At 60.5% G+C, this 56,878-nt stretch carries 52 protein-coding genes and 4 pseudogenes (1 of these 56 cut by a window edge); 23 read left to right on the top strand and 33 right to left on the bottom strand.

Going from position 1 to position 56,878, the window contains the following annotated elements:
* The 9 genes and pseudogenes from BST28156_RS21640 to BST28156_RS21600 form a co-directional block, all read right to left on the bottom strand.
* On the bottom strand, positions 1–798 hold the 5' portion of the coding sequence (locus BST28156_RS21640) for a TIGR03756 family integrating conjugative element protein (RefSeq protein ID WP_437124604.1). 114 nt of this gene lie to the left of the window's left edge; only the first 798 of its 912 coding nucleotides appear in the window; the start codon lies at positions 796–798; its stop codon lies beyond the left edge, outside the window.
* Between the two features lie 35 nt (positions 799–833).
* Complete coding sequence (locus tag BST28156_RS21635) at positions 834–1,271, bottom strand: TIGR03757 family integrating conjugative element protein (protein WP_012492797.1); 438 nt, start codon at positions 1,269–1,271, stop codon at positions 834–836.
* A gap of 294 nt (positions 1,272–1,565) precedes the next feature.
* A pseudogene (locus tag BST28156_RS21630) lies at positions 1,566–1,737 on the bottom strand (type I methionyl aminopeptidase); the annotation flags it as partial.
* A gap of 38 nt (positions 1,738–1,775) precedes the next feature.
* On the bottom strand, positions 1,776–1,982 hold the full coding sequence (locus BST28156_RS21625; protein ID WP_006489029.1) for a hypothetical protein: 207 nt from the start codon (positions 1,980–1,982) through the stop codon (positions 1,776–1,778).
* A gap of 23 nt (positions 1,983–2,005) precedes the next feature.
* A complete protein-coding gene (locus tag BST28156_RS21620) occupies positions 2,006–3,325 on the bottom strand; it encodes an MFS transporter (protein ID WP_006489044.1) in 1,320 nt (439 codons plus the stop codon).
* Positions 3,326–3,379: 54 nt separating this feature from the next.
* Positions 3,380–4,006, bottom strand: coding sequence for a TetR/AcrR family transcriptional regulator (locus tag BST28156_RS21615; protein WP_006489013.1), 627 nt, complete (start codon positions 4,004–4,006; stop codon positions 3,380–3,382).
* Between the two features lie 143 nt (positions 4,007–4,149).
* Complete coding sequence (gene leuD / locus BST28156_RS21610) at positions 4,150–4,785, bottom strand: 3-isopropylmalate dehydratase small subunit (RefSeq protein WP_006489026.1); 636 nt, start codon at positions 4,783–4,785, stop codon at positions 4,150–4,152.
* A complete protein-coding gene (leuC, locus tag BST28156_RS21605) occupies positions 4,782–6,200 on the bottom strand; it encodes a 3-isopropylmalate dehydratase large subunit (protein WP_006489039.1) in 1,419 nt (472 codons plus the stop codon). The genes leuD and leuC overlap by 4 nt, the downstream gene beginning before the upstream one ends.
* 18 nt (positions 6,201–6,218) lie before the next feature.
* Entirely contained in the window at positions 6,219–7,097 is an 879-nt protein-coding gene (locus tag BST28156_RS21600) for an alpha/beta fold hydrolase (protein ID WP_012492794.1), read from the bottom strand.
* Between the two features lie 103 nt (positions 7,098–7,200).
* Between BST28156_RS21600 and BST28156_RS21595 the strand changes: the two genes are divergently transcribed.
* From BST28156_RS21595 to BST28156_RS21585, 3 genes are all read left to right on the top strand, one after another.
* A complete protein-coding gene (locus BST28156_RS21595) occupies positions 7,201–8,094 on the top strand; it encodes a LysR family transcriptional regulator (protein WP_006489030.1) in 894 nt (297 codons plus the stop codon).
* 531 nt (positions 8,095–8,625) lie between these two features.
* A complete protein-coding gene (locus BST28156_RS21590) occupies positions 8,626–9,309 on the top strand; it encodes a glutathione S-transferase (RefSeq protein ID WP_006489007.1) in 684 nt (227 codons plus the stop codon).
* 85 nt (positions 9,310–9,394) lie between these two features.
* Positions 9,395–9,970: a TetR/AcrR family transcriptional regulator gene (locus BST28156_RS21585; protein WP_006489025.1), complete on the top strand. Its 576-nt coding sequence runs from the start codon at positions 9,395–9,397 to the stop codon at positions 9,968–9,970.
* Between the two features lie 141 nt (positions 9,971–10,111).
* Here BST28156_RS21585 and BST28156_RS21580 read toward each other — a convergent pair whose 3' ends face one another.
* A complete protein-coding gene (locus BST28156_RS21580; protein WP_006489014.1) occupies positions 10,112–11,038 on the bottom strand; it encodes a LysR family transcriptional regulator in 927 nt (308 codons plus the stop codon).
* A 129-nt stretch (positions 11,039–11,167) separates the two neighbouring features.
* On the opposite strand from BST28156_RS21580, the gene BST28156_RS21575 reads away from it, so the two are divergent.
* A complete protein-coding gene (locus BST28156_RS21575; protein WP_006486497.1) occupies positions 11,168–11,956 on the top strand; it encodes an alpha/beta fold hydrolase in 789 nt (262 codons plus the stop codon).
* A gap of 472 nt (positions 11,957–12,428) precedes the next feature.
* On the opposite strand, the gene map is transcribed toward BST28156_RS21575, so the two are convergent.
* The 3 genes from map to BST28156_RS21560 form a co-directional block, all read right to left on the bottom strand.
* A complete protein-coding gene (gene map, locus BST28156_RS21570; protein WP_006486504.1) occupies positions 12,429–13,196 on the bottom strand; it encodes a type I methionyl aminopeptidase in 768 nt (255 codons plus the stop codon).
* On the bottom strand, positions 13,193–13,405 hold the full coding sequence (locus BST28156_RS21565; protein ID WP_001554376.1) for a ParD-like family protein: 213 nt from the start codon (positions 13,403–13,405) through the stop codon (positions 13,193–13,195). Before BST28156_RS21565 ends, map begins: the two co-directional genes overlap by 4 nt.
* Before the next feature lie 242 nt (positions 13,406–13,647).
* Complete coding sequence (locus BST28156_RS21560) at positions 13,648–14,040, bottom strand: nuclear transport factor 2 family protein (protein ID WP_001554375.1); 393 nt, start codon at positions 14,038–14,040, stop codon at positions 13,648–13,650.
* Positions 14,041–14,139: 99 nt separating this feature from the next.
* On the opposite strand from BST28156_RS21560, the gene BST28156_RS21555 reads away from it, so the two are divergent.
* Positions 14,140–15,039: a LysR family transcriptional regulator gene (locus tag BST28156_RS21555; RefSeq protein ID WP_012492791.1), complete on the top strand. Its 900-nt coding sequence runs from the start codon at positions 14,140–14,142 to the stop codon at positions 15,037–15,039.
* Positions 15,040–15,345: 306 nt separating this feature from the next.
* On the opposite strand, the gene BST28156_RS21550 is transcribed toward BST28156_RS21555, so the two are convergent.
* Together BST28156_RS21550 and BST28156_RS21545 are read right to left on the bottom strand one after the other, a co-directional pair.
* Entirely contained in the window at positions 15,346–16,284 is a 939-nt protein-coding gene (locus tag BST28156_RS21550; RefSeq protein WP_012492790.1) for an alpha/beta fold hydrolase, read from the bottom strand.
* A 22-nt stretch (positions 16,285–16,306) separates the two neighbouring features.
* Positions 16,307–17,215 carry an alpha/beta fold hydrolase gene (locus tag BST28156_RS21545; protein ID WP_012492789.1) on the bottom strand — a complete coding sequence of 303 codons (909 nt, stop codon included), beginning with the start codon at positions 17,213–17,215 and terminating at the stop codon, positions 16,307–16,309.
* A gap of 89 nt (positions 17,216–17,304) precedes the next feature.
* On the opposite strand from BST28156_RS21545, the gene BST28156_RS21540 reads away from it, so the two are divergent.
* Positions 17,305–17,670 (top strand): MerR family transcriptional regulator, encoded by a 366-nt coding sequence (locus BST28156_RS21540; RefSeq protein ID WP_012492788.1) that lies wholly within the window; start codon positions 17,305–17,307, stop codon positions 17,668–17,670.
* An 84-nt stretch (positions 17,671–17,754) separates the two neighbouring features.
* On the opposite strand, the pseudogene BST28156_RS21535 reads toward BST28156_RS21540, so the two are convergent.
* Positions 17,755–17,949 (bottom strand): annotated as a pseudogene (locus BST28156_RS21535) (IS3 family transposase); the annotation flags it as partial.
* A 429-nt stretch (positions 17,950–18,378) separates the two neighbouring features.
* Between BST28156_RS21535 and BST28156_RS21530 the strand changes: the two are divergent.
* A pseudogene (locus BST28156_RS21530) lies at positions 18,379–19,604 on the top strand (MFS transporter).
* A gap of 216 nt (positions 19,605–19,820) precedes the next feature.
* On the opposite strand, the gene BST28156_RS21525 reads toward BST28156_RS21530, so the two are convergent.
* Complete coding sequence (locus BST28156_RS21525) at positions 19,821–20,822, bottom strand: GlxA family transcriptional regulator (protein WP_077181384.1); 1,002 nt, start codon at positions 20,820–20,822, stop codon at positions 19,821–19,823.
* Positions 20,823–20,979: 157 nt separating this feature from the next.
* On the opposite strand from BST28156_RS21525, the gene BST28156_RS21520 reads away from it, so the two are divergent.
* The 3 genes from BST28156_RS21520 to BST28156_RS21510 all read left to right on the top strand — a co-directional run bounded on the left by BST28156_RS21520 (position 20,980) and on the right by BST28156_RS21510 (position 22,770).
* Positions 20,980–21,348: a DUF3817 domain-containing protein gene (locus BST28156_RS21520; RefSeq protein ID WP_027350538.1), complete on the top strand. Its 369-nt coding sequence runs from the start codon at positions 20,980–20,982 to the stop codon at positions 21,346–21,348.
* Entirely contained in the window at positions 21,348–21,773 is a 426-nt protein-coding gene (locus BST28156_RS21515) for a CopD family protein (protein ID WP_201267304.1), read from the top strand. The genes BST28156_RS21520 and BST28156_RS21515 overlap by 1 nt, the downstream gene beginning before the upstream one ends.
* Positions 21,774–21,867: 94 nt before the next feature.
* Entirely contained in the window at positions 21,868–22,770 is a 903-nt protein-coding gene (locus tag BST28156_RS21510) for a LysR family transcriptional regulator (RefSeq protein ID WP_174903332.1), read from the top strand.
* A gap of 567 nt (positions 22,771–23,337) precedes the next feature.
* Here the strand turns inward: BST28156_RS21510 and BST28156_RS21505 are convergent.
* The 5 genes and pseudogenes from BST28156_RS21505 to BST28156_RS21485 form a co-directional block, all read right to left on the bottom strand.
* Complete coding sequence (locus BST28156_RS21505; RefSeq protein ID WP_012492784.1) at positions 23,338–24,129, bottom strand: DsbA family protein; 792 nt, start codon at positions 24,127–24,129, stop codon at positions 23,338–23,340.
* A gap of 12 nt (positions 24,130–24,141) precedes the next feature.
* Positions 24,142–26,097: pseudogene (locus tag BST28156_RS21500) on the bottom strand (conjugative transfer ATPase); the annotation flags it as partial.
* Positions 25,992–26,297, bottom strand: a complete 306-nt coding sequence (locus tag BST28156_RS21495) for a hypothetical protein (protein WP_063828757.1) — start codon at positions 26,295–26,297, stop codon at positions 25,992–25,994. The gene BST28156_RS21495 and the pseudogene BST28156_RS21500, both read right to left, overlap by 106 nt.
* A gap of 117 nt (positions 26,298–26,414) precedes the next feature.
* A complete protein-coding gene (locus tag BST28156_RS21490; protein WP_012492783.1) occupies positions 26,415–28,169 on the bottom strand; it encodes a hypothetical protein in 1,755 nt (584 codons plus the stop codon).
* 191 nt (positions 28,170–28,360) lie between these two features.
* Positions 28,361–30,370, bottom strand: coding sequence for an acyltransferase family protein (locus tag BST28156_RS21485; protein WP_006486546.1), 2,010 nt, complete (start codon positions 30,368–30,370; stop codon positions 28,361–28,363).
* Between the two features lie 200 nt (positions 30,371–30,570).
* Between BST28156_RS21485 and BST28156_RS21480 the strand changes: the two genes are divergently transcribed.
* The 3 genes from BST28156_RS21480 to BST28156_RS21470 all read left to right on the top strand — a co-directional run bounded on the left by BST28156_RS21480 (position 30,571) and on the right by BST28156_RS21470 (position 32,235).
* The gene (locus BST28156_RS21480) at positions 30,571–30,900 is read left to right on the top strand and encodes a helix-turn-helix domain-containing protein (RefSeq protein WP_012492782.1); all 330 of its coding nucleotides are present in this window, start codon (positions 30,571–30,573) and stop codon (positions 30,898–30,900) included.
* 311 nt (positions 30,901–31,211) lie between these two features.
* On the top strand, positions 31,212–31,763 hold the full coding sequence (locus BST28156_RS21475; RefSeq protein ID WP_012492781.1) for a hypothetical protein: 552 nt from the start codon (positions 31,212–31,214) through the stop codon (positions 31,761–31,763).
* A 202-nt stretch (positions 31,764–31,965) separates the two neighbouring features.
* Positions 31,966–32,235, top strand: a complete 270-nt coding sequence (locus BST28156_RS21470; RefSeq protein WP_127837584.1) for a hypothetical protein — start codon at positions 31,966–31,968, stop codon at positions 32,233–32,235.
* Between the two features lie 199 nt (positions 32,236–32,434).
* Here the strand turns inward: BST28156_RS21470 and BST28156_RS21465 are convergent, their stop codons facing one another.
* The 10 genes from BST28156_RS21465 to BST28156_RS34810 form a co-directional block, all read right to left on the bottom strand.
* Positions 32,435–33,073, bottom strand: a complete 639-nt coding sequence (locus tag BST28156_RS21465; RefSeq protein WP_006486517.1) for a hypothetical protein — start codon at positions 33,071–33,073, stop codon at positions 32,435–32,437.
* Between the two features lies 1 nt (position 33,074).
* Positions 33,075–33,374 carry a hypothetical protein gene (locus BST28156_RS21460; protein ID WP_012492779.1) on the bottom strand — a complete coding sequence of 100 codons (300 nt, stop codon included), beginning with the start codon at positions 33,372–33,374 and terminating at the stop codon, positions 33,075–33,077.
* 102 nt (positions 33,375–33,476) lie between these two features.
* Positions 33,477–34,283, bottom strand: a complete 807-nt coding sequence (locus BST28156_RS21455) for a DUF4942 domain-containing protein (RefSeq protein WP_006486559.1) — start codon at positions 34,281–34,283, stop codon at positions 33,477–33,479.
* A gap of 65 nt (positions 34,284–34,348) precedes the next feature.
* Positions 34,349–35,476 carry a hypothetical protein gene (locus BST28156_RS21450; RefSeq protein WP_006486492.1) on the bottom strand — a complete coding sequence of 376 codons (1,128 nt, stop codon included), beginning with the start codon at positions 35,474–35,476 and terminating at the stop codon, positions 34,349–34,351.
* A complete protein-coding gene (locus tag BST28156_RS21445; protein WP_006486561.1) occupies positions 35,473–36,387 on the bottom strand; it encodes a recombination directionality factor in 915 nt (304 codons plus the stop codon). Before BST28156_RS21445 ends, BST28156_RS21450 begins: the two co-directional genes overlap by 4 nt.
* Positions 36,388–36,438: 51 nt before the next feature.
* Positions 36,439–36,654 (bottom strand): hypothetical protein, encoded by a 216-nt coding sequence (locus BST28156_RS21440; protein WP_006486507.1) that lies wholly within the window; start codon positions 36,652–36,654, stop codon positions 36,439–36,441.
* Between the two features lie 11 nt (positions 36,655–36,665).
* A complete protein-coding gene (locus BST28156_RS21435; RefSeq protein ID WP_174903331.1) occupies positions 36,666–37,661 on the bottom strand; it encodes a YqaJ viral recombinase family nuclease in 996 nt (331 codons plus the stop codon).
* 72 nt (positions 37,662–37,733) lie between these two features.
* Complete coding sequence (locus BST28156_RS21430; protein WP_174903330.1) at positions 37,734–37,934, bottom strand: hypothetical protein; 201 nt, start codon at positions 37,932–37,934, stop codon at positions 37,734–37,736.
* Positions 37,931–38,899, bottom strand: a complete 969-nt coding sequence (locus tag BST28156_RS21425; RefSeq protein ID WP_006486525.1) for a DUF932 domain-containing protein — start codon at positions 38,897–38,899, stop codon at positions 37,931–37,933. The genes BST28156_RS21430 and BST28156_RS21425 overlap by 4 nt, the downstream gene beginning before the upstream one ends.
* Before the next feature lie 117 nt (positions 38,900–39,016).
* A complete protein-coding gene (locus tag BST28156_RS34810) occupies positions 39,017–39,781 on the bottom strand; it encodes a hypothetical protein (RefSeq protein ID WP_012492778.1) in 765 nt (254 codons plus the stop codon).
* A gap of 245 nt (positions 39,782–40,026) precedes the next feature.
* Here BST28156_RS34810 and BST28156_RS21415 point away from each other — a divergent pair, with 245 nt between their 5' ends.
* The 3 genes from BST28156_RS21415 to BST28156_RS21405 are packed head-to-tail and all read left to right on the top strand — an operon-like array spanning position 40,027 to position 42,143.
* The gene (locus BST28156_RS21415) at positions 40,027–41,130 is read left to right on the top strand and encodes an AcrVA2 family anti-CRISPR protein (protein WP_012492777.1); all 1,104 of its coding nucleotides are present in this window, start codon (positions 40,027–40,029) and stop codon (positions 41,128–41,130) included.
* A gap of 38 nt (positions 41,131–41,168) precedes the next feature.
* Complete coding sequence (locus tag BST28156_RS21410) at positions 41,169–41,549, top strand: DUF3592 domain-containing protein (protein ID WP_053299177.1); 381 nt, start codon at positions 41,169–41,171, stop codon at positions 41,547–41,549.
* A gap of 21 nt (positions 41,550–41,570) precedes the next feature.
* Positions 41,571–42,143, top strand: coding sequence for a hypothetical protein (locus BST28156_RS21405; RefSeq protein ID WP_012492775.1), 573 nt, complete (start codon positions 41,571–41,573; stop codon positions 42,141–42,143).
* Between the two features lie 6 nt (positions 42,144–42,149).
* Here the strand turns inward: BST28156_RS21405 and tssF are convergent, their stop codons facing one another.
* A complete protein-coding gene (gene tssF / locus BST28156_RS21400) occupies positions 42,150–44,033 on the bottom strand; it encodes a type VI secretion system baseplate subunit TssF (RefSeq protein ID WP_053299173.1) in 1,884 nt (627 codons plus the stop codon).
* A gap of 137 nt (positions 44,034–44,170) precedes the next feature.
* Here tssF and BST28156_RS21395 point away from each other — a divergent pair, with 137 nt between their 5' ends.
* From BST28156_RS21395 to BST28156_RS21365, 7 genes are all read left to right on the top strand, one after another.
* Positions 44,171–46,279: a type VI secretion system Vgr family protein gene (locus BST28156_RS21395; RefSeq protein WP_053299172.1), complete on the top strand. Its 2,109-nt coding sequence runs from the start codon at positions 44,171–44,173 to the stop codon at positions 46,277–46,279.
* A gap of 10 nt (positions 46,280–46,289) precedes the next feature.
* Positions 46,290–47,633 carry a DUF2169 family type VI secretion system accessory protein gene (locus BST28156_RS21390; RefSeq protein WP_053299171.1) on the top strand — a complete coding sequence of 448 codons (1,344 nt, stop codon included), beginning with the start codon at positions 46,290–46,292 and terminating at the stop codon, positions 47,631–47,633.
* Positions 47,626–49,383 carry a DUF4150 domain-containing protein gene (locus BST28156_RS21385; protein ID WP_081000766.1) on the top strand — a complete coding sequence of 586 codons (1,758 nt, stop codon included), beginning with the start codon at positions 47,626–47,628 and terminating at the stop codon, positions 49,381–49,383. Before BST28156_RS21390 ends, BST28156_RS21385 begins: the two co-directional genes overlap by 8 nt.
* Before the next feature lie 3 nt (positions 49,384–49,386).
* A complete protein-coding gene (locus tag BST28156_RS21380) occupies positions 49,387–49,872 on the top strand; it encodes a hypothetical protein (protein WP_012492773.1) in 486 nt (161 codons plus the stop codon).
* Positions 49,873–50,627: 755 nt separating this feature from the next.
* Positions 50,628–52,601: an ATP-binding protein gene (locus BST28156_RS21375; protein WP_217451816.1), complete on the top strand. Its 1,974-nt coding sequence runs from the start codon at positions 50,628–50,630 to the stop codon at positions 52,599–52,601.
* Between the two features lie 117 nt (positions 52,602–52,718).
* Entirely contained in the window at positions 52,719–54,590 is a 1,872-nt protein-coding gene (locus BST28156_RS21370; RefSeq protein ID WP_053299170.1) for an ATP-dependent nuclease, read from the top strand.
* Positions 54,587–56,440: an ATP-dependent helicase gene (locus BST28156_RS21365; protein WP_172820297.1), complete on the top strand. Its 1,854-nt coding sequence runs from the start codon at positions 54,587–54,589 to the stop codon at positions 56,438–56,440. The genes BST28156_RS21370 and BST28156_RS21365 overlap by 4 nt, the downstream gene beginning before the upstream one ends.
* The last annotated feature ends 438 nt before the right edge of the window (positions 56,441–56,878 follow it).

Raw genomic sequence — 56,878 nt, 5'->3', positions numbered from 1 at the left:
GTGGGGGAATACCGCGCAACTGCTGGACAGCGTGGGGGTCAGCTCCTGCCACTTGCCCGTGGCGGCATCGGTTTCCATCAGGGCGCCGGCTGGCCAGTAGCCATCGCGCGAACTGGCGAGCAGCGGCTGGTACACGTGGATCTGGTTGCGGCGCGTCACGATGTCACCCGCGCGCTGGGCGACCACGGCTGCGGCCTTGTGGTCATCGACCTGATGCAGGAAGCCGCCTCGCGGATAGACGTTGCCCCAGAGATTCATGTCCGTACGCGTGCCGATCTCGCGCCGGCCGGGAATCAGTGCTTCCGGATACAGCGCCTCGGGGATGTTGTAGCGCCATGCCAGCGTGTCGAGCGTGCTCAGCAGATAGGGCATGAAGGCGGTGCCGGCGCCCTCGCAGGTGTAGCCGGACGCGCTGGCGAACTGGCTGAACACATGGCCACCGGGATGGCCGATGACGTCGGCGTTCTTGAACTTCGCCAGGTTGTTCTCGTGATCCTCGTTGGTGGTGCCGTCGCCGCCGGCCTTCGCGGTCGGGTTCGGCAGGATCATCGCCCGCACCTCGACCCAGGGGTTCTCGCCGGTGTTCGAGTAGCTCGACACCACAGCATCGGGGATGTAGTGGCGCACCTTGACCGAGGTGCGCACGGTGCAGCCCGTCCAGGTGCAATAGAGCCAGTAGCAGATGCCGGTGACGCGGTATTCCAGGCAATCCGGCGACAGAGTGGAGGCCACGATAGTGGCAGTGTTCAGTGCGAAGGACGATGCGGAACACCCCAGCAGCAGCGCTGCGATGGCCAACCGCTGGCGTCGCGATGGCGCGGACAGACGCCTCGTCACGGCTGCGTCCTCCGGTATTGGTCGATGCGGGCAACCGCACGGGCCACGTCCGTCTCGCCATAGACCACGTATCGGCGATCCACCACGATGGCCGGAACTTTGGTGACGCCAAGGCTCCAGGCATCGACGATGCCCTGGTAAGCGATGCCGATCCGGCGCTGCATGTCTGCACCGCCCAGCTTCAGGCGTTGCTGGACGATGGCGCTGGCGCGTTCTTGATCGGTGGGCAAGTTGGCGGCCAGTTCCGCTTCGAGCACCGCGCCCGCGTCCAGGACGACGTGTCGGTCAGCCTGGCCAAGGACCGGATGATGCGAGTCAGTGACGAGCCATACTTCCGCAGCGGCGGCGCGCGTCGCCAGCGCCAGAAAGGCAATGCCCGCAGCAAACCATGCTGGGCGAGCGCGAGCGGCATGAGGAACAGCGCGAGAGTCCATGAGACAACACCGGAGGGAAGCCAATCCGGTGACAGTCGAACCGAAACCAGGCCTCGACGCGACAAACAAAGCGGAGACGACCTCGCCCCGTTTTCGCCATCCCTGTCCGCCCCGACTCGCTGATCGGACCTGCGCGCTTGCCATAGGCTGACTGTGTGCAGTGGATGGGTATGAGCCGATCCGGCCCCGTGGCCCAAGCTGTTCACATCGGACGCCGATGTGGCTTGATTGCTGACTGAGATTGATATCGGCGATGACAACAACCACGCATTTGGCTTTTGCGACTTGGGCCTAGACGATGTCCCCGTCCTGCAGGATGTCCTCGGAGAAAGGAACACCGTGGCAAACCACATGGTTGCGGGAGGCGTTGAGCGCGTAGACGTACCCGTACTGTCCTTTACTGGCCGGACACGCTTTGAGTTCATGGACGATGGGGCCATCGACCAAGATCATTGACCTGCGTCGTGGGCTAGTGAATACCTGTCACTAGGCACTCCAATGTGATCAGCCCGATCTGCTTGGGTGGAAAATTGACCACCACCACCAACTATCTACCAGTCTGTCCGGCGTGTAGAGCCCGGCGATCTGCGGGCTGGACTTGCGCTGCCCGACCTCCTGGCCGAAATCCATCAGCAGTTTATAGGCCGACTTGCGTGCTTCGGCAACGCCTGAGCCTTGATGATTGCGGACCACGCGCAATGTCATCTTCATGAAGCCGTTCCATGCAATCGTCGTTATCGACATGCTCCGTTGGTTGTGACTTGTTGGAATCGCCCCAGACGTTTCTCCGTCGTCCAATACGCCAGGGCCGCCACCGGCAGTGCGGCACCCAGACCGGAGGTCCACGTCCAGCCGCCGTGGGCATAGGCCCATGCACCAAACGCCGAGCCGAGCGAGCCGCCCAGGAAGAACGCCGCCATATAGAGGCCATTGAGTCGACCACGCATGTTCGCGTCCAGCGTGAAGATGGCGCGCTGACCCAGCGTCAGATTGGCCGCGACGCCAAAATCCAGCACGATTGCGGCTAGCATCAGCAGGCCCAGCGCCCAGCCGGAACCGGGTTGCGCTAGGTGCGTCAAGGGGAACGCCAGCGCCACCATGCCCATCGCCAGTGCGGTGGCCCTGTGGCTGTGACCCAGGTCGGCAATGCGCCCGGCCAGTGGCGTGGCGACCGCGCCTGCGGCCCCTGCCAAAGAGAACAGCGCGATGCCGCTTTGCGACAGCCCGAACGCCGGGCCGGCCAGCAGTAGCGGCACTGTCGTCCAGAACACGCTGAACGCCGCGAACAGCGCGGCATGGTAGAGTGCGCGTCGGCGCAGCACCGGGGTATCGCGCAGCAGATGTCCCATGGAAGCGAGCAGGCCACCGTAGCGCAGGCCGAGGCTGGGCTGGCGAGCCGGCAGCGTGCGGGCCAACACTACGATCAGCACCAGCATAGCGGCTGCCGCCAGCAGGAACATGGCATGCCACGAGGCCAGATCAGCGATGAAACTGGCGACCGGCCTCGCCAGCATGATGCCGAGCATCAGTCCGCTCATCACGTTGCCCACTGCCCGGCCGCGCGACGCTTCGGGCGCCAGGTGCGCAGCATAGGGCACCAGCACCTGCACAGCTACAGTGCCCAGGCCGATGCCCAGCGCCGCCGCCAAGAACGGCAATGGCTGGCGTGCCAGCGCTGCACCCAGCAGTGCCATTGCCGCCAGCCCCAGCAAACCAAGCGTAAGCCGGCGGTTCTCGATCAGGTCGCCGAGCGGCACGAGCAACAGCAGGCCCAGCCCGTAGCCAAGCTGGGTGAGTGTCACGCTCAGGCCGGCTGCCTGCGGCGACAGTCCCAGCGCCACGGCGATCGGGCCGGCCAGCGGCTGCACGTAGTACAAATTGGCGGCGGCCAGGCCGCAGGCCACTGCCAGCAGCAGCGTCAGGCCTGCCGATGCAGTTGGGGCATGGTCTTCCCCCGTCACGTCTGTCCGGCCCGGCGCACTGGGCTGCGCGATAACGCTGCCCAGTACAGATGGCTCTCGCCGTGCGCGAGGCTTTCGAAAAGCGATCTTCATGAAGTTTCTCTCTGATTCAATAGGAATTGATCGTTTCCTAAATTGGCAAAAAAATCAGGCCAGCGCCTTGAGCGCGGTCGCCACGACGGCCTGCATCTGTGCACGGCTGCGCCCGGTCTTACCGACCACTCGCATGCCTTGCGTCAGGCATAGCAGCATCTGCGCCGTGACTTCGGCATCGACATGGTTCTTGATCGAGCCGTCCGCCTGCCCTTGGCGGATCAGGTGAGCCAGCATGGCCTCGTTGCAGGCCAGCGCAGCGGCGACCCGATCACCTACAGATTGGTCGAACGTCGAAAGCTCCACCGTACTGGCGACGACCAGACAGCCTTGCCGTCCTGTGGCGCCGTGGGCGGATTCGGCGTAGAAGGTCAGCGCGGCGCGCAGGCGCTCTAGGCCTGTGCCGCCGTCGTCAATGGTCCGGCGCAGATTTTGCGTTCGCTGGGCGCGGTAACGATCCAACGCCGCCAGGAAAAGCGATTGCTTGTCCTTGAACGCTTTGTAGAGGCTACCCTGGGCCAGCCGCATGGCGCGGGTCAGGTCGGTGATAGACGTACCGGCATAGCCGCGCTCGCTAAAGACGCGTACCGCTTGGTCAAGCACCTTGTCGGCGTCGAATTCGCGGGGACGGCCCCGGCTGCGTGGAGGCGATGAGGAAGATTGGACAACCATGCTGGCCATTATATGGAATCGATCGCTTCCTAATATAGCACTTCACCGGAGGTTTGGGCGAGCCGTCATCACTGCTGAAGAGGAATGTCACTTCCAATGTGCGCGGGACGTTGAGCTGGCGGCCGCTCGTGCGACCTGGGAGGCGTACCGTTTTATCTTTCCCGCACCTGGGTGAGGTCGATCCTGCACCAAGGAGATACCTGCCAATGCTCAGCTTCGAACCGGTCGATGGCTGCTGCATCGCGCAAGGTCATGCCGATCATGTCCAAGCCATCGACCAGCATCCGCTTCTGCCTGGGTTGCAAATCGAAGGGATATTCATCGCCCTGCGGCGTGGAAACGATTTGCTTCTCCACGTCGATGGTCAGGCGCTTTTCCTGGCCATGCGCCACGCTGTCCATCAACGCCTGGACCTGCTCCGGCGGCAAGGTGACAAGCAGCAGGCGATTGTTCATCGCATTGAAATAGAAGATCTCTCCGTAACTCGGCGCGACGACAGCATCGAACCCGGCCTGCTGCAATCCCCATACCGCGTGCTCCCGGCTCGATCCGCAGCCGAAGTTCGCCCCGCCCAACAGAATGCGCGCGCCGCGATATTCCGGACGGTTGAGCACGAAGTCCGGGCGAAGCCGCCCTTCGGTGTCGAAACGCAGGTCATGCAGCAGTCCGTCTGCCAATCCGCTCTTGTCGATCCCCAGCAGGAACTGCTTGGGCATGATCTGGTCGGTGTCCAGGTTGCCGATTGGCAATGGCGCCGCCACGCCTGTGATACGGTGCGTTTCGCTCATGCGCGGAACTCCTTGCGAATGTCCACGATGCGTCCGGTAATCGCGGCAGCGGCAGCCATGGCCGGACTCATCAGATGCGTGCGGCTGCCCCGGCCCTGACGGCCCTCGAAGTTGCGATTGGTCGTGGAGGCGCACCGCTCGCCCGGCGCGAGTACGTCGTCGTTCATCGCCAGGCACATCGAACAGCCCGGTTGCCGCCATTCGAATCCCGCCTCGACCAGCACCTGTGCGGTCCCTTCGCGTTCGGCCTGGTCACGGACCAGCCCGGAGCCAGGCACCACCATCGCCCGCACGCCCGGGGCAACCTTGCGCCCCCGCACCACCCGAGCTGCCTCGCGCAGGTCTTCGATGCGGGCGTTGGTACACGAACCGATGAACACGCGGTCGATCGGAATACCTTCGATCGGCGTGCCGGGCGCCAAGCCGATGTAATCCAGTGCCTTACGCCAAGTCGCCCTCTCGATGTCACCCGCGGCATCGCTCAACGGCGGCACGGTGCCGTCTACCGGCACCGCCTGGTCGGGACTGGTACCCCAGGTGACATAGGGAGCGACCTCGGAAGCATCGAATCGATGCTCGGCATCGAAACGCGCCGATGCGTCCGTGCGGAGTTGCTTCCATGCCGTGTGCGCGGCCGCCAGCGCAGCGTCGTCCATATCGCAGATCCGCTCGGACACGTAGTCGGATGTGATCGCGTCAGGCGCGATCAGCGCCGCGCGGGCACCGGCTTCCACGGTCATGTTGCACAAGGTCATGCGCGCCTCGGCGGACAGTGCGGCGATAGCTTCGCCGACATACTCGACCGCATAGCCACGCGCGCCTTGTGCTCCGATCTTGGCGATGATGTGCAAGATCAGGTCCTTGGACGTCGTCCCCAGAGGCAGTCGACCATCGACTTGGATTCGCATGTCCTTGGCCACGCGATACACCAGAGTCTGCGTGGCAAGCACATGCTCCACTTCCGACGTGCCGATCCCGAACCCGAGTGCCCCGAGGGCACCGTAGGTCGTGGTATGGCTGTCGCCGCACAACACGACCATGCCGGGACGGATCAGGCCAAGTTCCGGCGCGACGACATGCTCGATTCCTTGCATCGGATCACGCACGTCGAACAGCTCGATCCCCTGCTCAGCGCAGTTGGCGGCAAAGTTCGCCGCTTGCCGTGCGGCGGGGGCGATGTCGATCGTACGCGCCGCGATCGGCACCGGGCGCGTGGGGATGACGTGATCGACCACGCCCATTTGCTGGTGTGGGCGCCGCACCCGCAATCCACGTTGCGCCAGTCCTGCAAAAGCTTGTGGGCTGGTGTATTCGTTCATGATGTGCAGGTCGACATATAGCAGCACGTTGTCGACATCCAGGCGTTCGACGGTGTGCGAATCGACCAGTTTTCGGTAAAGCGTCGTCGCTGGCATGGGCAGGCTCGAGGACATTCATGAAGGCAGGAAGGCGAGGACGTGATCGAGCAACACCTCGGGTGCTTCCTCCGGGATGTAGTGGCCGCAGGGCAGCGCCATACCCTTTACGCCGGGATTCCAGCGGCGCCACTCGGCCAGAGGGTCGAAGCACCGTTCGATCACGCCATCGCGTCCCCACAATGCCAGGAAGGGACATTGGATCTGCTTGCCCGCGGCAAGATCGGCCTGATCGTGTTCGAGGTCGATACCTACCGAGGCACGGTAGTCCTCGCAGATGCCATGTGCGGTTGCCGGATCGGACAGGCAACGCAGATAGGCAGCATAGGCCTCCGGCGCGAAAGGCTTCAGGCCGGCACTGCGGGCTCCCATGGTCTGCTTCAGGTAGAGATCCGGGTCGGCCCGGATCAACGTCTCTGGGAAAGGCGACGGTCGCACGAGGAAGAACCAGTGCCAGTAGGCGCGCGCGAATTCGAATGAGGTCTGCTGGTACATCGCCAGCGTGGGTGCCACATCCAGCGTGACCAGGCGGGATACCACATCTGGATGATCCAGCGCCATCCGCGCCGCGACCCGACCACCCCGGTCATGACCGATCACCGCGAACGTCGGCAGGCCCAGCGCCTGCATTAATCGCACTTGGTCCAAGGCCATCCGACGCTTGGCATAGTTGGCGTGGTCTGGCTCGCCTGGCGGCTTCCCGCTGTCGCCATAGCCGCGCAGGTCCGCAACGACAATCGTGAATTGCCGCGCCAGCGTCGGAGCCACCTTGTGCCAGATCGCGTGTGTCTGAGGGTGTCCATGCAGCAGAAGCAGCGCCGGCCCGGCGCCGGCCATCAACGCATGAATCTTGATGCCATCGACCGTGGCGGATACGTCGGAAAAGCCTTCGAACATCCCTTGCCTCCATGTTCCGACGGCCATTCTATTCCTGCATCAGAACGGCGTTATTGAATTATATTTATTCAATTAATAACTTATAAGAACGAATTGGAGCATCATGTCCGAGTTCTCCGACATCCGCCTTTTCACCCTAGTGGCGCGCCATCGCAGCTTGGCTGCGGCCGCGCGCGAACTTGGCGTCACCCCGCCAGCGGTCAGCAAGCGCCTGGCGCATTTGGAAAAGCGGCTCGGCGTGCGCCTGACCCATCGCACGACACGACGCCTGACACTCACGCCGGAGGGCGAACGCTACCTGGCCGAGGGATCACGCCTGCTCGGGGAATTGCAGGAACTTGAGCAAGTGCTGATCCGCGGCCATGCCGAACCGGCCGGACTGCTCCGTGTCAATGCCTCATACGGTTTCGGTCGTGTACGGGTGGCACCGGCCATTTCGGCGTTCGTTGCCCGCTATCCCGCCATACGGGTGCAACTGCAATTGACCGACCAGCCCTTGAACCTGCGCGAACACGGCTATGACATCGGCATCCGCTTCGGCGATCCTCCCAGCACCCGGATCAACGCAAGGTTGCTGCAGCGCAATCACCGCCTTGTATGCGCCTCGCCGGCCTATGTCGCCCGGAACGGCAGACCGGCCGTTCCGCATGATTTGGTGCGTCACGCCTGCTTGATCGTTCGGGAAAACGATGCGGCCTACGGCGCTTGGCATTTCCGTCGCGGAAAGTCCACGGAGACGGTCAAAGTCGACAGTGTGCTATCGAGCAACGATGGCAACGCCGTGCTGCGCTGGACGCTGGACGGCCATGGCATCGCCATCCGCTCAGCGTGGGAAATCGCGCCCTACCTGGCCCGGGGCGAACTGATCCCATTGCTGGGTGACTGGAAGCTACCCAACGCTGACATCTACGCGACCTACCTGGAGCGCAGCGAGGTGTCGTCCGCCAAAGTGCGCGCGTTCGTTGATTTCATAGCAGAATATTTGACGATGAGTTGAAACGCTATCAAAAGGTAGCAATAAGCATTATGGGAGTCATCGTGACGCCAAGGGCGATTACGCGCTCAATCGGCGTTGCCGATGTGGATGCAGTCGTCATCCAGGGGCCGATGCCGGCAGATAACACATCGACGTTGTTGCAATGCCCCATCGCCAACGCCGACTCCACCATCTCCGGCAGCAGACTGCGCTGGATGAGATCGCGCTTGAGCCCTCCTCGCCAAGGGTGCGCCGCCAGAGTCCAGCAACAGCCGCGGCAACGGACTTCAAGGCTTCGTTTGTGATGCGCACAATCTTGTTGACGCTCCCTCATCCTGGTACGCGTGGTCACGCAAGCATGCAACCCAGCGGTCGGAAGCGAATGAGGTATCACGGAGGAGCGCAAACGATTGCATGGCTTGAGCGGCAGTTGCGACGGCAAAGCACAGTTGACATTGGCATTGCTACCCAATAGCATTCCACCTAACGATCGTTAGGTAGCATGAAATTGCTGCCTCATTGATACGAAATCGTCGCGTGGAGAGCCCTTAAATGAATACTGTTGCAATGGCGGTTGATGGTGAGCCAGCAATGAAGATCTATGACTTCCCCAAAGGACCCTATCCGACCCGTGTCCGGATCGCTCTGGCGGAAAAGAGCCTCCAGTCGCGCGTGGAATTCGTGATGGTCGATCTGCGTAAAGGGGAACACAAGGATCCAGAATTCATTGCGGGGAAAAACTACTCTGGCACGGTTCCGGTACTTGAGCTTGCGGATGGAACTTGCATTGCCGAGTGCACTGCCATCACAGAGTATCTCGATACGCTCGTCGGGGAGCCTGTCTTGACGGGCTCCACTGCGCTTGAGAAGGGGATGATTCACATGATGAGCAAACGTGCCGAACTCGAGTTGCTCGACGCCATCAGTGTTTACTTCCACCATGGGACGCCGGGCCTGGGTCCGCTGGTGGAGCGATACCAGAACCCGGAATGGGGGTTCAGGCAGCGTGACAAGGCCTTGCGTGGCATGCATTATTTCGACGACTTGCTTCGCAAGCAAGCTTATGTTGCCGGCGACGCGTTCTCCATGGCCGACATTACGGTCATCGCCGGACTGGTATTCGCTGATATTGTCGACTTGACAGTACCAGCCGAATGCACGGCACTCTTGGCATGGTACGAAAGGATGAAAATGCGCCCCAGCGTAAAGAGCCAACCCGCATTTGCTCGCAGATAGGCCGTTCGACGATCATTGCAACCGGGTGTTTGAATAATAAAAATGCCGCCGCGGAACATCCTCAAACAAATCGAAGGCAACGGCTGTGGAGAGTCAGAGAAACACGAACTCCAGTGACAAGATCTTGTCCATTGCAACACGAATCGCCCAGGCGCACGGTTACGGTGGCTTGAGCGTTCGCCGCTTGGCCGAAGAAGTCGGTGTCAAACCTGCAAGTCTTTACCATCATTTCCCGAGCAAGGCGGCTCTTGCTGCTGCAGTTGCCAGACGATACTGGAACAATTCGGCGACGCAATTGGAAGAACTGTTGAATCGGTTTCCGGACCCCACAGATTGCTTGCGCAGATATCCCGATATGTTCAGGAAGGCGCTGGAGAACGACAACCGCATCTGCCTGTGCAGTTTCATGACGGCTGAATACGATGACCTTCCCGAGAATGTGAGGCAAGAAGTTCGAACATTCTCTGATGTGCATATCACATGGCTGGCTAAGGTTTTGGCGAGCGCCGGGATTGTCAATCCGAATATCGCGAAAGAACGCGCGCAGGCCATCTATGCTGCAATCACAGGAGCGCAGCTGATGGCACGTGGGCGTTTCGACTTAAGTCTTTTCGATACGTTGATCACGAGCTACAGGGCAACCGGGCTTCTGCCGGCATAGAGGCAAGGCCGGCGGATGCACCACGAAGACAAGCGCTCGACTGCTGTTTGAGCAAGGCAACTGCCACGTTACGTTTGGGGCGCGTCCAACGCCCGGCATTCTCAGGGCTGGGGCTATGCATTCCAGGGCTCAGGGGCAACCTCAAGCCGTAGTGCTCCTATGCATGAGATCCCATGGCTGCATGTCGCCGAAGCTCATGCTCAGATGCTCGATGAAGCGGCGAACTTTCAACGACACATGCCGCTTGCTCGGATAGATGGCATGAATCGCCAAATCAGTTGTTTTGTGGTCGGGCAGCAGGACACGAAGCGCACCGCTGGCGATGGACTGCTCGAACACGAAGCTGGGGCCGTAGACCACTCCCGCCCCTGTCAGCGCTGCCGCTAGCAGCATCTGCATGTTGTTTGCAGCGAGCCGGATCGCACCATCAATGTGATGGGTCTGGCCGTTAGCATCCGTGACGCTCCAGTCTCCGGCTGAAACTGCCTGGGAGAAAGCGAGCCGAGGTGCCTGGCGGAGCTGTTCGACGGTTTTCGGCTCGCCATGTCGTGCCAAAAAAGATGGCGCTGCGCAGAACATCATGCGACACGAGGCGAGCCGCCGAGCAACGAGGTCGGAGTCTTGCAGACGGCCGATGCGGATAGCAACGTCGATGCCATCTGCCAGTAGATCGACATAGCGATCGCTCAGCGTGGTCTCGATCGAGACATCGGGGTATTCAGCCAGATAACTCGATACAACACGACCAAGATGCAGTGCCCCAAAGGTTGTCGGCGCAGCCACGCGCAAAATACCATGCACACTCTGTTGCGCGTCCTGGGCTTCGCGGTTCGCGTCCTCGTATTCTTCCAGTAAGCGCTTGCATCGCGTGTAGTAGGACCTTCCTACATCCGTTAGCGTCAACTTGCGCGTACTGCGTTGAAGCAACCGAACTTTCAACTGCTCCTCGATCGCGGAAACGTGCTTGCCCGCCATCGAGGGTGACAGGCCAAACCGTCGAGCGGCGCTTACCAAGCTACCTTCTTCGACTGCGGAGACGAACACCGCCATGCTGAGCAATCTATCCATACCACCTCATTCGATATCCTGATTATCAGGTGGTAATAAATCTAGGCCAATTATCGGCCGAACGGAATGGGTCTAGCCTAGCACTGTAGCCAGCCGATCCCCGGTGGGCTTTAGCAAAAGGATGTTCCAATGAAGGTCGAATCGAACGGCATAGAGATCCATGTCGAGGAACAAGGGCAAGGCGATCCGTCACTCGTTTTTCTGCATTACTGGGGCGGCTCGTCCCGCACTTGGAAGCACGTCTGCTCCGGGCTGGCGCCGAACTTCCATACGCTTGCTCTCGATCATCGCGGCTGGGGTCGATCCGACGCGCCTTCGATGGGCTACGGGCTGGCAGACCTTGCAGCCGATGCGGAGGGCGTGATCGCAGCGCTGCACCCGAAGCGCTACGTTCTGATCGGTCACTCTATGGGAGGCAAGGTTGCTCAGCTTATGGCGTCGCGGCGGCCTGTCGGACTGGCCGGGCTGGTTCTCGTCGCTCCTTCACCGCCATCGCCAATGATCTTGCCGAAAGAGGCACGCGAAATGATGGCAGGAGCCTACGCAAATCGCGAAACAGTGGAGGCGACTATCGACAACGTGCTGACGGCCCTCCCACTGTCAGCGGAGGATCGCGAACAAGTGATCGCGGACAGCTTGCGTGGCGCGCCAGCGGCTAAGCTAGCTTGGCCCAGAGCGACCAGCTTGGAAGACATCACTGGACAGGTAGGTGCCATCGACGTACCTACGCTTGTTATTGCGGGCGAGCGGGATCGCGTGGATTCGCCCGAGGTACTGAGGAAAGAATTACTTCCTCGCGTATCGCAAGCCGTCATGACCGTAGTACCAGGTGCAGGGCATTTGCCTATGTTAGAAACACCGGATGCATTGACTCCATTGATTGAGAATTTCTGCCGTTCACTGCCTGGGAAGGGGTGAAGCGGACATCGCGGCGGTGCGCAATCGAAGCGCCTCGCAGCTAATACGCGGCGAAAAGCTCGCCCCCCGAAGGGCGTTGCACGGACATGGGCGGCGCAGTTCGTGCACTGGTACAACCACGAGCACCTGCACAGCGGGCTGCGCTTCGTGGCCCCGGCCGTTCGCCATGCCGGTCAGGATGAGGTCCAGTTGCAGGCACGCAGATAGGTATACGAGCTTGCCCGCCAGCGCCATCCGCAGCGCTGGACCGGACCGACCCGCAACTGGAGCCGCGTTGGCGCCGTCACCCTCAATCCCGACCGCGATGCGGGCGCGCCGAGGCAAAGCCGACAGCATGAAAGTAACCGATTAGCTGCATGAGATCAGGCGACAACTACCTTGACACGCACCGAGAGCACGCCGGCAACGGCGTGTTCTTATCCGAAGGCAAAGTCAGGTCCTGAGCGAAAGTCCGTATCGCTACCACACTGGATCAGTGCAACGCTTTTTCGCCCGGGCGCAGTGTCAAGACACGCACGCCGCTCCCGGTGACGGCAACGGTATGCTCGAACTGAGCCGACAGTTGCCCGTCGCGCGTGACGACCGTCCAGCCGTCGTCCTCAGTTCGAATGGCACGTCGTCCTTGGTTCACCATCGGCTCTATGGTGAAAACCATGCCTTCGCGCAGTACTAGCCCCGTTCGCGGCTTGCCCCAATGCAACACCTGCGGCGGCTCGTGCATCTCCCGGCCGATGCCGTGCCCGCAGTATTCCCTAACGATTGAATAGCCATTCCTGCGGGCATGCCGCTCGATGGCGTGGCCCACGTCGCCGAGCGTGGCACCTGGGCGGACAGCCTGGATGCCTTTCCACATCGCTTCATAAGCCACTTGCACGAGCCGCCGTGCCGGCTGCGACACCTGGCCCACCAGATAGGTCTTGCTGGAATCGGCGATGTAGCCATTCTTCTCCAGCGTGATGTCGAAATTGACGATGTCCCCGTCCTGCAGGATGTCCTCGGCGGAAGGAACGCCGTGGCAGACCACATGGTTGCGGGAGGCGTTTAGCGCGTAGGCGTAACCGTATTGCCCTTTGCTGGCCGGGCGTGCGTTGAATTCATGGACGATGAGGTCATCGACCAGATCATTGACCTGCATCGTGGACATGCCAATCAGATTCAGCCGATCAAGATGGCTGAACACCTGTGCCAAAAGCTGGCCTGACTCCGCCATCAGCGCGATTTCTTCTGGCCGTTTGGTCATGACGCCCCCATCTTGATGGGTTGCGCCACAACGCCCGCGGCCCGCAGTTCACGAGCAACGATATCGTTGAAGCTTTGCGTTGGATTCATTTCACACAGCATGCCGATCCTGATCCAGAAGGCTGCCTGTGCGTTGATCGACCGGCACGATACTGCGCTGGCCTTGCGCAGTTGGTCATGCAGATCGTCGTCGATGTTCACGATGCCCATGTATCTAGTCGTATATGAGACATATACGAATCATATAGTCGTCTTGGCCGTAGCGCAAGTGAACTGCGCTGACGTGACCAAGTCGACGCCATGATGGTTTCCTAGGAGCCGGTAGCGCAGGCCTGACTCGGCGCGATAGCAATGGCGGGCCGAGTTCGCCGATCGGGCTATGACGGCATGGGCATCGGCAAGCTCGGCCAAGCTCCACTCTCGACCGAGGGCGTCGCCTTGACCTCGAACCTTCAGTCCCTGGCAAAAAAGGCATTCATGCCCGGCAGGTCGGACAGGTAGGTCTCGATAGCAGCGATCTTGCCATCGCGCAAGGTGCAGACCGTAGCCAGATGCTCGTCCAGTACGAGGTCATTCCGGCGTGCAGTGTTATGCAGCGAGAGCGCGACATTATCCCGGCTTACCAGAATGTGCTTGAGCTCGAAATTCAGGCCGAAGCTGGCAATTAGCTCAGCTCTGGCAACGACTGCTTCCGCACCGACCGCTGGACCAGAGATCTGATTGTCTCCGGGCAGAACCCAGGTGGCATCGTCGGTAAGAAGCTTACGGATCGCCTGCCAGTCGCGGCGGGTCAGTGCGGCATGAAACTGCTTGGCCAAAGCAAGCTTTGTTTCGTAGGTATGCATGACTATTCTCCTGTAGCAGGGTGTACAGCGAGATTAGACAGCGCCAGGAATGGATCTGTAAAATTGATATTTGATAGTAGCTAGCAATAGATTAAAGTTATGAAGAAGCACGACATGGGTCTACTGGTGTCGTTGGATGTTCTGCTTGAAGAGGCCAACGTCACTCGTGCAGCACGACGCTTAGCCATCAGCCAGCCTGCACTCTCAGCCCAACTGGCCCGCTTGCGGCAGGTGCTTGATGATCCTTTGCTGGTGCCGGCCGAGCGCGGCCGAGGTATGCGGTTGACGCCACGTGCAGCGCAGCTGAAATCACCCCTGCATGAGTTGCTGACACGGCTTGAGGATCTTGTCGAGGCGCCCTACGCTTTCGATCCCAGCACGGCCAAGCGCGATTTCACGATCGCCCTCAATGACAATGCCGCGATGACGATTGGACTGGATCTCATCGAGTGCATTCGGAAGCAGTCGTATGCAGGCATTAGATTGGCCATGCTCCAGATACCCCGGGATGAGGTCCTGGATCTTGCAGCTCGCGGCCGCATCGACCTGGTGATCGGCACCCGAGCCTTCATGCCCCCTGGTTTGCGCACCCATGATCTGGTCTACGACAGGTTTCAGGTGGCCCAACGCAAAGGGCATCCTCGCGGCACGGCTGCAATGACGCTGGAGCAATACTGCGCTTATGAGCATGTGCTGGTGTCTACCAATGGCAGTTATCACAGTGGGATCGATGATTTTCTTGCAGAGCTGGGGCATTATCGACACACCACGGTATCCGTGCAGTACTACACAGCGGTGCCACCGATACTTGAGCGCACGAACTGCCTGGCGACGTTGCCTGAGCGCTTCCTACACCGCTTTGATCACATGATCGACCGCTTCGACCTCCCATTCGCATTCGATCCGTTCCAGCTGCAGGTCGGTTGGCATCCGCGCTTTGACGAAGATTTAGGACATCAGTGGCTGCGTGAACAGCTGATTGCGGTGAGGCCCTTCTAACGCATGAAATGACGGGTACTCAAGGGGCTCGAAGCCCACGGGTAGTTGAGTTTCGCATCGGCCGAGTTTGCAGGCAGGAAACCGTGACCCGATGGAAAGCATTCCTGGGGCGTATGCAGGAAATTGTGCCGTGGAAGCTGCTGGCGAGTGTGATCGAGCCGTTCCAACGGAGGGCTGTTGAGTTCCATGCAGGGCATCATCCCATTGGCTGGAGCGGATGCTTCTCATGGGCGCAACTACGTCCACCGCAGTCAATTCTTGCCGGAATAATAGCCGGAGGCAGTCGCGTGCAAGTTAGTCGAATTCTTAGGCTGACGAGTCTGCGATCGGCATGCCGGAAGCCCCTGTGCCCATAAGAAATGGAAGCATCGCTGCCAATACCTCTTCTGGCGACTCCTCCGGTTGAAGGTGGCCGCCCCGGATGGGTACGCCTTGGACGTTGTTGGCCCATCGGCACCAGATGTCGATGGGGGACGGGCCTTCCCACCCTTGTGGCCAAAGCACAAGCACGGGGCAGGACAGCTTCCTGCCTACGGCACGGTCGGCCGCATCGCAGGCGCGGTCCTCCTGCGCTGCTGCCCGATAGTCCTCGCAGATGGCGTGCCGAACATCGGGATCTTGGAACGCACGCCGATAGGCCTCGAGAGCGAACGGCTCGACATTGCCCAGCCCGCCCGCCATACGGGCCAGCGCAGCATCGATGAATGCCTGCGGGTCGGCGGACAGCAGCTTTTCCGGGAGCCCGAATGGCTGGGCCAGGAAGAACCAATGGAAATTGGTGCGTCCAAATCGTTCGTCCACCAGATCCCATGCATCCAGGGTCGGAATCACGGCCAGCGAGGCGAAGTGCGTCACATGCCCCGGGTAATCGAGCGCAAGGCGGTATCCGGCGCGTGCCCCCCGGTCGTGTCCCACAACGGCAAACCGGCGGTGTCCAAGTTTGGCCATCAAGGCAATCAAGGCGTTGGCCACGCGGCGCTTGGTCCAGCGCGGCCGATCCGAGTCAGCCCGACTGCTACCGTAGCCGGGCAGGTCCGGCGCCACGACCGTAAACGACTGTGCCAGCCGTGGCGCGACATGACGCCATGCAAGATGGGTTTGTGGGTAGCCGTGTAGCAGCAGCACGGGCGGTCCTCCGGAGCCGCCAGTGACGCCGCGGAACGCCACGCCGCCCGCCTCGATGTGCAACTCTGAGAATCCAGCAAATGAGTTCCACGATGCAATGCCGTCGATACCCGACATCATCAACTCCGTACGGTATGGATCGCTAGCGTGAAAGAGCCATGCGAACGAAATCCGACAGGTCCCGGTTGAAGCGCTCCGGTTCTTCGAGGAATGGCGCGTGTCCCGAATCGGCATACAGCTCGCTGCGGATTCGTGGGTTGAGGCTCTTGGCCCTGGCGATACTGGGCTTGGCCTTCACGAGCGCGTCCTGGGCGCCGTAGAGCAGCAGGAGCGGAACCTCGGCCTTGCTCAATCCTTTGGCTGCCTCGACCGTCATCGACCGCACGGCACGTTGCATGTCCCACGATGCCAGCGCGGCGTTGGCCAGCAGCAAGGAGAACGTGGTCGCGTCGGGCTGGCGGTGGAAGCACAGCCTCAGGAAAGCGCGCTCGCCGTCCAAGTGGGTTTGCAAGTCCGAAGCGATCATGTCGCGATAGACTTCTGGGTGCGCCACGATCTGGTCGGGCTTCAGTTCGATCACTCCGTCGACATAGACGGCGCCGGCGATACCTTTGTCGCCATAGGCCGCCAGGTAGTTCGATATCACGGCACCGCCCAGCGACCATCCCACGAGCACCGGCTTGCGCGCGTGTGTCGATTCGATGATCGCGGCCAGGTCATCGGCCCAGCGGCGTCCGTCGGTGTAGGAGCTGGCCTCGGCCGGCTTGCCCGACAGGCCGTGCCCGCGCAGGTCGTAAGTGATCAATCGGTAATGCTGGAGTCGAGGGTCCTGTAATTGCTTACTCCAGTTCAGCCGGCTACCCAGCAGGCCATGAATGAAAATGATGGGAGAACCCTCGGGATCACCAGCTTCCTGGACGGCCAGCACCACTCCATCGGGGGCAGTGACGGTGTAATCCCGGGCTGCGGCGAACGTAGCCGGTGCGGCGGCTAGTAGCGCGAATGTCGCTATCAGTGCGCCGAGTGCACCACGAAGCTTCGACAAAGACATAGACACGTACTCCTCGGTTCCTAGAACACGCCTAGTCTCAAGCCTCACATTGATGTGAGTGTCAAGCGGGGAAATGGTACAGTGGGCCCATGTCCAAGCCTCAAAGCCCCATGACCATTGGCGAGCTCGCCCACAAGACAGGAGCAAGCCGGCGCTCGATCCGGCATTACGACGACAACGGACTGCTAGCTTCCGTACGCGCGGAAAACGGCTATCGGATGTTTCTCCCAGTCGCCGTCACTCAGGTCCGTCAGATCCAGAGATTGATCGCCACAGGCTTCAGCTTGGCGGAAATCCGCGGATTTCCCGATTGCATGCGCATGATCGAAGGCGCTGCAGCGTGTCCTGAAACGAGTGAAGTGCAACGCCGGAGACTCGCTTCCATAGAGCGGCAGATCGCGGACCTTGAACAGCGACGCGCACGGCTGCGCCAGATGCTGGTAGAAGAGGCCTAGCAGGCTTCTGAAGTACCCCTATCCTCGATAGTCGACCGACGTCAGTGAACCGTCCCGAGATTTCCGGAGACTTGTTGGTGTGAGTCACGCCGCCATGGCGATCTCACGCGTCTGTTGATAGTAGTTTGCTTCGGCGGCGGCCGGCGGGATGTCGTCGATCGGCCCAAGCAGCCGCTTGTGGTTGAACCAGGCTACCCACTCCAGGGGGGGCAACTCGACGTTATACAGGTTCCGCCAGGACCGCCGGTGGATGACCTCGGCCTTGTACAGGCCGTTGATCGCAGTCGTGTCGAATCATGTGTAGGCACAGATCCATTCCGGCTCACGCGCCTGGGACACCGTGGCCCCGGGGAACGTGCAGTAACCGTTGCCGGCACGCGCGGAGGGCAACAGGACGTGCTCTCGTAGTGGTGGATTGAGCGCGACGCTGGCGTCGCTGCAGCACGCCAGTTCGCCGATGGAGAGGAGCGCGTGGGGGCCCGGTTCATGGGGCATGGATACGCCGTTTCACCCGCTTGACTCTCACATTGGTGTGAGGGTCGAGACTATCGGCATGTAGCCAGCGGAGTCGCTCCACGGTCCGGCCATCTGCGTCGGGGCTGTGGCGGCCCTCCGGTCCGATCAGGCTTGTTGCGAAGCAGCATGCCCCCCTCATTCCGGAACATTCCGTTGCCGAGACGCTGACCTCCCCTTGCAGAGAACGACGACATGATCGAGTCCAGCCATCCCGCGCAGCCAGGCCACGCCACGCCCGCGCCCCCGCAGAAGGCGGCCTGGGGTGCCGTATTCGCCCTGGCCCTGGGCGTGTTCGGCCTGGTCACAGCGGAGTTCCTACCGGCCAGCCTGCTGACCCCGATGGCCGCCAGCCTCGGCGTGACCGAGGGCATGGCCGGCCAGGCCGTGACCACCACCGCGGCGCTGGCCCTGGCCACCAGCCTGGTGATCGCGGCGGCGACCCGCGGCATCGACCGGCGCTGGGTGCTGCTGGCCTTCTCGGCGATGTTGATCGGCTCGAACCTGCTAGTTGCCTTCGCCCCCGGCCTCGGTGCCGTGTTGCTGGGACGTGGGCTGCTGGGCATCGCCCTGGGCGGCTTCTGGACCATGGCCGCGGCCACGGCGATGCGCCTGGTGCCGGAGCAGGACGTGCCGCGAGCGCTGTCGATCGTGTTCAGCGGTGTCTCCGTCGCCACCATCGCGGCGGCGCCGCTGGGCAGCTACCTGGGCGATGCCGTGGGATGGCGCAACGTGTTCCTGATGGCGGCGGCGATCGGCGTGCTGGCCCTGGCCTGGCAGTGGCGTACCCTGCCCAGAATGGCGCCCAGCGGCTCGGCCAGCCTGGGCACGCTACTGGAAGTGATGCGGCGGCCGCAGATGGCGCGCGGCATGATGGCGGTGCTGCTGGTGTTCGTCGGCCACTTCACCTTCTTCACCTACCTGCGGCCGTTCCTCGAGCACGTGGCCGGAGTGGGCGTGAACGGGTTGTCGGCGATCCTGCTGGGCTTCGGCGTGGCCAACTTCGCGGGCACATCGCTGGCCGGCGCACTGCTGCAGCGGAACCTGCGGCTGACCCTGCTGCTGATGCCATTGGCAATGGGGCTGATGGGGCTGGCCTTCGTCGCCCTAGGCCAGGCGCCGCTGGCGGACGGGCTGCTGGTGGCGCTGTGGGGCATGGCCTTCGGCACAGTGCCGGTGACCTGGTCCACCTGGATCACAGTCACCGTGCCGGACGAAGCCGAGAGCGGCGGCGGCCTGCTGGTAGCGATAATTCAACTGTCGATCGCGGTGGGTGCGGCGGCGGGTGGCGCAGTGTTCGACGCGAGCGGGGCGCGTGGCGTGTGTCTCGCCGCGACGATGTACTGCTGGTGGCCGCGCTGACCATTTTCACCGGACTGCGTACCCATCGAAGCGATAGAGGACACAGCAAGGCGGCTTGATGAGCTGGCGATAGCGCGACCGCCCAAGTTCCTGCGGTTGGCTGCCGCTTTCCGAGTGATCGGCCAACTGCTCGACGTGTCCGAAGACGCGTCCGATCGGGTTCACCCCCGATATCACGGACACTTACAAGGAGGCCGATGAAGGCCCTGAGGAGTGTTCATGTCGAAGCGAAGGAAGTTCAGTGCGGAGTTCAAGTGAGAACTCGTCCAGACAGTTCAGCGCACAGGATTAAAGGATTTTCGATAGGCCGTTGGGCTGACTCCCACGATCCGGCCGAAATGTTCCCGCAGGGAGGTGGGGCTTCCAAAGCCCACTGCACTAGCGATGTGCTCAACGGGTAGGTTTGTCGTTTCTAGCAAAGTCTGCGCACGCCTGACACGCGCCCTTAGAAGCCACTGGAGAGGGCTAGTGTTCAGTTGTTCCTGAAACCGTCGATTCAAGGTGCGGCTACTCATCGCAGCCCGCCCAGCCATGTCCTTCAGGGTTAAATCTTGATCTAGCCGCTCTTCGATCCATTGCAGCAATGGGCTGAGATTGGAAGATGCGTCTGGGGGATCGTAAGCGATGAACTGCGCCTGCCCGCCATCTCGTGCAAGAGGCATGACGGCACATCGTGCTGTGTCTGCTGCAACGGCATTGCCGCAGTCTTGTCGAATCATGTGTAGGCACAGATCCATTCCGGCGCACGCGCCTGCCGAGGTGAGTATCCGACCGTTGTCCACGAAAAGAACATTGGGGTCGACTGTGACCTGTGGGAAGAGATCTGCCAGAAGTTGTACACCACGCCAGTGGGTGGTGGCACGCATGCCATCTAGCAGCCCCGTGCGTGCCAGGATGAAGGCGCCACTGCACAACGATGCGATCCTCGCACCATTCTTTTCCGCTGCTCGGATGGCTTCCAGCAGGGTGTTGGGGATAGGGGAAAGGACATCGTCGAGCCCCGGAATGATGACAGTCTGGGCATTCACGGCATGGCTCAAGCCCCAGCGGATACGCATGTCGAACAACTTTGTTCGAATACGATTCGACTGGGCGCATACGAGAACCTCGTATGGGATCTTCCCCGGCGGGAGGGGCGCGCGCCCGAACATCTCGCAGGCCATCGTCAGGTCAAACGGCACAACGCCATCAAACGCCAGGATGGCTACCCTGTGTACTGCACTTTGCTTCACAGAACTCGCTCCCTTGATTGGCGAGAATCCTTCGATAGATGGCATTCTAGCCAATTGGCGAACTTCCGACATGTCGACATACTTGCGCTTCCGGCGAGAGGAAAGTCGCTGAAAACATAACCATTGAACAAGGTCGAGGCATGCCTGCATCAATCAGGCGCCTGGATTGTTCTGACATATTGAGCCACCCAGCGGATGAGTCATGACCACAAGCGCACAGGCAGAAAAGAACTCACTCGATCAAATCAGAAGTATTGAATCCAAACAACTGAGGCGCCTGGAGAAGGCGTCGATCGTCGAGGCGACAACTCTGATCCTGCTAGTGTTCGTTGCGGCACCTCTCAGGCATTTCGGGGATTGGCCGTATGGCTCGAAGCTACTTGGGCCAATACATGGGATCGCATTCTTGGCGTACCTATGGACTGCCTTGCAAACTGTAGCCGGCGGCGGCTGGCATAAACGTGAAATGCTTCGATTGTTCGCAGTTGCGTTCCTGCCATTCGGCGGCTATCTCAATATCCGGTGGCTACGTGAACGGGCGAGAATATTCAACGATATCGGACAGGCCTGATGATGATTGCGGCGCTCTATCCCTATTTGGTGGCGACGCACGTGACAGCGGTGGTGTTTCTGGTAGGCGGCTTGCTTGCGCAAGAAAGGATAGTAAATGCCATTTCGCAGTCCCCACCGGAAGAACAAGCAGGGATGCTGGCTGCATTGCAGCGCTTTGATCTCCTTGTCACGACACCTGCATTGTTGTTGACCTGGATCTTCGGGTTATCACTAGCGCTCAGCGCAGGATGGCTGTCGTCACGATGGTTGCTGGTCAAGCTGGCTTTCGTCGTCGCGCTCTCGGCTTTGCATGGGTTCCGTTCCGGGCGAATACGTCATTGCATTCGAACTGGAGCAGCTATAAGAAGAATTCCCGGTGCTGATCTCGGCATCGTGATTGCGATGCTAACCATAGCTGTGTTGGCATTTGTGAAGCCGGTCTAGCACGATAGCGGAAAGTCCTTCATGTCCCCGGACGTGCGAACCTGCCTGCCGGCACGGGCCAGCAGGACGCGGGGCGAGATTCCGGAGCGTAACGATGCTGATGCGCCATATCCGGTATTTCATCGCCGTGGCGGAGGAACTTAGCTTTACCCGTGCTGCGGAGCGACTTCACATCGAACAGTCGCCTCTGTCGCGATCCATCCGCCAATTGGAGGATGATCTTGGCGTCCGGCTCTTCGAGCGTAACAGCCATGGCACCCGGCTCACCTGGGCTGGACAAGTCTTCCTTGAGGAGGCACGGCGCGTACTGGCAGCGGTCGAGCAGGCCCGTGCCGGCGCAAGGGCCGCCGCGACCGGATACCGCGGGCTCCTGAGAATCGCGCTGTCCGACGGCATCTCGCCATCGCACTTGAGCAACCTGCTGGCTCGCTGCCGCGAAGAGTCGCCCGAGGTCGAGATCAGCCTGTTCGAAGTGACACTCGCACAGCAGCTGAAAGGCCTGAGAGAGGGCGACTACGACGCGGGGTTCGCGAAGGCGGAGCATCCGGGGGAAGGATTGCTGGCCACGCCGGCGTGGAGCGAGCCTCTGGTCGTCGCGGTGCCGGCGCGGCATCCCGCCTTGATCCATCCCGAGCTTTCCCTGATGGAGCTGCTTTCCCATCCACTGGTGCTGTGTGACCGGAACGCGTGCGCAGGATGCAGCCGGCAACTCGACAGGCTGTTGCGTGCCGCGGAATGCGAGGTCAGGATTGCCGAAAGGGTGGCATCCCATGACCTGCTGATGGCGCTGGTCGCGGCGGGCTACGGCCTCGGGATCACCACCCGCACGCATCTGTCCCTGTGGCGGCACCCGGATGTCGTCTCGCGTCCGTTGGCCGGTGAAGTCCCCCCGTTGACGACCTACCTGTTGCGCCGGGATGCCGAAGACTCGGTGCAGTTGCGGAGCTTCGTCGAACGATTGCGAGAAACCACGATGCCTAACCTCGAAAAGGCGTAGGTAGGTGCGAGGGAGTAGGACGAGGTCCGGGACAAGACGGCAAGCTTGTTCACTTGTCTTCATGTAGTGGCGACCCCAATGCGGAGCATGGAAAGAGGCCATGATGGGTGCGCTGATCAAGCCTGTGAGTGTCCCGACAGCAGCGGATACAGGGACATCACGAGCAGCACGGCCATCGCGATGTTGAAGATGCGCAGGCGGCGCCGGTCCGTTGACAACGGCGTAGAGGGCCGCGATGGCCATCACCTCCAGCGCGCCGCCCTCGGTGGCTGAGTAGGTGGCAATGGCCCCGATGGCCATGGTGGCACGCCTTGGGATTGCCCCACTGGAAGGCGGCAGCCTTCCAGAAGCCGAATGGCCGATCTGGGGCGGCCGTCTCCCGCAACGGTTGTGAGGTATCAATCTTCCAGCATCAGGGTTAAACCTCAGGTCAACTTGAGGTCAAGCGAGGTTTCAGGCAGTGCGAATCGGCTGTTGGCGATCGGCCGCCCCCTCGCTAAGCGACCTTCTCGCGCGGACCCATGGCAAGGCCTGGACAGGCCGCGAACTCGGGTACGGGTGACGACATCACCGGATGGTCGTTATTGCGGGGGTGCGGGTGTCTCCGCTGAGTGCCGCGTCGGCGGCATGGGTGGGTCCTGGAGCGCGCGATGCATCGCTGGCGACCAGATCGAGTGCCGACAGAAGCGCATCACCGTCGATCGGCCCATGCAGCAGCAGTGATCCTCCCGTCAGGCTGTCTTCCAGCCGCACGGTGGGCGTGGCGTTGATACCGCTGCGCAGGGCCTCGTCGGCCTGCGCGCGAACGATAGCTGCGGAACGATCGCTGTCCAGGCATGCCTGGATGGCGGTCGTCAGGCCTGGCCAGGTCAGGTCAGCCGGCAGCCCCTGGCCATCGCCGCGGGTATTTTGGTAGAGCCATGCGATGGCACCAAAGAAGGCCTCGTGGCCCTGTGCTTCGCCTGCGCACTCGGCCATGCGGGCCAGCCGACTCGCCTCGGGATCGTGCATCGCCAGCGGCAGGTGATGCCACCGCAGGCTGGCGTCGGGATGGGCATCGATCCAGGCCATCAGGGTCGGGTAGTAGGCCTTGCAGAACGGACACTCCAGGTCGGCGTACAGCGTCAGCGTGAAGCGAGCATCGGCTGGGCCGTGACGCCAGGGTGGGCCGGCCGGATGCGCCTGCGCGGCCTCAGGCCCCGTGCGTGGTGCCGGCGCACCGGGCGTGCGGTACAGGAGCCAGCCCAGCAGGCCCGCAACCAGGATGCCAGCCACCATCCAGTGCAGCCGTGGCAGGCGCCCGGCGCGCTTGCGAAGGGCCTGGACCCGGCCCGGCAAGGTGGTTTGCTTCGAGGACATGACGCGCTCCGGTCATTTCGGCAGGGACAGCGGCGGTGATGCGATGCCACGCGCCTGGTCGATCTTTTCGGCCACCTTGAAGGCGGCATCCAGTTCGCCGATGCCGTACTGGCGCATGAGCTGGTAGCGCTCGGCTTTTTCTTCCGGTTCGGTCTGCGCAAGGGCCAGATAGAGGCTGGGCGGCACGGCGCGGAACAGCACTTCCATCGACTTGGACAGGATGACGCCCTCGCTGAACTTGCCCGCCTCCTTGCGCGCGGAAAGCATCAGCGCCTTCTGCGCGGGCGAAAGTTCGCGGAACCGGGCGATCTTCTCCACCTCGTCGGGCGGCATCGACAGGCAGATCCACCACTCGATCATGTTGAGCATGGGCTCGGCGGCCTTGGGCAGGTCGTCGATGTTCTGCGTCGCCAGCCAGTACCACGCACCGAGCTTGCGCCACATCTTGGTGATCTTGACCACGTAGGGCGCGAGCAGAGGGTTCCTGGTGATGATGTGGCCTTCGTCGGTGACGTTGATGATCGGCCGGCCCAGGAACTGGTCGCGCTCGGCGATATTGTTCACCGTGTTGATCAGCGAGATGTAGGCAATGGAGAGCTGCGCGTTGTAGCCCTCGCGCGCGAAGGTGGCCAGATCCACGATGGTGATGTCCGCCTCGGGCCAGGGCGTGCCCGGACGGTCGAACATCTCGCCGTCTGCGCCCTGGCAGAGCATGTCCATCGCATCGGCCATCTCCAGCAGCCGCGCGCGCCGGGCATCCGGCAGGTTGGCGTCGCGAGCGCGTTCGCGCAGCGCGTCGCGCACGTCGCGGGTCAGCACCGTGCGCGCCTGTGCCACGCAGCGCTGGGCGGCGCCCAGGATGCACTGGCGAATCAGGCTGCGGTCGGCGCGCGTCATGCGCGCTTCCTCCTTGTCCTCGCCGCCGGTGATCATCAGCCGGGCGGTGATTTCGAGTTCGCCGAGCACGTCGCGCTGGTCATCCCCGTCGTCGGCCGGATGGGTGTCGCCGTCCTCGTCCAGAGCGTCGGCATCCAGCGTCTGCACCTGGCCCGGTGTATCGACCAGTCGCCAGGCATCGGCGAATGGCGCCAGGCTCACGCCCGCGCCGGGTGCCAGCTTCACGCGATGCACGCTCAGGCCCAGCCGAGCGGCGAAGTCACCGAACAGGCCAAAGCTGTTGCCGGCCTCGACGATGAACAACCTGGGCCGGTAGATCGCCGTGACCTGGTTGAGGATGTTGTTCAGCGTGGCGCTCTTGCCGGAGCCGGTGGGGCCGAAGAGGAACAGGTGGGCGTTCATCTGCCGGTCGAGCCGGTTCAGCGGATCGAAGGTGATCGTGCCGCCGCCCCGGTTGAAGAAGGTGATGCCTGGATGGCCGGTGCCCTGGCTGCGCCCCCACACCGGCGCCAGATTGGCCGCGTGCTGCGCGAACATCAGTTGCGTGTACCACTGCCGCTTGTCCGCCGCCGGGTCGAACAGACAGGGCAGCCAGCGCAGGTAGGTGTTGAGCGGGGCCACCTCGTCCTCTTCGCGCACCGGCTGCAGGCCCGCATTGAGCATGACATTGACCAGTTGCAGGCTGCGGGCGTCGAGCTGCGCCATGTCGCGGCCGCGCAGGTAGAACGCCAGCGTGCCCCGGTACAGCTTGTGCGCGCTGCCGATGAGGCCGCGGGCCTGCTGCACGTCCTGGCGTGCCTGTTCGCTGGCGAGCGTCTCGCCAACCGCCTTGCGGGCCAGGTGGTTGAGGTGCGCCTCCAGCACATCCTGCGGCGTGGCGACCAGAGTCAGGCACATCACCGTGTCCTCAGGCATCTGGTCGAACAGCGCGTTCATCGCATCGCCGCCCTTGCGCGTCTCGCCGGTCACGTGTCCGGTCGCGGGCGGCGAGCGCAGGCGGTCCATGACGATGGCCCGGTGCGGCATGCCGTCGAAGAACCACAGGCCGCGGGCGACATCCGAGCGCGGTTGATCACGGCAATGATCATCACCAGGACGATGACGCCGAGCACGCTGCCAAGGAAGGGAAACAGAATCGTGGGCCAGAACAGCCCCCGGCCGAGGTTGTACGCAAAACCCCGGTAGCCGGTCTCACCGAACTGCCAGCCATACAGGGCGAAGAGGATGCCGATCGCAAGATAAGCGCTGATGAGTTTCTGTTTGTTCGTCATATATCAGTTAATCGCAGATGTAAAAAAGCCGACCGAACTGGTCGGCAAACGAGGGTTCCGGCGATCCGAGGGGAAGATGCCGGAACCCAAGCCAAAGTGGTGAGGTGCTGAGAGCAGTTATCGAGCGGTGATCACCGCGTTGAGCGCCGTCATGAGCGAAGCGGGCAGACCGCTCGCGAATTGAAGCGATGTCTCGGTGTATGTCGACGGGTACAGCCAGCCCACCTGCAAGCGGCCGGCGCGCAGCGCAAGGATCAACTTCGCGCCCTGGACGAGCGGTTGCATCCGGCCGTTGTTAGCCGCCAGTGCCGAGAGGTCGGTCGGCGCGAAGTCGAACACCAGCACGTTCGGATTGTTGGCGTAGACCGACCAGGTGCCCGGTTGGTCGTCGACCGTTGCATGATGATCGGCAGACAACTGAATGGAGCCCAACCCGACATTCAGCGCGGCCAGCTCCGCGCCGATTGCTTGCTGAATCGAAGTGTAGGCCGTGTTCGAGTTGCCGGCGGTCATAACGATCGTACTGCCGTCCATGTAGGCGGGAACTCCACCGCAGACCACACCGCTCTGTACTACGGCGTTATCGCAATATGGCACAGACACCGGCAGTACGATGCGGTCGGCCGAATAGGCCTGGATGCCGAGGTAGGCGCGGGTGCCGCGCGGAAATGTGGTGCCTGTCAACTGCGACGCATGGGAGAAGTCGTAAAGGCCCGGCACGGCAGGCGCGGCGAGCGACAGCGGTTTGCCAGACAGATCAACCGAACGTGCCTCGTACGTGAACCCGATACCCGATGCTGGGTCGGTGCCGAAGAGCGTCGTGCCGATACGGGAAAGCGGCTGCGGGACAAGTCGCTGAGTCTCCGAAACGAGATCCGACCATGTCCCATCTGCCTTTAGCACGTACTCGCCAGCCAGCCCGTCGTATTTTCCGCCGTTGTAGGCTCCGAGCCCAACCGTGGTCCACGAGTCACTTCCGGCCGGCAGATTTTCCTGTTGATCGACTTGCAGTGCGCCATTGACGATCTGGCGGACATCGCGGACCAAAGCTTGATTGGTTGAGCCTGGCGTTTGGTTGTATCCGCCGAAGAACGAGACTAGGTAGTCCACGAAACTGTAGGTCGGCATGGAAAGCACCTGTGATGCATCCGCGACCTGATAAACCGGTTTGTCCGCCTGAGCAGCGAGATCGTCCTGCGTGATCGCCGTCACGCTGCCCTTGGCCACCATCGCGTTGAGCACGTTACGAAGCGTCGCGGCATCGACCGTGCCATTCGCCGCAAACGTGCCGAGCGTGTCGACGACTTGTGCCGCGAGTGTTTGCGTCGCCGTGTCGTGATTTACCAAGTAGTCGGCGTTGGGATCGACCTGACTGCCGACCAACTGCTGCACGGCGGCGATCGCCTGCGTACGACCCAAACCGGTCTGCATTTGAGCGGAGACAAGCGTTGTGAGCGGGCTGACGACCTGGGACGAGGCGGGCTGCACGATCTGCGATAGAGTGAACGAGGCCGGGAACTGGAAGCCAGCCGGACGGGAAAGATCCTTGGTTGCCGACGTAACCTGGACCAGCAGCGTTTTACCCGTAGCATCGCCGCTGTATGAAATCGAGAATTGGCCGGTTGCGTCGGTGATGGCGCTCGGCTCCCCGGCATCGCAGACCCCATTGTTGTTCAGATCGAGGCAGACGGTTGCGCCTGCCAGATAGCCGTCGATGGCTTTGCCCGTGATGGTGGGCGCGGGCGTCGTTGGCGTGGTGCCGCCTGCTGACGGCTGACCGGAATCACCACCACCGCCGCACGCAGCGAGCGATGCCGCGATTGATACGCCGAGAATGTGCTTGGCGAACCCCGTATGGTTTTTGACTTTCATTGTTGGCACCTTGCTTAAAAGGACCCGTTGCGGGCCGGAAGTGAAGAGCAGAAAGAGGCCGGCCGTAGCCGGCCCACCGAATAAAAAGCGCCGACCGGCGAACCGGCCGACGAAATGGTTCTGGCAATCCGAGGCTGATGTGTGCCAGAACCCAGGCAACGAACTGGACGAGCGTGAAACTGCATGCGCACTCACTGACGCAGCAGGGGCAGGAACTGCCGGGCGACGAGTCCGTTTCCGTAGTCGGACAGGTGATCGCCGTAGCTGTAGAGGTAGTGGCGGTCCTTTGTCATTGGACACACGTCGCGGCTGCTGTCGCACAGGGCATTTGCCGGGTCGGAGACCAGCAGCGCGGGATGGCGACGCCTCAGCGCGTCAACGAGCGCCGTGAACGGTGCCATGCGGGCAACGTGCTCGCGGTAGCCGATCGCGCAGCGTTGCGCTGCGCTCATGTCGGTGACACCGAGTGCATGCCGAACGAACGGCCACGCGAGTGGGCGTCGATCCATGCACTGTCGCGGATCGCGCAGGCGTGGATTGTCGAGCACCAACGCGACGCGCCGGCCAGCCCGCTCGAGCACCGTCACGGCCTGATCAAGCCCGTCGAGCGCGGCGGATTCACGGGGTGTGGTCTGGTCGCGATCGGCGAAAGTCTGTCCGATTACGTCGCGATCGGTCATGACGAGCACGACGGTCTTGAGCTCGGGCGTGTCCAGCAGCATGCGCAGCGCCGTGATGTTGGCGTCGCGACACAGCGCCGGATCGTCGCCCGCGTTCGACGACGTGCGCCAGACGCCCGCCATTGGCGCGCAGCTCGGACGCGCGATCAGCGTCCAGCCTTCGCCGGGAGCCGATTCACGCACAAGTCCCCAATACAGCGCGTCGGCTTTGCTGTCTCCCCATACGGCGAAATGGGAGCGCACGCGCTTGTCGGTCGCGCAGAACGGAAACAGCCGTTGCTCGTCCGGCGACACGCCGCACGTGAGATTGACGAACTCGTGACCCGCACCGAGCTTCGCGGTCGTCACATCGGCATCCGGGCTGTAGCCCTTGCGGAACCCGAGGCCGCCGCGCGCGTACGTCATCCCGCCGAGATAGATGATGCCGATCATCAGCAGACACGGCGCGACGAGCTTCCAGCGCTTCGCCACCCCAAAACGGATCGGCCGCTCGATGATGGCGGTCGTCAACCACGCCAGTACGACGGCAATGACCAGCAACGCGCCTCGCACGACCGACGAGGGCGTCCGACCTGCCACGATGAACGCAAATGACAGCAACGGCCAGTGCCACAGGTACAGCGCGTAACTGATCTTGCCGAGCCAGACAGATACGGGATGCGCGAGCACGTGCCTGTTGATCCAGCCGTCTCGACCAGCCGCGACGAGTGCGACTGTGCCGACGACCGGTAACACCGCCCACCAGCCCGGAAAAGCGTCACGCGCGGTGAGCAGCGCAAAGGAGGCGACGCACAGCATCGCACCGCCGGCCGACCACGCATTCGCGCGGTTGCCCGTGATCGGTCGACCCGCGCCCGCGCTTATCGCGAACGCGGCGCCCGCCAGCAGTTCCCACGTACGCGTGACTGGCCAGTAGAAGGCAGCGGACGCGTGGTGACTGATGAGGATGACGTTGGTGGCAAACGAGGCGAGACCGACGATGGCGCACACCCATCCGGTGAGTCGGAGCCGGTATGCGGCCCACAGCACGAGTGGCCAGACGATGTAGAACTGTTCCTCGACGCCGAGCGACCACAGGTGCAGCAGCGGCTTGGCTTCGGCCGCTTGGTCGAAATACCCGGCTTCGGTCCACGACGCCCAGTTCGAGACAAATCCAGCGCCAGCAACGATGTGCTTGCCGAGCTCGCGATACTCGTCTCCGTACAGGCTGAACCAGCCCATCCCGTAGGTCGCGAGCAGCACGACGACCAGTGCCGGGAAGATCCGACGAATCCGCCGTGCGTAGAAACGGCCGAAGGAGAATCGGTCTGTCCCTAGATCGGCGAGCAGGATGCCGGTGATCAGGTAGCCGGAGATGACGAAGAAGACGTCGACGCCAACGAAGCCGCCCGGTAGCACGGACGGAAATGCATGGAAGACGACGACGGCGAGCACCGCGAAGGCGCGCAGGCCGTCAATGTCGGGCCGGTAGACGAGCGTGCCGGCTGCCGCCGTGGCCGGTACAGAAAGGGTTTTGGTCATGATTGTTCTTGTCAGCTGCTGTGTGCGATTTGTAGTGTTTACTCGACAATATGGGGCGCGATGATGCGCTCGGCCATGAGTGACAGAGGACGATCCGGCATCCCGGCGATCAATTGCGAGGGAATTGTAGAGTAAACACGACTGATAGCGATGTGTATACTACGTCGTGAATCAGTCGACGGCGCGGCATCCTGCACGCCATGACTGTGAAGCGCTCATCCCCGTCCGTTAGCCGACCGGCTCCGATCTCGATTGCCTTGGGCAAACGGATCAAGGAGTGTCGGCATGCGGCTGAGAAATCCCAGGAAACGCTTGCCTTCGAAGCGCTCGTCGACCGTACCTATATCTCGGCGATCGAGCGCGGTATCGCGAATCCGTCTATCGAGACGCTCGCGAACATCTGTTATTCGCTGAACGTGACGCTGGCGGAACTGTTTGGGCCGCTGGAAGGAGTGTCATTGAAGCCGACGGGCGAGCGCCGCGCGAACGCCGCGACGCCGCCCGAGGTCAAGCGCAGACGGTTACGGTGACGATGGCTTGAAGTGCTCGGCCTGTACTTTTGGCGCCGCAATGTCCTGCATTCGTTGTCGCCACTTCGAAGAGCGGAGCCGCCGCGACATTTCAGGAAGCGCCGTCCGCGACGAACGTTTGAGAAGGCGGCATCTTGCGCCGACGCTGCGAGATGTCAAGGTAGTAACGTAATAGTTGGACAGTCAGCACACGGCGACCATTAGCATTCGTGGGAAACGGCTACTGTGTCGGGCAAGTGGCGATACACGGGCGATGCTGCGGTGCTAACATGCCTACTGATACTGTTTAGTACTTCCACGGGGAAAGCGCGATGTCACTCAGCCACTTAATCCAAAAGCACAAGAAGGACGTTGAGCAGCAAAGCGTCGATTGGTCGGCAAGGCTTGAGCGTTGGAAGAGCGAACTGAACGGTTTGTATGCACTCATCAACCGTGCACTTCTTGACGCGGGCTTGGACTCCGACGACGTCTCGTATGAACCAAAAACGATCCGGGAAGATTTCATCGGCTCCTATAGCGTCGAGCGCATGACCGTGCATTTGGGAGCGGCAACAGTCATGTTTGACCCAATCGCAACGCTTATCATAGGCGGCTTCGGGCGCGTGGACGTTACGAGTCTGACAAACCGAGTACGGTTGATTGCGATCGACGCGAGTGAGAAGGATAACGAAGATATTCCCGTTTCTTCTCGAAAATGGCAATGGGTCATCACCGATCCCAATCGGCCGCTTCATTTCGAAGGTTTCTCCAAGGAAAAAAATCGAATATCTGTTCGACACGGTATTAAAATAACATGGCGGCCCGTAAAGAGATCGAAAATACGGCGGACTGGTATCGGACGGTCGCCGACGGTTTTCAATTAATGGAGAGGCAGGTTTTGAAAAATCGATTCCAGGCTGGAAAGCCAGGGGATCGATTTTTTGGCTATACGTCGCAAGAGGTTGTTGACGAATTTCGAAGCATGAGAGACCGGAGCGATCGCTTCGCGTTACTGGCGCTCTACGCGACGTGCGAGGGCGGTATCCGTGCCGACGCCCATTGCGCGGAAAGGGGAGCAATGGGCAGTTGTATCAAGCCCAGTTCAAAGCCTTTGCGGAAAATCAAGTGGGTACGTTTGCAAAGCTGAGCACCATCCTGAATCGATGGCGGACGGCGCAGGGGCAAGCTTGGTTCAAGGATTATTTAAACGATCTTCAAGGGCAATTTGTAATCCGGAATAGGCTTGCTCATGGCAATGACGATGGTGTTGTCGCGGATTTCACTGCGGTTTACCAGCGTTTACTATCGATTCGAAAAAAGTGGCACAGTGCTGTCGGAGACTTTCGAGGATTCTGAGCGCAGGCAGTGAAATTAAGCCTCAGTATTTTGATCGCGGCGCGGCGTATCGCGGCTGAGCTTGTCCTTCGGGTATTTCCAGCGGCAACTTCGGGTTGATTGCGGTCGTTTTCGAGGCGGCTCTATCGTTTTTTTAGCACGCATTTTTCAGCATGATTGATGGCGGAGAGGCGCCGCGAGAACGCGGCGCTGCCGAAGATCACGTGTCAGCAGTCGTGCCGATCACGTCGCGGATCGCCACACCGCCCATCAATTTCACGGCGCGTGCAGCAGCAGGCGTGCGGTAGCGGAATAGATCGCTGCCGTGCCTGTCGAGACGTGCATTGAATCCGGCGAGCCCTGGCTCGTTGCCTGCCGGATCGATCAGCAATATGGCGTGCGGCTCAAACGCGCCGTCACTCTGATGACCTTCGATACCGACGACAAGAGCGGCTCGCCATTTGACGACATGGCGCTGATGCCAGCCGATGATGACTGGCCAGCCCGCAAGCAATTCGTCGTAGATGAAGCGAAGGAAATCGATACCGGAGGCGGCAGATTTTGCTGCACGAACGCCAAGACTTAGGTCGGTGACGAAGTTGGCGAGCTCATCCATCGTCATTCCGCTCAGGTAATGTGGCCATGCGTCGTCCCACACGACTTGTTCCGGGCCGGATACGTGATACGGGAGATAGATCGGATCGGCGAGCTTGCCGAGTAACGCGAGCCCCATCGCCACACCGTGCAACGTACTGCCGCCGTCCCAATGTCCTTGACGACTGAAAATCGGATTGCCCGATGCTGCGACGACGGGCTGTCGGCCGAGCCGGAGACCCGGATGAAATTTCTGGATCAACATGTCAATAATCTCCCGGCAACAGGAACGTGGTTGAGGACCGATCCCATTCGGTGATGACCCAGACGGTTTGACCGCCGGGCAAAACGTAGCTGGACAGCAGACGCAGCCCTGCATCAATCGACAACTCGTTCTGCTGGCGGTCGGATTCGGAGAGGTCGCCCCAGTCGCCGCGTACATGGCGGATCAACAGGTCGATGATCGACACGTGCGCGTCGGCGATGGCTTCCAGCGCGGCGGGCGTGGCGAAGATCCGGCCGAGCTTGAAGCGCGGTCCGGCGTGAACGGTGGATGGCAAATTCACGAAATTCTCCAGGTGATGGACGAACACGAGCCTCCGGATAAGCCGGATACCGAATTCGCTGAATGGATAAGGGAAAGACGAGACGCAGGACGCGTCCCGGAACTACCGGGCTTCGGACGCGAGGGCGTTCGGATAGTGCTTCGCGAGAATCAGGTTCATTCTGTCGACCAGATCAGCGCGTTTGAACGTCAGGTGGCCGTTGCCGTTCTTGAACCAGCGCAGGTGGAAATAGCCGTGCTCGGCTTCTGTCTTCCGTTGACGTTGTGCGTCCGAAATGAGTGTCGACATGCCATGCCGATGATCCGGCTCCGGCTTGCCATCGAGCACACTGAACACCCGCATCAGATCGTCCAGTTCATTCGTGACGTGATAGTTCGAGCTACCTTGCGAGAGGAGATACCGAACGATGATGCGTTGGCCGAACTTGAAGGGTTGATTGCTCTTGTAGTCCCACGACAGCCGCTGGAAGCACTGGAGCACGCCGCGCTCGAACATGTCGCCGCGCGCGCCATAGAGCTGGGCGAAGGTCGCTTCGATGTTGGCGGCAGTTAGTTCGGGCACGTCGCCTTCGGCGATCTGGTTGCTCCACTGATCACGAGCCTTGGCATCCATGAAGGTGCGCAGGCCCGACTCTGACAGCAGGTAGTCCCAACCGCGTACGTCGACGATGCGCACCATAGCGGCTTCGGCTTCGTCGCGCTTCGCATACTCTCCAGTGATGCTGGGTCGACCGCGACAGCCGTAGCTTTCATCTAGCACGAGCCGAGGAAAGCCGAGATGTGCAGCCTTGGCGAGTTGCTGAGCTTCGCCGAGCAGGTCGAGCGCGGCGCGCACGCGTTCGACAACGGCGACGCGCTGGTTGGCGAGGTTGGCGATACTGACGCTGGGAACGAGATTGTGTTGGTCCATTTTTCATGTCGATGTGGAAGTGGAAAAAGGACGACAAGAAAAAGCCGGGCACGTGGCCCGGCTGTTTATGCCGTTATGTTAAGGTCGGCAAACTGGCGGCGTAGCTCGGCTGCCCGTGCCTGAGAGCAACCCAGGTGGCGGCGAATGTCGGCAACGGTCGGACGGACGAGACCCGCTGTAACATCTCGAACAAGCTGCGACAGGTGGTCGTCGATGGGAGATACGGCCGATAACGGGGTAATCGGATCGTCGCGCGGCGCATGACTGTCGGTCGTATGATCGTGACTCGGTGTTACGGAATTGCGACTAACGGTCTGGTCGTCGTGACTGGCCGCGACTGACATGACTACAGGCCGAGTCATGCCGACCGCATCCGTGACTGTCGTGACTACGGGTTCAGTCACGTTTGGCGCGTCCGTGACTGGCATGACGACTGGCTGAGTCACGGAGGACGTCACTGTGACTGCTGTCGACGCAACGCCAGTCACGACCGGTAGCGGCGTCCGTCGCGGTGATCGAAGCGCGACGGTCCACAACAGGCATGCGACGCCTTCGAGTACCGCAGCGAAGGTCAGACCAGTCAGCAGGTCGACACGCCCCGCCGTGATCCCGACTAACGCGGCGAGTCGTAACGTGACTGGATCGACGAGTAATGTGTCACGTTGAGCCGTGACTCGATCCACTGTGGCCCGCTGGCGTCTCACGTCATCGGCTTCGGCGTTCAGCGCATCCAGTCGTGCGGCAAGCGTAACGCGACGGGATTTGAGCGTCGTACAGTTTCCGATGCAGTTACGCGCCCGCGCGACCGCGAGTTGCGCCGTCACCGTCGCGCGTTCTGCCATGACGGTCGTGAGACTACGAGTAGTCTCCGATACCGAGATCGTCTGTACCGTTGCCGCCCGCAGCTCACCGGCATGCTGCTGGGCTAAAGTGAAGAACACTGCGTGACCGAAGCATGCCGCCAGCAGGCAAGCGCCCCATAACACGCTACCTACACCTCGAATAGCGATCGGCATCTCGCGGATCAGCGCCGGCAACAGGTGCGCGCTCGTGACGAGCACCATGCCGATGGCGATCCAGATGAGCCGTTCCGGTAATGTGCCGCCGCGCTGCCAACCGGCGAGTACCGACAGACAGAGCGCCGTGGTGGTTGCGGCGACCGCCAGGACGAACGCCCAGCGACGCGCGCTCATGCTGCCTTGCCGCCGAGCAGCACGGCCTTGCGTTCGAGCTTGTCGCGCAGGGTCGACGTCGGCGTTCCGGTCGTCTCGTCGGTGCGACCGTCCCCGGTATCGGGGTTGGTCGTACCTGGATAGAACTCTTCCGCGACAGCCGCCGTTTCATCCGGACTGTCCTCGAACGCGCCGTTGGCGAACCCTGCACGCGCAGCGGCATCGAGCGCGGCCTGATCGAAGCCGGTGGCGCGGCGGCGCGCATCCAGTTCCTTCGCCTCGATCAGCGCCTGTTCGAGCGTATTGCCCGAACGCACGCCGAGGTCAACGTAGTAGATCGCCGACCGGTAGCTCTGCGTGGTCGACTTGCCGCGCAGCTTCAACTCCAGCGGCAAGCAGGCGAGCAGGTTGCCCGATACGGCACGAAAGTAGTGCAGCCGTGCAGCCAGCGTACGAATCGAGTTATAGGACGTAGTGCGGAAGATGAACGAACCCATCTCATCGTCATCACCGACGATTACGTTCAAGCGCCCGTAAGGCTTGCAATTGCCTTGACGACCGAATGTGCAGCCATCCGGAGACGGGCAGGGGAGGGTTTCGATACCGGCATCTGTCACACGTCGGCACTGTTCGCCGTTGCCGACGCACACGGGGCGGCCGGTATCGCGATCGAACAGGGAATATTCGGCGCGCAGGTTCAAGTCCGGATCACTGAACAGCACACGCACGGGAATCGCGCGCAGCTTGCCGGCCGTTGCCTTGCGCAGCGTTTCGTTCAATGGGTGGAGCATCCACTCACCGCGCTGTTGCACCTGGGTGGTGAGGGTGAACTGGTCATCCTTTTCGGGAACGCGCTTGCCATTCTTCTCGACAATGCGGCCGATGGAGATTCGCCCGACAACGGGCGGCGTGATGGCGAGACCTTTGAGCATGGTGGTCCTCAAAATAGAAATTGGGGGGAAGAGAACTGCGAGCGATGCGGACTATCGGGAAAAATGCGCTTCGAGCTTGGCGTGGATTTCCAAGGCGACGCCCTGCCAGGCACGAGCACTGACCATTGGGTTGACTTGCAACTGATCGGGTGGTGTTGTCGCAACGCGCTCCGCGTACTGGCTGAGCGCATCCATCACGAACGCCTGTGCGAGCGCGCCGTATCGCGAGAACGTCATGATGTCCGTGAGACATTCGAGGTTGGTCATGGGGATTGGAATCAGGTGGAAACGAGAAAACGCCGGGAACCCGGCTTGGAGATGGCGTACTGCGTTTCGAACTCGGGGTGGTCGGCCAGCAGACGAGCCAGATCGACGCCAGACGAATCCTTGCTGCGCTTGAACGACACGGCGCCGGTCTGGAATACGGCCCGGTTTGCGTCACCCATCGCCTGCTGGATCGTCTGCTTGAACTGCGCTTCGAGCTGTTGGCGCGTCTCGATCTCGGCACGTACGGCAACCAGATCAGCGAACACGGCCGACAGGCGCGGATCGTCCGTAAAATCCACAATGCCGCCGTTGCCGGGATACAGGTGTCGCAGCGCACGGTCGGCCGACTCCGACCCGTCAGCCGGCGGAGGCGTATCGGTTTCCACGAACCGCCAGAAGCGTGCTTCGAGTTCGACCAGGCGCCCGATCAGCGCATCGTCGCGTTCGATCCGATGCACTTCGAGCGCCTGACCACAGAGCAGCACGGCGACGTGCGCCGCTGTCTTGCCGGTCACGGCCAACTGGTGCTGCACCTGGATCTGCACGTACTCGGGCACGCCTTCTCGCCAGAGCCGCGCACCGAACTCGCCGGCCGTTTTACATTCCAGAATCTGTACGTCCGGAACGCCGACGATCTCGCGATCAATGTTCGCCAACATGAACGGGATCGAGGGATGCCGCAGCACGGCGTTCACGCGTCGAACCCGGTTGCCGGTCTGTTTCGTGTACGAGGCGGCGACGATGGGTTCGAGCAGCGTGCCCCAGTACGTGGGCGACGTCGTATCGTCTGGATCGGGGCGGGGCAGGCCGTCCGCACGGCCAGTCTTGTCGAGCCACAATTCCAACGCGCTCATGTAGGGGTTCAGGCCGACCGCAGCAGCGGCATCCGATCCGCCGATGCCGGTTCGGCGCACGGCGAGCCAGTCGTCGCGACTCAGTTCTTGCGTCTTGACGAGCTTCAGTGCGGGCTTACGTCTACGGGGTGGTTCAGGGTGAGGTGTCGTCATGGTTTGCTCCGAAAACAAAAAAGCCCGGCAGAGCGAATCTGACCGGGCGAGAGGTGATGGGTTGGGCGCGCGCTATTCGGAACCGATACGGCGAATGGCGTCTTGCAATGCGTCGTATGCGAACGTCACGAGCTTGCCGTTTCCGAGGTGGACAGTCGTACCCTGAGGTTTGATTTGCAGGATCGTGGCGTAACGGCCGCCGAATCGTAGCCCTGCTCCGCGCGGAATCTGAATGCGCATGTCGACGGCAAGGGGGGGTATGGGCTTCGTCATGCGACAAGCTTCATCGCCTCGTCCCAGGCTTTCTGCTTCAATGTCGCGCCTGCGCCGAACCAGGCGGCGTCGAGGCGGTGATCGTCAGTGCGTGCGCGGCGATGGTGATCGACATACTCCGTGACTGCGTTCAGAAGGCCCCACGCCGTACCCGACGCCGAAGCCAAATCCGAGCCTTTTCCATGTCCGGCATAGAGCTGGCCGACCGCCTTGATCGCGCGCTCGTTGACAGCCACTGCTTCACGATCGGGAAGATTGGTCGTCGAGTAGGTCAAGACGCGCCGCAGGAATGCATCGGCCGCCGAGTCGGTCACCTTGCGTTCGGACAACGCCTTGGCTCGGACCATGAACGCGTCCCACGTGGAGACGGCGATGCCGAGCTGGCGTTTGACAGCCGCCGCGTCGAACTGCGAGCGGTGCGAGACTTTGATTGCGCCAGCGCTGTTGCCCAGTGCGATCTGCAAGGTATTGTTGCAGACGACGCGCACCGACGTGAATTGCGCGGTAGTGGCCAACGTCCCGTCGCAGGCCGTGGCCAACAGCAGGTAGCCATTGACCTGATCCTTGCCCTTGAGGGTGCCCGACTGCCCCGTGCGTGCCAGCGCCCAGAGCTTGCGGCCTTCCTTCAACACGCCGGCCGTCTCGAGCTGGAAACCGCCGATCTCCGTGAGGTCTCGATAAAACTCCAAAATCTCTTCGGGTTGCACGACCTGATAGCGCGCGGAGACGACGGACAACGGCGCCTTGTTGTCCGAGCGGTACAGCACTTTCTGTTCGGGAAACGCGTGGATCGAGCCGAGATTGCGTTCGCCGGCGGCGACGAAGCGCACTTCGGCTTCTTCGATTCGCCAGTCCATGCCGGCGGCGCGCGCCCAGACTTCGAGCGGTTGTCTGGGGGCGAGCTTGTTGCCAAGACCGTGCCAGGGTTCGGCACCGACGTAGGCCATGGTTTGGACGAGATGCATTGAAGACTCCTGTTCGAAAAAGAAGGCATAACGCCCGGCACACGCCGGGCAGGTCGGATTGAAGGAATGACGATCGGACGACGCGCAGCGTCGCGACGAAGGCGGCGAGCGCAACGATCAGCCGTGTTGTGTGCCGAAGGCGTGTCCGCATGATCGGCACCGGTAGTTGTCGAGAACGGCGTCATCGATGGCAGAACCGACGGCGGAGCCGGCCGCGCAGCCAGCGGCACTGCCGAGCAGGCCGGCGATTACCGCGCCGGCCAATCCACCGAACACTGAGCCGATCGGTCCGCCAATCGCGCCGACCGCCGCACCGGCTTCGGCTCCAGACAGCGCCATCGCCATGCCGCCGGTGGCGCCGGCGACGCTGCCAATCGTGCCGCCCGCCTTGCGCGCGACGTTGAGCGTTTCGACGCGCGGTGAACGGCAGTGTGGGCAGTGCGGCGCACTCTCGTCCGACGTCGGCGTATGTAAATCGGGTGCGGTGTCCGGCGCAAACGAAAAGCAATCGGGATCGTGCGGCGTGTGTCGGTCGGCGCGACGAAAGGGTGGGGATTCGTCCAGGTCGAACGGCTCGACGTCATCGAACTCGAATGACTCGCGCGGGCGAGTCCGTGTGTCGAACGAGGGCGCATGTCGAGACGCGGCCCCCTCCGGCCGGATGGCGTGCAGCGCATGATCGGGATAGGGCGCGTGCGCTTCCCATTCGTCATCGAACGGATAGCGTACCGGCGGCGCGGAGAGAACCGGCGCTGCTGCGCCGGCCGGTGGGACACTGGGTGGCGTAACGCGGTATCTGCGGCGCCAGATGAAGAAGGCGACCGCGATACCCAGTGAGAGAAATGCCGCCATGATGGCGGCAAATGCATAGGGGGAAGACATGAAACCTCCGAGCGAAGTGCGCCAGGGCGGGAATGCCCTGGCGGAGCGGCCTTAGCTGACCGTGCTCTGGAAGGTGATATGTGACTGAAAGATTTTTGAATGCATCGGTCGATGCCTTCTCGATCGCCACGGACATCGGGCGCGGCCGTGTACAGGAGCCAGCGTTGCCCGGTGTCGTAGAGTCGGCCTAATATGCGGGTTCGGGATGACGTCTGACGAATGGTTTGCTGTGTTTGGGAATTCGGATGAAGCTCGAAGTGGAACCTGCCAACCGCTACACCTACTTTGATCCCCGCGCGATTGTCGCCGCGCTGTTGCAAGGGGCAATCCAAAAAACGATAGAGGCCGACGATCCGCTCTACGCGCGTCTACCGCCGCCGGTGCGCTACCGGGCCACCGGTGCGATCGAGGCGTGGAAGCGCGTCATGCAGGAAGGGCACAAGACGGGCGATGCGGATTTTTTGGATGGCATGCGCAGGTTTCCGCTTGCGGTGCTGTACAAGGAGTTTCCGCGTTTTCTGAAGGGGTGGGCTCACTCGCTTCCGCTCGGCTTGAACGAGGAGTCGGCGCAGCTTGCGCACCGCAGCCTGGTGTGGCAAATCTACTTCGCGAGCGACGGCGCGATGTACGAGCCCACCGCCGCGCTGCATCGATTGCTCGACGGCGCGTACATCGCAGACGACGTGCCGATCGGCATGATCGAACTACCCGCTGCGGCGATGTGCATCATTCCCAATCCCGAGTGGCAAGGCTACAAGCAGGGTATTCGCGCGATTGCACTGTTTCATCGTCACGGCCGAGATTCCGCAGTGCCGGACGAGCGGCTGTCGTTGGTATCGTGGCAGGAGTTCGGCAACGACCATATCCGCATCAAGTTCGTGGACTATCCATTGGCGGATCGCCACAAGACGATTCAGCAAATCCTTCAACAGGATGTGTCCGTTGCCGAGCCAAATGCGGAACTTGAAGCAGATCGCGAGCATTGGCGACTGGTGTCGGATTACGCGATCAAAATGCTTCTGTATCTTAAAATTCCCGACGCGCAGGTCGTCGCCGATCGAGCGTATAGCAGTGCGCCGCGCGATTTCAGCGGATTGGGGCAGCGCAAGCGCAAAGAGCGGCTCGCCCAGATCGAACACCTGTACGATCGGCATATCGTCGGGCCGGCGGTATTGGACTGGGAGCACGGCGTTCATGCAGAAGCGGACTCTGGGGCGCCGCACCATGAGAAGCGCGGTCATTGGCGGCGACCGCATTTCAAGATGCAGCCTCACGGTCCGAATTCGTCGCTACGCAAGGTGATTTTCGTCGGGCCGGTTATCGTTCGTCCGGATCGATTGGGACTGTAGACTGTCGGCCGCAACGAATTCTTTATTCGAGGATGGGTATGTTTAAGGCGATGGGCGCGATTGTCATTGGCGTAGGCTTTCTGATTGCGGCGGCGTTCAGTGTGCAGTCGACCCGCGAGTTCCTTCGGAACTCGATTATCGTGCCTGGTCGCGTGGTCAAACTCAATGCAGGCGGCTACCATCCCGAAATCGAGTTCGTCACGAAGTCAGGCGAGCATGTTTCGTATCCGCAGGGCGGCATCTTGATTGCGGCGATGAAGGTGGGCCAGGACGTTGAAGTGCGCTATTTGCCGGAGCAGCCGATTCCGACTGCGACGGTGAACACGTTCCGTGCGATCTGGGACATGCCGATTTTCCTCGCCACGATGGGCTTGGGCGCCATACTGGTTGGATTGATGAATTTGCCGTCGCGTAAATAACAAATAGCTTGAGAGGGCGTGATGTCTTTGCTGAGATTGAGCGACTGGACGTACAACACGGGTGCCGGTGGTGGGGCCAGCGTTGAATTCGTAACGGCGACGGGTGGGTTGCTGCGTCTGACCGATCCGACGAAGCAGGACCATGACTACTACTACGGCGGACTCGGTATCGGTTACGGCCTGGGGCTGAAAATTCCCAAGATCAGGTTTCCGAAATTCACTACCCCCGAGATCAAATTGCCGCCCATTGGCGGGCGCGATGCCGCCGCCGCTGGCGCGGGCGTACATACGCCCAGTGGCGGTTGGGTCTATATGACCCACGCATTCCAGGGCAAGGAGCTGAGCGCGAACGATTTTCGCGGCGCGACCGTGTATCTGGACGCTTCCTTGTCGGCGATCATCGGTCAGGCGGGCGACATCATGCTGATGGGCATCGATTCGGCGATGCTCGCGCTCGGACTATCCAGTCCCGCATTGAGTATGCTCGCCGAGGAGGCGATCGCCAACGCCCCGGTCTTGCTGATTACGCACGGACGCACCTATGGATTTCAGGCCGGGTTTGGCGTCGGACTGCTGGTGGGTTATGTGCACTGAAGCGCGTTAGAGCAACGCGCGCGTACCGGGACGGGCCTCGCATCGAATCAATTCTTGATCGGTTTGCGCTGACCTGATCACGAGTTGCACATAGCTGTTCGTCGGTGCGTAAGGGGCAAAGAGGCGGTCGAGTATTCGCGCAAACGTGTTGAGCGCAATGGCGCGTAGCGCGGACTCGTCGATCGATACGAGAATTTCGATGCCGCGCACGAAGGACTGCATCTTGCCGTCGAGCGACATCCATTTCATGGCAGGCTTGTAACCCAGGCTTCGTAGCGCGTCGATACCTTGCTGTGCGACGATCGCCGCGCGCGGTGCATGAAGGCGAAGAAAGGCCTTGAGTTCGCCAAGACCCTGCCGTGAGAGATCGAACGGTTGAGGCGAAAAGGTGGCGAGGACGCGCCAAAGCGCCCCTTCGCCGCGCGTCAACGTCATGGGAGCGGTCGGTCGCGTGAGCAAGCGAATTGGGCAAGGCAGCGCGGCCCCTTCGTTCAGCAGGTCGCCTTGCGGGTCGCCGAGCGGCAATCGAGATGGAAGATCGCCATTCGTGGCGAGCAAATCGATCTCGACTTGCGGCTGCTCCGGCCTCGCTGGCTGACCGTCGAGTCCGACGAGCGACAGCCGCCACGGGCTTTGGCGGGGATTGAATAAGGTGACGTCGCGATCTCGAGAGAGCAGCCAGTAGACCTTTTGCGAACTCAAGCTGTGACTGAACGCCCGGTATGGCGGCACGGGCGTCCGAGGCGTTTGAGATGCAGACGAGAACGATTTCATCTGCTCGTCGATCGCGGACTTCTCGCCGAGAAAGACTTGATCTATCGCATAGAGATCGGGGGGCACGCCCTTTTCTTCGAGGGGAAGGGGCGTAATCGGATAGGCGCGGTCGGTGTCAGTCAAGAGGATCGGTGCCGCCGCGCGCTCGAAGAGGTTGATTATCGGTGTACAGAACAGCTTGAACGTGCGCGCGCTGACCGCCCCCAGCATTTGCGAGATGGCTGAATCGGTCGGCGTGTCGCGTACCACAACGTGCAAGGTCAACTGGCGTGCGTGAGGGGCGCTGGCCGCCCGCCGAATCCGCGCGAGATCGATGTCGATGAAATCGAATTTTTCCGGGAAAGCGAAATATTCGAGCAGATACTGGAACGACAGGCCTGCGCTGCCGGCGTCGTCCGGCAGAAGCGCTTCATTGTCATCAAAACCGACCGCTTCAAACGGTACTTTGGAAAGCGCGCGCCAGCGCCCGTCGTGATCGACCTCAACGAATGCACTGGCCGCACGCAATAGCAGCGTGTCGGTGAGGGCCGCGATCACCGGACGTTCTCCCGAGAGATGCACGCGGATCGGCCCGGATGGAATAGATGCGTCGAAGTGTCCTGTCGCAGACAGCGAGGCGAAGGTAACGGACAGAATTCCCGTCGCATCTGTGCCGAGCCGGATCTTGGCGGGGGCGATAGTGGTTGGTGAGTAGCGGGCGGTGTCGACATGCAGCGGCGTCAGAGTGACGTCGTAAATCGTCTTGAATCGGCAGAGTGCCGCTCGTGCGTCCAGTGGCGTACCGCGTGGAATGACAAACGGTCCTGTCAGATTGCCGAACTGACCGGTCGGGTCGATTTCCGCGATCGCGCACGACGGGATGCATCGCAGATATTGCGGGTAGATCACGCCGAGCAACGACTCGATAAATTCGGGATAGTCGTCGGTCAGCCGGGTATCGAGCGCCGAAGCCATGAAGGCGAACGTCTGGACCAGTCGGCTGATATGCGGATCATCCACCTGCCCGCTCTGGATGCCGAGCCGGGTGGCAATTTTGGGAAAACGCTCGGCAAATTCCGTTAGTTTGCGGGCCAGCAGTCCAAGCTCGTATTCAAAATGCGGCAACAGTTCGTCCATCGATACTCCGGGAATACTGGCTCCTGGGGAAACTTGAAGTTCCGTTAAATTGGCGGATCGATGAAAAGGGCACTATCATCGTACGATTAACCAGCAGTAATATCGACACTCATTCCGGGGTAGCGCTGAGGCCAATCATGCAATTGTCCGATATTCCGAGCTTTTTTCAGCTTCAAAGCAATCGCCTGTTCACGATTGAAACGCCGTTGAAAGGGCGTTCCGAGCTCGTTCTAGTCAATTTTACCTGCTCGGAAAATCTTTCCGATCTGTTTCACATTGACACGCAGCTCGCGTCGCAGGATCGCTCGATCGAACTGAAAAAGATGATCGGCCAACCTGTGACAATTACGCTACAGTTGACCGATGCCATTGCGAGTTCGGAGGAACGGTATTTCCATGGCTACGTCGTCGCGTTTTCGCATCTTGACACCGACGGCGGACTCACGACATACAGCGCGGTGATCAAGCCGTGGCTCTGGATGCTGTCCCGCCGGCAGGACATCCGGATCTTTCAGGAAAAGACGACACAGGACATTCTTTCGGCGCTTTTCCGTGACTATGGCTCGATGGCGTCCTTTGAGTTCCGTCTGTCGAAGGCGACGCAGAATCGGAGCTACTGTACGCAGTACAAGGAAACCGACCTGGAGTTCGCGCAGCGGCTGATGCAGGAAGACGGCCTGTTCTACTACTTCGAGCACACGAAAGACGGGCACAAGCTGATCATCACCGACAACTCGATCGCGGCGAAGCCGATCGACGGCATGAGTCCGATTCTGGAGTACTCGAAAGGGGAGGCACGCGACGATCTGGCAGTCGTGAAGAACTTCTCTGCACGACGGCAGCTTGAGTCGAGCCGGGTCGGCCTGAAGACGTACGATTACAAAGCGCCCGGCGCGCGTCGGTTCTCGGGCGGAAACACGGGCGTCGATCAAGGCGATGTGCCAGCCTACGAAATCTACGACTATCTGGGCGAGCACGGTTTCCCGGACAGTGATCGCGGTGAGGATCTGGCCCGCTTCCGGGCGCAGGCGCTTGCGGCGCATAGCAAGATTTTCACCGGCACGACGACGAGTCGACGAATGACGCCTGCCCGGTACTTCCAGCTGGACGAGCACTATGACCACGAGGGGAAGCCGGAAGATCGCCAGTTTCTGATTACGGGCGTCATGCATGCCGGATCGAACAACTATCAGGCGGGCGAGGGTGCGGCAACCTACGCGTGCAGCTTCACCTGCATCCGCAAGAAGATCCCGTACCGGCCGCCGTTCACCATTGCCAAGCCGACCATCATCGGGCCGCAGACTGCTGTCGTGGTCGGCCCGAAGGGTGAAGAAATCTACACGGACAGCCTCGGGCGCGTGAAGGTCCAGTTTCCGTGGGACCGGCTGGGCGAGCGCAATCAATCCAGCTCGTGCTGGGTGCGCGTGGGGCAACCGTGGGCCGGCAGCGGTTTCGGCATGGTCAACATTCCTCGAATCGGCGACGAAGTGGTCGTGATTTTTCTGGATGGCGACCCTGATCGACCCCTAATTATTTCTCGCGTTTACAACGCGCAGAACATGCCGCCGTGGGCATTGCCGGCTAGTGCGACCCAAAGCGGCATTCTGTCGCGATCGACCAAGGGCGGTAACGTCAATACGGCCAACGCGATCCGTTTCGAGGACAAGAAGGGCGAGGAAGAGGTCTGGCTTCACGCCGAGAAGGATCAGCGCATCGAGGTCGAGCACGACGAGTCGCATTGGGTCGGCAACGACCGCGCCAAGAACGTCGATCACGACGAGACGGTGCATGTCGGCCACGACCGCACGGAGACGGTAGGGAACAACGAGACGATCACGATCGGCGTGGATCGCACGGAACGCGTCGGGAACAACGAGACGCTGACGGTGGGCGGCAACCGGAACGAGACGATCGAAGGCATGGAGAACCTCGTGATTGCGCTCACGTCGACGGAGACCGTGGGGCTTGCGAAAGCGCTGACAGTCGGTGGCGGGTATCAGGTAACGGTCGCCGGTGCGGTGAATACGTCGGCAGGGCTGGCGAGTGCAGAGGAAGTCGGTCTTTCGAAAACTACGATGGTCGGCAAAACATACATGATTACGGCCGGCGACCGAATCGAGCTGAAGACCGGTAGCGCCGTCCTCATCATGGAGTCCAACGGGCATATCACACTACGTGGCACGCAATTGCTGATCGAAGGCTCTGGGCCGGTACAAATCAACGGCAGGGACGTTGACATCAACTGACGGGGCCGCGATGGAATTTTCCAATTACACGCCTTTCCCTGCACTGGCGTTCGAATCGTTTGCACCCGACGGCGCGTCCTTCCATACCGTCGTACTGCGGCAGACATTCGAACTGCGTCACGGTTCGCTGGTATTGGCGCAGCAGCAAAAGCCGCTCGCCACTTCCGACCGTTTTCATGGCGAGCCGAATCTGTCCAGCGTGGCAGAGGAAAGCGATCTTGCGCCGTACAAACCGTTTTGCGACGTGCTGGTTAACGGAACGGCTTATGCGCCGCAGGGGCGACCCGTGCCGCGCTTTGTGGCGGGCGTCCGGATTGTGTCTGCGCCCGTACAACCCGACGATGACGCCGGTGTGCCGACGACGAAAGTTTTGCTGGATCGCAGATTATCCATAATGGGTCCAAGGTACTTTGTTCGACGGTCGATGTTTGGACGAAGCATGAATCGACTCGCCAAGGTCGCATCGCTCGGCATCGTGCGTCCCATCGACTGGCGTCTGACGCCTCCGGAACCAATCGCCGCGCTGCCCGTTCGCTACGAATACGCATGGGGCGGGCAGTGTCGGATCGACGCGCAGGATCCAGCTTCGAAACGTGTCCCGAAGGCATTCCGGCTCGATGACAAACAGCAGGCCGTGCATCCTGACCAAGATAATCTTCCGGTGGCGCATACGGTCTGTGAAGACAATCCAATCGGTCTGGGGTTTGCCGAGCGTTGGTTTCTTGCCGCTACGAAGCAGCAGAAGATTGCTGCGCCGCAGATCGAAGCCAGCAGTGAGCCCATTTCGATACAAGCATGGCTGGCAGCAGCGAACGGGCGGACGCATCCGTCGCTGCGTTCGGCTGGCTTCGGTATCGTCGCGAAAGCATGGCGATCGAGGCGTGAGCTTGCTGGCACCTACGACGACGCGTGGCTTGCCGAGCGCCATCCGGGCTTACCAGACGATTTTCAGTTTCAGTATTGGAACGGCGCGCATCCGCTGATGCAGGTGCCGCACCTAAAGGGGAACGAGACGATCCTGCTGACGAACCTTGTTCCCGCCGGCACGCCCGGATCGACCATCGACGAGCGTGGCAATACGATCCTTCGCATCGCGTTGCCCGGACATCTGCCGATGGGATGGGTCTACACCGACCAGACGCTGAAGTTCGCGCCGTTGCTGCTCGATACGTTGTCCGTCGACGTGTCGGATGCTGCGAAGCCTATGTTGACGTTGGTGTGGCGCGGGACGCTGATGAAGTCGATTCGCGCGCGACGCTTCGAAGCACGGTTTGTTGAGCGGACCGACATCGAGCGACTTGCCACGTCTTCTCCGGCCAACGTGACTCAACGCGCGGAGACGCAACATGGCTGAGCCGTTGCAAATTTCAGTGGCCGGCGATGCGGGCGATGTATTTCGCGAGCATTTCAACATTCAGAGTGTGGATCAGGCTCGCGATGCCGTGAACAACTTGGACACGCTATGGAACACGCCCAACCCGTGGAGTGAGCGAGGGCGACCTGTCGATCGCGAAATATTTGATGAGGCGGCGCAGTCGGTTCAAAAACGCTTTGAGTCGGGTGTTTATAAACCTGAAGATCAGGCGCAGCCTTCCGATCATTTCTCGAAGGGCAATCGGATCGCGTCGAGACAGGACGGTAGTTTCAAGGCGGTCAGCAGTACTCCCGACGTTTGCAAAACACCGATGGGCAGCTCGACACCGCCGGTGCCTTATCAGGTCATCTCGGACCTGAGCGGGTCATCGGGCATCGTACCGAGCGTGCGGTTCAACGGAAAGCCGGCGTACGTGCTCGATCAGAGTGTAGTCCCGACCTGTACCGGCGATGAGTCGGGGACGGCCGATGGGGTTGGCTCCGGCACAGTGGGCGGCGAGACCAGGCCGACGAAGGGCAGCACGACGGTTCGCGCGGGCGGCCATCCCGTTATTCGTGACGGTGACCCGTGCACAATGAACTCTGGCAACTGCACCGGGACTTATGTCACCGAACCTGCGCCGGGGAGCTCGGTGGATGCAAGCGGGAACGTCGTTGGGAATGCCAATCCGCCGCCTGACAAGGGCGTGATGCATCAGGTTGGCGGATTCTTCGAAGGGGCCGGCGGTGCGCTTTGGGATATGGCAAAGGGCCTCGGAGGATTGGCGCTCGGGGCGGCCAAGCTAACGCCCATATCGCAAGCCGCCGAAGGACTGTCCGACCTGACCGGGTTATACGATTACCACGGTTATTCACAGACGCTGGATTCGGCCGGAAGGACGGTGCAGGCGATCTACGATCATCCGGGAGCGATTGTCGACGGCATCACCAAGCCGTACATGGAAGCGTGGAGCCAAGGCAACTATGGTGAGGCGCTGGGGCGGGGCGCGGTCGACATCGGTGGACTGTTCGTCGGTGGAGTCGGGGCCGCGGGCAAGGCCGGCGAAGCGGCTAATGTGGCTGGTAAAGTTGGAGAGGCGGCGAACGTTGCCGATAAAGTCGGTGAGGTCGCAAATGTTGCCGCGAAGGTCGGTGAGACGTCTGATGCTGCGAATGCTGCCAACAAGACCGCTGAAATTGGTGCGGTGGGCGCTAGGGGAATTGACGCTGATAGTGCCGCCGACGCTTCTAAGGCAGCGAAGTCAGCTGATACAGACCCGGCGGGTGACGGGCTAAAAGTTGAACGTAAGCCGGTTCGAGTTCGAACCGCGGAGGAGGTAAACGCTGAGGCAGTTGCCCAGGGGAGGGATCCACCGTATAAGGAAGGAACGTTAGTCATCGAGAGAGAGGCCAAAGTCGGAGAACAGTACAATATGGTCATCGATGACGCACAAAAGGCGAAAATTGAGAATGGGCAAATGTATCTTGGAGGGTGGGCATCGCCCGATGAGATTCCAGATCAGGTCTTTGCGCGTAATAATTTGGCAATTAAAGAGGAATACAAACCTGATTTGCCATACGTGGCGAGGTTGGAGGTAAATAGGCCCGGTATGATGATCAGAGAAGGAATTGTTGGCCCTCAAGGTAATCTTCCGGGTGAGGCTAATCAAATTGAGTTAATGGTCCCGCCAAAGAATCGTGGAGATTATTTCGAGGTGTTGGGAATCGATCCTCTTCCGCCCGGACGGTGAAGAATGAAAGTTGAAAATTTGATTAGAGTCGGTGAAAAGGGTGAGCGTATACCCGAATCTATGTCGAGCGATGAGCGGCGTCGACTTTATCCACCTCTCGGTATTGTGAAGGTTGTGAAGCTTACGTGGTCACTAGACGGGGTCGAGTATTCGCTTGACCTCGAAGGAGGGCGTGTTAATTATGAGATGCTCCCTGATAGATCCGGGTTTCTTGTTACGAAGCCTAGAGTAAATGGTAAGACGCAGGCTATGGTTTTAAACGCAGATTCATCGATTCGTTACACTCTTGATAACCCATGGCCAACACATGCGAGCTATAAAGTAAATCAAGATTACGATTTTTCGTTGCCTCTCGTTGAACGAGGGCAGCCCGGATTCGTTGTGTCTGTTAGTGGGGTTGGGCCAACGGGAGTCTTTGTGAATGTGGATCATTTCTTTGCAATCGATCCCAATGACGGCAAGTTTATTGGTAATCATCCACTATATTAAAAATTGCGATAGTTCGGCTAAAAGTTGACTCTCTTGGTCGATCTGGTGCGTATTGGCGCAGCTTGATTATACATTCGTTGTTGTTTTCGCCTGCGTGTTACCGAGCAAGTGGGGTGAGTTCGTGATTGTTCCATAGGCAGATTATTTAATATCGAACTGAAGATTTTGATCTCTCTTGGATTGTTGAGATGCCGAAGGATTCGTGGCGACGAATGATGCGGGCTTGCTATAGCTTATTCGTCAACTCGATGATAAGAGGCGACAGGCGGTGGTTGTCGGTATAAGTACAAAGTGGCAGATAAAGTTGCACGACGGTTTTATTGAAAATTTCACAGATTTGTGTTCTGCCGCAGCTGCTGATAAGTTACCCCGGCCGTCACGCGGCGGAACTCGGCCGGGTGCTGGATTGGGATTGAGTCGTTGGGTCGGCGAGTGGTGTGAAGATGATGAGCTGCTTGATAAAGGCGAAGCGTTGAAAATTAGTTCCGTGTCACTTTATAAATGACCGGAAAAGTGGCGAATGGACACTGGCGAGATTTTAGGAGTGAAGCAGCAAGCGAATGCAGGCTCAACGGCCTCGTTCGGTGAGCACAAGCGTCACTTCCGAGTGCTGCTATAGCTGGCGTGGCTAGTGAAGAACATCCAGTCGGTATTCGAGAATAGGCGGTCGAAGTATCGGGTCTGGTGATGACATTCAAGCGATGCGTGGAGACAACGTGCGCCGCTCCGCTGAAGCGCGAACGGATAGAGGAAGAATGATGGCAAAGCCAAAAAGAATGACAGACACAACCACGGCGTCGTTCTTTGAAGAGGACTACCTGGTGCGCACTCTTGGGCGCATTGCGCACGATCCGGAGGTTGCGCTCACCGAACTTGTGGCCAATGCTTGGGATGCTGGTGCCTCGCTGGTCGACCTGACGATTCCGCCGACGCACCAACTGGCCTTGACCGTCGTAGACGACGGGCACGGGATGAGCGCAGCCCAATTCAAAGGCCGGTGGATGAGGTTAGGCTACGACCGTATCAAGCACCAAGGGTCGAATGTGGAGTTCCCGGCCGAGCGCAGAGACTGGCGCCGCAGGGCCTATGGTCGCAACGGGGTCGGCCGCCACGGGCTGCTGTGCTTCGCGAGCCAGTATTCCGTGGAGACTTGGCGCGACGGCAAAGGTGCGGGCTTCGAGATTGGAACGCAAAGCCAGGAGACTCCATTCCGCATCGAGAAGGAAACGTCGTTTCTGCACCAAGGGCACGGCACGAAGCTCTCCGTGGTGGTAGAGCGCCACTTACCCGACCCGGACAAGATTCGCGAAATCCTGTCGGCGCGGTTCCTGCATGATCCGCAATTCGTGGTGCGCGTCAACGGTCAGTCGGTGTCGCTGGCCGATCAGACTGGGTTGATCGAGAGAGCTGATTTGGCAATCGAGGGTTGCCCTCCCGCTGAGGCCTACGTTGTGGACTCAACCCGTGCGGCCAAGTCGACACTCTACCAAGGCATCGCCTTTTGGGTGAACAGCCGGCTGGTGGGGACCCCTGGCTGGGTCGTGGGGGCCGAAGCCGTGATTGACGGCCGCGCGCGCTTTGCCAAGCGGTACTCGATCGTGGTCAAGACCGGCGATGGCTGGATGGCCGAGGTCGAACCGGATTGGTCGCGCTTCAAGCCTGGTCCCAAGGCTGACGCCCTGTTTGAGGGGGCGCGCCAGTACGCACAGCACGTCTTTGCTTCTCTCTCGTCGACATTGGTGGAGGAGAGTTCGGAGGAGGTGCTAGTCCGCAACAGGGAGCAGTTCAAGGAACTCTCGCAGCTTGGCAGAGCAGAGGTTGCCACTTTTGCACGGGAGCTGGTGAAGTCGACTCCCACGGTTTCGCAGGATGTTCTATCCGCCGCAGTGCAGGCACTGATCAACTTGGAGAAGGCGAGAGGTGGGGCGGCCTTGCTTGAGAAGCTTACAAAGCTGGATGAGTCGGACATCGAAGGCCTGGATCGTTTGCTGGGCCAATGGACAGTGCGCGATGCCCTTTCAGTTCTTGACGAGATCGACCATCGGCTCGCGGTGCTTGCCGCAATCGAGAAACTCAGCGGAGATGACGCAGCCGACGAGCTGCACACCCTTCACCCGTTGGTGACACAGGCTAGGTGGCTTTTTGGTCCGGAGTTCGACAGCAGCGAGTACGCTTCGAATGTGAGTCTACGGACGGCAGCAGAGAAGGTCTTCAAAAAGCGAGTATCTACGGATGCCTTCGTCAACCACAAACAGCGGCCGGATATCATGTCGTTGGCCGACGCGACTTGTTCGATCGTTGGAACCGAAGGCTTTGATCCAGCGGATGCGAGTCTCACCCGTATCCAGAACGTCTTGATCATCGAACTCAAGAAGGGCAAATCAACGATCGGTCGCGAGGAGATGACCCAAGCCGATGGCTACGTACAGGACTTCCTGTCTAGTGGGTCGTTGGACGGGACACCAATGTTCCGGGCCTTTGTTGTAGGGCACGAGATTGCTCCGAAGACCACGAAAGAGAAGGAGCTCAGAGAAGAGGGCGTCCTTCGGGGGCGCGTGGTTGCCGCCACTTATGGGCAGCTTACGCGCTCTGCGCACCAGCGGCTTTTCCGGCTTAAAGAGCGGATTCCCGCACGGTATGAGGATGTGTCGGGCGCGGACCTGTCGGCAAAGGTCATGCAGACTGCCACGCAGGCCCCACTTGCATTGTTGGGAGCAAAACGAGAATGAGCGTTGAATCAGGGGTGAGATGTCAGCGCACTGCGTCGGTCGCTCGGCGCCGAAGCTGATAGCCAGGGCGCTACACCGCACGAAAACTCATCGGCATTGCGAAAGTGAGAGGGACCTATGCCAAATTATGCGCCAGAAAGCGGCGTTGCCATCACAGACGTCCGTGTCAGCAACTTTCGCTCGTTGGCCAATATTGAGGTCGAACTCAACGACTTGACCGTGCTCATTGGAGCAAACAATGCTGGAAAAACGAGCTTCCTTGACGCGATGTTCGCGGCTATCGGCTCCGGGCGCAAGCTGTTGGGGCAAGACGACATTCGGCTGATGCACGGCGAGGCGATGCCGCCAAAAGACCGGCGGGTTGTGGTCGACATTCGGATTCGCCCTGTCGACGAAAACGGAAAGGTCGTCGACAAGTTCCCGGAGGGCAGCTTCTGGACGGCTTTGTGGGGGGCCGGCATCGTGCTGGACGATCACGATTTTGATGAGTTCATGGCCTTTCGCACGGTGCTGGCTTGGCGTGTCGAAAAAGCAGACTACGTCGTCGAAAGGCTCTTTCTCAAAGAATGGAAACCGTTTGAGGAGTGGATTGACACGCCGACGCAAGACAAGCCAATCACGGCGGCCCAACTCGAACCCGTCGCCTTGCATTATATCGACGCCAAGCGCGACCTGGAGGACGACATGCGCCGCCAAGGCTCGTTCTGGCGACGGATGACCGAGGATCTTGGGTTGTCTGGCGACGAGGTGGCCGAATTGGAGGCTGCACTAACGGGGATCAACCAGCAGATCGTAGACAAAAGCTCGATGCTCCAACGCCTGAAGACGAACTTGTCGGACTTGCAGGCAGTGGTTTCCGCCGACAGCGCTGGCATCGACATCGCTCCGGTCGCGCGAAAGCTGCGAGACCTATCGAAAGGCGTCGACGTGTCGTTCTCGACGGCGGGAGCCCAGTCGTTCCCGCTCGCACGCCACGGGATGGGAACGCGGAGCTTGGCCTCTCTGCTCGTTTTCAGGGCGTTTACCGCTTGGCGCGGGGACGTGGCGGCGAAGAACAACGACAAATTGCATTCTGTTCTGGCCTTGGAAGAGCCAGAGTCGCACCTTCATCCGCAGGCACAACGGTCGCTGTTCGCACATATCAAGAAAATCAAGGGGCAGCGCGTTGTCAGCACCCACTCACCGTATTTCGCCGGCCAAGCTCAATTAGAGGATCTTCGGCTTTTCATCAAGAAGGGCGGAGATACTGGAGCGCGTAAGCTTGATTTGTCGAAGCTCGAGAAGGCCGACGATATCCGCAAGTTGCAGGAGACGGTCATCGAATCGCGGGGGGACATCCTCTTTGCAAGGGCCGTGGTTTTGTTCGAAGGGCAGACGGAAGAGCAGGCGCTGCCGATTTGGGCGGAAGCGTATTGGGGAGCGTCGATTCACGAATTGGGCTTCAGCTTCGTGCGGGCGAACGGGACAGACTACTTCCCGTTCATCTGGCTTGCGAAGAGCCTTGAAATCCCGTGGTATGTCATGGGGGACGGAGAGCAGAAGCCGGTCAGCGACCTGGAGGCGGCCTTGAAAAAAGCGGGGCAGCCGAACATCGCTTCGTCTCCTAACGTGGTCGTCGTGTCCTCTGGTAAGAACTTCGAGACACAGTTGTTGGAGGACGGCTATCTTGCCGAAATCGAAACCGCTTTGAATGAAGCGCACGGTCGAGAGTCGTTTTTGGACGAATTCATCGACAAGCATCATGGGCTGGAATTGGCGAAGGGGAAGGGCGTCAGGGACTACAAAAGCGATGGAGGTAGAATTCGCGCCGCAGCTGATGCCATGAAAGCGTCCAAAACACGTCTCGCCAAGCCGTTAGCCCGAACGATCTCCGGCTTGACGGACCCGGAGAGACGTTTTCCGAAACACGTCGAGAGGCTATTTGCGGTCATCGGAGAGAATCACGGAATTCACAAGCTGGCAGTAGAGGCGGAGGTTGAGGAACAATGAACAGTCCAACCAAGTTGCGCCTGTCGACGCTGCAAGCCCAGGTCGTCGAACATGTCGACGGCGCGTTGCTCGTGGTAGCCGGCCCGGGTTCCGGAAAAACTCGCGTGTTGACGGAACGAGTCCGCTCACTTCTCACGAGTGTTCCTGGCCACTTTCGTGTGCTGGCGCTGACGTTTACCAACAAGGCCGCGGACGAGATGCGTGATCGCCTCTCCGACTTGGGTGAAAATCGGCAGCGCGCATTCATTGGCACCCTCCACAGCTTCTGCTTGGAAATGCTGGTGGAGCGAGGGAAGCTTGTGGGCGTGGAAGGCGAGCCGCACATCTTTGAACAGCATAAGGACCGGAAGGAAATTTTGTTGGAGGCGATTCGGCAGGACCCTGTTCTTGACGAGGAGGTCAATCAGATCGTCGATCGCAAAGAGCGCAATCGGCGAGTCGACAACTGGCTTCAAATGATCTCGCGCGTCAAGGCGCACCCCATCACTTGCGCCGTGCTCAGTGATGAGCTTGACAAGCGGGTCCTGGATGCCTATGACGCCGGGTTGCGTGCTTGTGGTGCTTACGACTTCGACGATCTTTTGCTGCTTGGTTACCGGCTGCTGACGAACAATCCCAAGCTGGCGGATTTTTATCGGAGGCTTTACAGGTTCGTGTGCGTTGACGAAGCGCAGGATCTTAACGAAGCGCAATACGCTCTGCTTTGTGCGCTCTGCGGAGATTCGTATAAAAACGTCATGATGGTGGGGGATCCAAAACAGTCGATATATGGATTCAACACCTCGAGCCCGGAATACATGGAGAAGTTCCGGTTCGAGTTCGCAGCGAAACTGATCGAGCTGACCGAGAACTTTCGATCTTCGCAGGCAGTGGTGAACGTTGCTCGGTCCATCGATCCGAATTACTTGGTTGACGCCCAGCTTCCGATCAAGGGCGACGCTCGCGTGTTCGTTGGAGACGACGAAGAGCACGAGGCGCGGTTGATAGTTGACGAGCTTGAACTGCTGTTTGCCCAAGGACACCCCGATGTTGAGGGCGGTGTTGAGCCGTCGAAATGTGCGATTCTGGGGCGGACCCGTTTCGCTTTGCTCGCAATAGAGAACGAACTGCGCCGGCGCAACGTTCCCTTCTACAAGCGATTGACCGCTAATCATGAAAACGAGTCCGACCTCGTCGACGAGTTCCACTTGTCGTTGCGCATCTTGGCGAACCCGAGGGACCGGCTCCATTTGGCGGCGTTGGCAACGAAGTGGGTGACGCAGCCGCCTGAAACGGCAACGGACGCCATGGTTGCGCTGTCGCAGATGGCGCGGAGTGCGGCCGAGCAGCGAGCCAAGGCCGTGGCGGAAGCGGTCGCTTCGATTGTTCAGAACACGGCACGCCTAGACCTTATGCCGGCGTTCAAGCTATTGAGGGGTTATGCCGACTCCCTGGACGAGAATTCTAGGCGCGCGATCTATGAGGACGTAGCCGTCTTTCAGCAAGAATGGGACCAATACCTTCGCTCCGACGGCACGTCGCGCACCTTGTCCGGTTTTATGAGCAGCAAGGCGTTGGGGGCCACCCAAAAGGCCCATCGCGACGGCGTTGCCCTGCTGACCGTTCACTCGTCCAAAGGGCTGGAATTTGACGCCGTGTTTATTGCAGGGATGGCGGAAGGAACGTTCCCCGACTATCGGGCCGTTGGCAAAGTGCGCGAGATGGCTGAGGAAAGTCGCAACGCGTTTGTCGCGGTCACGCGATCAAAGCGCTTACTTTACCTCACCTATCCCCGGGTCAAACTCATGCCGTGGGGCGATTATAAGGCTCAGCAGGCTTCTCGATTCGTATCCATGTCTGGGATTAGTTAATCGGCGCGAGCCGCGTGCTCTAGGGGTAGTGGCGTGGGCGGATTAGTTTGAGGTCGCCTGTCTAGCATCGTCCGGGACGCTACAATAGCATCCAGCTGTGCGACGTTGCCGCCGGCCCTATTGGATCGTTGAAGCTGAGTGGGCAATCGAACCAGAATGCTCCTGAAAATTGGGGGGCACTTCTGGGGGCATGATGAATTGGTCGGATGACTAGAAACCTTATGCAAAAAGGGTTTTGGTCATTAATTCCATTCCTGCAGCCCACCAGTAAAATCAAGGGGTTACGTGAATTTCACGTAACCCCTTGTGCTTTCTGGGCGTTGAAAAGTACATTTTCGGTACAGTCAGCTCTCAGAACAGGGTAAGCGGCTCGGCCCGACCGTTTCCCCCATTCGCGCGCGCGTGGGGCATGATGGTGATGGCGTGGAGTAGTCCGTG

Source organism: Burkholderia pseudomultivorans (assembly GCF_902499075.1).
In the GTDB taxonomy this organism is placed as follows: Bacteria; Pseudomonadota; Gammaproteobacteria; order Burkholderiales; family Burkholderiaceae; genus Burkholderia; species Burkholderia pseudomultivorans.
The sequence above is the reverse complement of the archived record's forward strand: the minus strand, read 5'-3'. Positions and strand labels throughout refer to the sequence as shown.

Excerpts from the sequence above, each read along its gene's own strand:
- BST28156_RS21635 (WP_012492797.1), bottom strand. The coding sequence starts at position 1,271 with ATGGACTCTCGCGCTGTTCCTCATGCCGCTCGCGCTCGCCCAGCATGG.
- BST28156_RS21625 (WP_006489029.1), bottom strand. The coding sequence starts at position 1,982 with ATGAAGATGACATTGCGCGTGGTCCGCAATCATCAAGGCTCAGGCGTT.
- BST28156_RS21620 (WP_006489044.1), bottom strand. The coding sequence starts at position 3,325 with ATGAAGATCGCTTTTCGAAAGCCTCGCGCACGGCGAGAGCCATCTGTA.
- BST28156_RS21615 (WP_006489013.1), bottom strand. The coding sequence starts at position 4,006 with ATGGCCAGCATGGTTGTCCAATCTTCCTCATCGCCTCCACGCAGCCGG.
- leuD (WP_006489026.1), bottom strand. The coding sequence starts at position 4,785 with ATGAGCGAAACGCACCGTATCACAGGCGTGGCGGCGCCATTGCCAATC.
- leuC (WP_006489039.1), bottom strand. The coding sequence starts at position 6,200 with ATGCCAGCGACGACGCTTTACCGAAAACTGGTCGATTCGCACACCGTC.
- BST28156_RS21600 (WP_012492794.1), bottom strand. The coding sequence starts at position 7,097 with ATGTTCGAAGGCTTTTCCGACGTATCCGCCACGGTCGATGGCATCAAG.
- BST28156_RS21595 (WP_006489030.1), top strand. The coding sequence starts at position 7,201 with ATGTCCGAGTTCTCCGACATCCGCCTTTTCACCCTAGTGGCGCGCCAT.
- BST28156_RS21590 (WP_006489007.1), top strand. The coding sequence starts at position 8,626 with ATGAATACTGTTGCAATGGCGGTTGATGGTGAGCCAGCAATGAAGATC.
- BST28156_RS21580 (WP_006489014.1), bottom strand. The coding sequence starts at position 11,038 with ATGGATAGATTGCTCAGCATGGCGGTGTTCGTCTCCGCAGTCGAAGAA.
- BST28156_RS21575 (WP_006486497.1), top strand. The coding sequence starts at position 11,168 with ATGAAGGTCGAATCGAACGGCATAGAGATCCATGTCGAGGAACAAGGG.
- map (WP_006486504.1), bottom strand. The coding sequence starts at position 13,196 with ATGACCAAACGGCCAGAAGAAATCGCGCTGATGGCGGAGTCAGGCCAG.
- BST28156_RS21565 (WP_001554376.1), bottom strand. The coding sequence starts at position 13,405 with ATGGGCATCGTGAACATCGACGACGATCTGCATGACCAACTGCGCAAG.
- BST28156_RS21560 (WP_001554375.1), bottom strand. The coding sequence starts at position 14,040 with ATGCATACCTACGAAACAAAGCTTGCTTTGGCCAAGCAGTTTCATGCC.
- BST28156_RS21555 (WP_012492791.1), top strand. The coding sequence starts at position 14,140 with ATGAAGAAGCACGACATGGGTCTACTGGTGTCGTTGGATGTTCTGCTT.
- BST28156_RS21550 (WP_012492790.1), bottom strand. The coding sequence starts at position 16,284 with ATGATGTCGGGTATCGACGGCATTGCATCGTGGAACTCATTTGCTGGA.
- BST28156_RS21545 (WP_012492789.1), bottom strand. The coding sequence starts at position 17,215 with ATGTCTTTGTCGAAGCTTCGTGGTGCACTCGGCGCACTGATAGCGACA.
- BST28156_RS21540 (WP_012492788.1), top strand. The coding sequence starts at position 17,305 with ATGTCCAAGCCTCAAAGCCCCATGACCATTGGCGAGCTCGCCCACAAG.
- BST28156_RS21525 (WP_077181384.1), bottom strand. The coding sequence starts at position 20,822 with ATGCCATCTATCGAAGGATTCTCGCCAATCAAGGGAGCGAGTTCTGTG.
- BST28156_RS21520 (WP_027350538.1), top strand. The coding sequence starts at position 20,980 with ATGACCACAAGCGCACAGGCAGAAAAGAACTCACTCGATCAAATCAGA.
- BST28156_RS21515 (WP_201267304.1), top strand. The coding sequence starts at position 21,348 with ATGATGATTGCGGCGCTCTATCCCTATTTGGTGGCGACGCACGTGACA.
- BST28156_RS21510 (WP_174903332.1), top strand. The coding sequence starts at position 21,868 with ATGCTGATGCGCCATATCCGGTATTTCATCGCCGTGGCGGAGGAACTT.
- BST28156_RS21505 (WP_012492784.1), bottom strand. The coding sequence starts at position 24,129 with ATGTCCTCGAAGCAAACCACCTTGCCGGGCCGGGTCCAGGCCCTTCGC.
- BST28156_RS21495 (WP_063828757.1), bottom strand. The coding sequence starts at position 26,297 with ATGACGAACAAACAGAAACTCATCAGCGCTTATCTTGCGATCGGCATC.
- BST28156_RS21490 (WP_012492783.1), bottom strand. The coding sequence starts at position 28,169 with ATGAAAGTCAAAAACCATACGGGGTTCGCCAAGCACATTCTCGGCGTA.
- BST28156_RS21485 (WP_006486546.1), bottom strand. The coding sequence starts at position 30,370 with ATGACCAAAACCCTTTCTGTACCGGCCACGGCGGCAGCCGGCACGCTC.
- BST28156_RS21480 (WP_012492782.1), top strand. The coding sequence starts at position 30,571 with ATGACTGTGAAGCGCTCATCCCCGTCCGTTAGCCGACCGGCTCCGATC.
- BST28156_RS21475 (WP_012492781.1), top strand. The coding sequence starts at position 31,212 with ATGTCACTCAGCCACTTAATCCAAAAGCACAAGAAGGACGTTGAGCAG.
- BST28156_RS21465 (WP_006486517.1), bottom strand. The coding sequence starts at position 33,073 with ATGTTGATCCAGAAATTTCATCCGGGTCTCCGGCTCGGCCGACAGCCC.
- BST28156_RS21455 (WP_006486559.1), bottom strand. The coding sequence starts at position 34,283 with ATGGACCAACACAATCTCGTTCCCAGCGTCAGTATCGCCAACCTCGCC.
- BST28156_RS21450 (WP_006486492.1), bottom strand. The coding sequence starts at position 35,476 with ATGAGCGCGCGTCGCTGGGCGTTCGTCCTGGCGGTCGCCGCAACCACC.
- BST28156_RS21445 (WP_006486561.1), bottom strand. The coding sequence starts at position 36,387 with ATGCTCAAAGGTCTCGCCATCACGCCGCCCGTTGTCGGGCGAATCTCC.
- BST28156_RS21440 (WP_006486507.1), bottom strand. The coding sequence starts at position 36,654 with ATGACCAACCTCGAATGTCTCACGGACATCATGACGTTCTCGCGATAC.
- BST28156_RS21435 (WP_174903331.1), bottom strand. The coding sequence starts at position 37,661 with ATGACGACACCTCACCCTGAACCACCCCGTAGACGTAAGCCCGCACTG.
- BST28156_RS21430 (WP_174903330.1), bottom strand. The coding sequence starts at position 37,934 with ATGACGAAGCCCATACCCCCCCTTGCCGTCGACATGCGCATTCAGATT.
- BST28156_RS21425 (WP_006486525.1), bottom strand. The coding sequence starts at position 38,899 with ATGCATCTCGTCCAAACCATGGCCTACGTCGGTGCCGAACCCTGGCAC.
- BST28156_RS34810 (WP_012492778.1), bottom strand. The coding sequence starts at position 39,781 with ATGTCTTCCCCCTATGCATTTGCCGCCATCATGGCGGCATTTCTCTCA.
- BST28156_RS21415 (WP_012492777.1), top strand. The coding sequence starts at position 40,027 with ATGAAGCTCGAAGTGGAACCTGCCAACCGCTACACCTACTTTGATCCC.
- BST28156_RS21410 (WP_053299177.1), top strand. The coding sequence starts at position 41,169 with ATGTTTAAGGCGATGGGCGCGATTGTCATTGGCGTAGGCTTTCTGATT.
- BST28156_RS21405 (WP_012492775.1), top strand. The coding sequence starts at position 41,571 with ATGTCTTTGCTGAGATTGAGCGACTGGACGTACAACACGGGTGCCGGT.
- tssF (WP_053299173.1), bottom strand. The coding sequence starts at position 44,033 with ATGGACGAACTGTTGCCGCATTTTGAATACGAGCTTGGACTGCTGGCC.
- BST28156_RS21395 (WP_053299172.1), top strand. The coding sequence starts at position 44,171 with ATGCAATTGTCCGATATTCCGAGCTTTTTTCAGCTTCAAAGCAATCGC.
- BST28156_RS21390 (WP_053299171.1), top strand. The coding sequence starts at position 46,290 with ATGGAATTTTCCAATTACACGCCTTTCCCTGCACTGGCGTTCGAATCG.
- BST28156_RS21385 (WP_081000766.1), top strand. The coding sequence starts at position 47,626 with ATGGCTGAGCCGTTGCAAATTTCAGTGGCCGGCGATGCGGGCGATGTA.
- BST28156_RS21380 (WP_012492773.1), top strand. The coding sequence starts at position 49,387 with ATGAAAGTTGAAAATTTGATTAGAGTCGGTGAAAAGGGTGAGCGTATA.
- BST28156_RS21375 (WP_217451816.1), top strand. The coding sequence starts at position 50,628 with ATGATGGCAAAGCCAAAAAGAATGACAGACACAACCACGGCGTCGTTC.
- BST28156_RS21370 (WP_053299170.1), top strand. The coding sequence starts at position 52,719 with ATGCCAAATTATGCGCCAGAAAGCGGCGTTGCCATCACAGACGTCCGT.
- BST28156_RS21365 (WP_172820297.1), top strand. The coding sequence starts at position 54,587 with ATGAACAGTCCAACCAAGTTGCGCCTGTCGACGCTGCAAGCCCAGGTC.